Raw genomic sequence first — 49,360 nt, forward strand, 5'->3', positions numbered from 1 at the left:
ACCACCCAAAATCCCCACCCCCGGATGGCTCCAAGCCCAACTCCTCACCCACCTCAAAGTCGACCCCACCCGACCCCGCTGGCTATAACGGCAGTCCAACACCATGTGCGAAGTCCAGGTCTAGTGCGCCGGACGAGCCGGCATGGGCTGTCGTCGTGCGGGCGGCCTGCTCGACGGCGGTGATGACCTCGTCGAGGGTGCCGTCGAGGCGGGTGCTGTTGAGGAAGAACGTGGGGGTGCCCTCGGCGCCGCTGTCGCGGGCGCTGAGGATGTCCTCGTCGACCCGGGCGGCTACCGCGGCGGTGTTCAGGTCGGTGACGAAGCGGGGCACGTCGAGCCCGGCCTGACGGGCCAGCTCGGTCAGCGCCTCGTCGTCGAGAGCGTCGGCGGTGATCAGGCGTTCGTGCATCGGCCAGAACCTGCCCTGAACGGCGGCGGCCTCGGCGGCTTCGGCGGCGCGCCGGGCGTACGGGTGGGCCTCTTCGATGGGCAGGTTGCGCCAGACGTAGCGGATGCTCTGCGGGTTGCGGGCGAGCAGCTCAGCCAGGGCCGGGGCGGCGTCGCGGCAGAACGGGCATTCGTAGTCGCCGAACTGAACCAGCTCCACCTTCGCGCCGGGTGGCCCCTGCACGTGTTCGTCGGGCGCTTCGGCCGCGGGCACCAGCACGGTCGTCTCGCCGCTGCTCGTACGCCGGCCCGGCAGGTGGAACAACAGCCAGCCCAGCCCGGTCGCCGCCACCGCCGCGGCCAGGATGCCGACCTTGGCCTCGTTACGGGTCTGCTCGTCGGTCAATGCCAGCTCGGCGACGAACAGCGACACCGTGAAGCCAATGCCTGCTACAGCTCCGACGGACAGCACCTGGGGCAGGGCGACCCCGGCGGGCAGGCGGCCGAGCCCGGTGCGCACCATGAACGCCGACGCGCCCCAGATGCCCAGCGTCTTGCCCGCCACCAGACCGGCGAAGACACCGAGTGTCACCGGGGAGGTCACCGCGCGGGACAGCAGTTCCGGGCTGAGCGGGACGCCGGCGTTGGCCAGGGCGAAGAGCGGGACGATGACGAAGCTGGTCCACGGGCGTAGCAGATACTGCAGCCGGTCATTCGCCGACACCGCACCCTGCGCCGCAATGGCCAGCGTGCGGGCCGCCTCCGGACCGGGCTCACGCCGCAGCTTACGCAGGATCCGGTCGAGCCGGTCAAGGTCGGCGGTACGTGCCAGGAACGCCGGGGTGAGCAGCCCGAACGCCACGCCGACGATGGTCGGATGGAGCCCGGACTCGTAGGTGGCAACCCACAGGGCAATCCCGACGACCAGGTACGGCGTGGCCCGCCACACCCCGGCGGCGCGCAGAGTCAGCGCGACGCCGAGCAGGGCTGCGGCGATCAGCAGCGGGAGCAGGTGCACGGCGTCGGTGTAGACGACGGCGATCACCAGGATCGCGCCGATGTCGTCGACCACCGCGAGGGTGAGCAGGAAGACCCGGACGTTGGCCGGGCAGCGTGGCCCGACCAGGGCCAGCACGCCGAGCGCGAACGCGATGTCGGTGGCCATCGCCATGCCCCACGCCGACTGCGCGGACGTGCCAGCGGTGACGGTGGCGAAGATGACCGCGGGCACGACCATGCCGCCGACGGCCGCCACGATCGGCACCAGCGCGGCACGGCGGTCGCGCAGGTCGCCGAAGCTGAACTCGCGGCGGATCTCCATGCCCGCGAGCAGGAAGAAGAACACCATCAGGCCGTCGTTGACCCAGTGCCGCAGGTCCTCGGTGATCGCCGCGCCGCCGAACCCCACGGTGAACTCGGTGCGCCACACCGTCTCGTAGCCGGCACCGGGCACGTTCGCCCAGATCAGCGCCAGTATGGTCGCGGCCAGCAGAACCGCGGCACCACGGGTCTCGGTGGCCAGCACCGTCCGGATACGCCGATCGAGGCGCAGGGTGCGGTCGGTGCGGGGAAGTTGCCCGCCCTCGGAGATGCGGCGCACCACCGCGGCCACACTCAGCGTCATCACCGGCTCAGGACTGTTCGCATCGGCAGGCGTCGGGACCTCTGCTTGACTGGCATGCGGACTCTTCCGGGGTCGGCGGACAGACGCCGACCAGGCTTCCCGGGACACCGAAATCAGCGTATGGCATCAACGCGCCGGAACCACCGCAAGCCGGCCGTAAGCAGCGTCACGACCGCTGATCCCGGCGCTGGTATCCGGCGAGGCCCCCGGCCGTCAACGCCACGGCCGTGCCGAGCATCACCGCGGATGCCACCAGGTCAGCCTTCTGGAGGGGCACCGGCGCGAGGTGGGCGAACGGCGAGGCGGCGCGCACCCACCCCGGCGCGCCGATGGTCTCGGCGATGACGAGCAGCAGAAACCCTCCAGTGGCCGGCAGGCCGCCGGCGAGGCCCGCCCAGCGCGGCGCCCACCCGGCGGCGAACACCGCCGCGCCCAGGCTGAGCAGCACGATCGGCAGAACGTTACCGGCACCGCGCAGCGCCGCACGCACGGGCAATTCGCCGCCCGTGGCCGTGACCCCGGCCCAGGTGAGAAGGCCCGCGCCGGTGACGAGCAGGGCTGCCGCGCCGCCGGTCACGGCGATCTCCGCACCGATCAGCCGGGTGCGGCTCGTCGGCCGGCTCGACAGCAGGGTCAAACGCCCGTCCGTCTCGGCGGCGAGGAAGGCGCCGATCCGGACGGTGGCGAACCCGGCCACAGGCAGGGCGAGGATGGCGAACAGCGTCGCGACGAACCCGGCGATGCTGCCCAGCCCGGCGAATCCGGCCTCGTCCGCCGCACCGGCAAGCGCCGGGTTTTCGCGCAGGAACCCGGTCACCGACACCGCCGTCAGCCCGATCAGCAGATAATAGGCGCCGAGCCCGATGGTCCAGCCGGTCAGCGGCCTCAGCACACGGCGTACGGCGAAGGTCTCGACGCTTGTCAGCAAGCGCAACCGTGGACGGCGCCCGGGCGGCGGCGCGACCAGACCGTCGCGGGCATCGCGGCGGCCGGCCGCGACCAGCGAGACCGCCACCACGACAACGACCGCCGCCGCCGCCAGCGCCACCAACGGCAGAGCGCGATCTTCGATGTACGGGCCGCTGAGCGTGAGCAGGCCGAACGGTGAAAGCCAGTGCAGCCAGCCCGAGTGCGCTGACACCGTCACCGACCATCCGGGCCAGCAGGCCCGCGCCCAGCACGGCCAGGGCGGCGCCGGTCGCAGCGGACCGTGCCGGGAAGACCTGGGCGGTGAGCGTCGCGACGGCCACGAAGAACATCCCGAGCAACGCCGTGCCGGCGCCATGAACCACCGCTCCGGCCGTCCCGGTTCCGCAAAGCAGCAGCGCAATCGTCACGCCGGCTCCGGTGATCGCCGCCACGAGCATCACCGCGACGACGTGCCGGACCAGGGCGGCCCGCAACGGGACGCGGCCGGCCAGCATCAGCTCCCACCGGCCCGCCTCCTCCTCACCCCGGGTGATCCTCGTCGTCGCGAGGATCGACCAGACCGCCAGAAGCACGGCGGTGACGGTTCCGACCCGCCACACCGTGAATCCGCCGGCGGTGTCCAGGCCGACCGGTGCACCGAACAGCGTGCGGACGGCCGGGTTCGCGGCCAGCGCGGCCAAGCTGCCGGCCGCGGCCGGATCCGACATCACATGACCGTAGGTCGCGGCCACCAACGCGGTCATGCCGCCGGCGAGGACTGCCACGGCGACACCGCCCCGCCGGACCTGCCGGATCGCCAGCCACGACACCGCCCGCCCGGTTGCCAGCGTGCCGGCGCTCACCGGGACGACGCCGACCCGTAGTAGTCCAGGAAGATCTCCTCCAGGCTCGGCTCCCGCACAGCCAGGGCGGTGACCTCCACGCCGGCACCGGCCAGGGCTCGCAGGGCCGGCGCGGGCGACCCGGTCAGAGTGAACCGCAATCGGCCATCACCGACCGGCTCGACCCCCTCGACACCTGGAACCGCACCCAGATCGGGTGCGCCGCCGGTGTAGGAGATCGTCACCTCTGACCGGTGCAGCGACCGCAGCTCGGTGATCGCCGCGACCTCGACGAGCCGGCCGGCCCGCAGAATCCCCACCCGATCGCACACCGATCCTGTTGAGTTTCATGCTGCGCCGCGAACGGGCGACCTTGCCGTGGTGGCTGCTGGGTGTGACGCTGCTCCTGCTCGTCCAGTCCACCCAGAGCCAGAACCTTTACGGCACCGCGGAGGACCTCGTCAATCTGCGGCAGACCATCGGCGCGAACACCGCCGTGATCGCGATGAGCGGGCCCCCGCAGCTGCTCGAGTCCATCGGTGGGGAGATCGTCTTCGAGATCTTCGCGTTCCTGGCCATCGTGGTCGCGCTGATGAACATGTTCCTCGTCGGCCGGCAGACCCGCGCCGACGAGGAGACCGGCCGCGCCGAACTGCTCCGCTCCGCGCGGGTGGGCCGCCGCGCCCCGCTGGCTGCCGCGCTCGCGCTGGCCGGCCTGGCCGACCTCACCGCCGGCACACTGGTCTTCGCGGTGGCCGCCGGCACCGGTCTGCCGCTCGACGGTTCGGTGCTGCTCGGCGCCGCCGTCGCCGCTGTCGGGTTCACCTTCGCGGCCCTCACCGCGGTCGCCGCGCAGATCTTCGAGAACATCCGTGCCGTTTACGGCGCTGTCGCATCCGTGCTCGGCGCCGCATACGCGTTACGCGCCGCCGGCGACACCGGCAACGACGTCCTGTCGTGGCTCTCCCCGATCGGGTGGGGACAACGCACCTACCCGTACGCCGGGGACCGCTGGTGGCCTCTGCTGGTCCCGTTGGCCGCGACCGTCCTGCTGGCCGCCCTCGCTATGGTGCTGCTGGACCGCCGCGACTTCGGCCTCGGGCTCATCCCGTCACGTCCTGGACGTCCCGTGGCCTCCCGTGCGCTCGGCAACCCCTTCGGGCTCGCCTGGCGCCTGCAACGCGGCGCGCTTATCGGCTGGGTGGCTGGGCTGGCCCTGCTCGGCGCGGCCTACGGGTCGATCGGCAACACCATCGAGCAATACGTCGCCGACAACCCTCAGATCGCCGATCTCCTGCCGGGCGGCGCGCAACGCATCATCGACGCCTATCTGGGCCCTCACCGTGAGCGTGTCGGCGCTGATCGCGGCCGCCTACGGGGTCACCAGCGTGCTGCGGGTGCGCGCCGAAGAGACATCCGGCCGAGCCGAACCTGTCCTCGCCACCGCGACCAGCCGCCTCAGCTGGCTGGCCGGACATCTCAGCGTCGCCCTGACCGGCACCGCCCTCACGCTGCTGGCCATCGGCGGCGGGGAAGGCCTCGCGTACGCGCTGACGATCTCCGACCTCGGTGAGGTGCCCCGGCTCATCGGGGTCGCCCTCGCCTACCTGCCCGCCGTCTGGCTGATCCTGGCCGTCGCGGTGCTGGCCGTCGGCTGGCTCCCCCGGTCCGCGTCCGTGGTCGCCTGGATCGCAGTCGCCTACTGCGCCGTCGTCACCCTCTTCGCCGACTCGTTCGGTCTGCCCGGATGGACACAGAGCGCGTCCCCCTTCGCCCACACCCCGCAAGTTCCGCTGGAAACGCTCACCACCACCCCGCTGCTCCTCCTCGGCGCAGCCACCCTGGTCTTGCTCACCACCGGCTACCTCGGGCTGCGCCGCCGCGACGTCGGATACTGAGCTCGATGAAATCGCCGGTCGTCATGAACGAGGACGGCCGGCTCTCAACGTCGGGCGCCTCGGCGCCCGCGGCGGAGAACCCCGTGCCATGCCGGCGTCTCCGCCTGGTCGTCGAAGGCCCGGGCAACCACCACGTCGGTCGATGAATGAAGCAGGATCGACAGCACGATGGTGAGCGCGACCAGATGAAAGATCTCGTCCGCCGCGATGATGCCGGACTCGAGCACCAGGAGTCCGTACACCACGGAGGCGAAGCCTTTCGGGCCGAACCACATCGCCGCGGCTTGTTCCCGAAGATCGAAACCCGATCGCAGGAACGACAACCACAGCGCCAGCGGCCGAGCCAGGAAAATCGCGAGTACGGCGAAGATCCAACCCTGCCACGAAATCTCCCGGAGGAACTGCGGCGAGATCAACGCCCCGAAGACCAGCAGGGCCGCGAGTTTGAACAGCTCGGCGATGTTCTCACCGAAGTGCTCGAAGGCGGCCCGCTGCCGGGGGCCGAAGGTGGCCACCGTGATTCCCGCCGAGAACGCGGCCAGGAACAGGTTGGCGTGCGTGACCTGCGCGACCGCGAGCACGAGCAGCCCGATCGCCAGGCCGTTGAGCGGCTCGTAGGCCGGTGAGGCGGAGAAGAAGCGACTGCGTTCGAGCAAGATCGCGACGACGGGGATCAGCACGCCGACGACGATGCCGAGCGACACCTCAAGCCCGAGTTCCCCCAGATGAAGATCGTCAGAGCCGGCCGCCACGGCGAGGAACACGATGACGAACGGCAGGGCGAGGCCGTCGTTCACGCCGGACTCGACGTTGAGGAGATGACGCAGCCGGGCCGGAACCTTGTCGTTACCGACCAGCGCGGAGGCGAAGACCGGGTCGGTCGGGGCGAGGATCGCTCCGATGAGCAGCGACTCCGCCCAGCCCAGCCCCACGACGAAATGGGCGAGCCCGGCGGTGACCAGCAGGGTGAGCGGAAGGCCCCAGCCCAGCGCCCGGCCGGGCAGCCGCCAGGCGGAACGCAGGTCTGCCCAGCCGACCCGCATACCGTCGGTGAACAGAACGGCGAACAGCGCCAGCTCGGCGAGCGTGCTCACGATCGACGAGTCGGCGCTCACCTCGAGCACGTCGGTGACACCGGGGCCGAGCAGGAAGCCGGCCGCGAGAAACAGCACGGCGGTCGACAGGATGGTCCGCTTCGCCAGGGCGGACACCAGCACACCGAGGAGCAGGACAGCAGCGAAGGTCAGCAGTAGCACGGGCACTCCGGTTCACAGGATCGATCCAACGACTGCCGACCAGACTTCCCGGCGCACCAGCATTCACCCTAGCGGTTCGCCTTTACGCGTTCGCGCCCGTCATGAAGGCGTCACATCGTCGCGGCACAGCCGCCAACAACGGCGGCCAGGATCAAGGCGACCGAGGAGCCCTCAGCGACCAAGACGGAGTGAGATCGTGTGGCCCATTCCCTTCGACGACGCGTGGCCTGGTCGGCGAGGACTGCCGACGTCTGGTCCCGACCTGCGGCTGGCCCGCCAGGTGATGGAGCGGATCATCCAGGATTCCCGGCTCGACGGAGAGGACATCAGCGTCGAGGTGCAGAACCGCGTCGTGAACCTGTTCGGTACCGTCACCTCCCTCCATGCCAGGGTCATCGCCGCGGACCTCGCCCGTTCGACGCCGGGAGTGACCGACATCTGCAATCGGCTCACGCTCGCCCGCTCCGCCGATGTCCCGGCCGTGACGGAAGACCTGCGACCGGACCCGTTCGACAGCTTGGTCGCCCGTTGGGAGGACGAGCCGGTACACCCAGGGTCCACCCACCGGGACCGATCGGCCATGTGGAAGCTTCTGACGGCTCATCCCGAGCCCGGCACGAGACGCCGGCTCACCACCGATCTGATTTGCACGCCCAGTGCCTTCGTCGCCCTGGCCGGGCTGTGGACCATGTTGACGCCGCTGGTCGTCGAGGGCCTGCCCGCCTATGCGGGCTGGAACGGCGCGGCGACTGGCCTGGCCGTGACCGCCCTCGGGGCGCTCCGCGTGCTCGCGCCCCGCCGTACCGCGCCGCTGAGTCTGGTGATCGTGACGCTCGGCGGTTGGCTGGTCGCCGCACCCTTCGCCTGGGGCGTGGCTCACTTGATGTCCTATGCGTGGAACAGCATCCTCGTCGGCACACTCGTCATCCTTTTCGCCGGAGTGGACGCGGCCGCCGTGATACTCGCCAGAGTCCGGCGTTGACGCCCGGCCCACCCGCGGTCAGGTCAACAGAATGCGGTCGAGCAGGCCGTCGAGGGTGATCGCGCCGGTCATCACCCTGTGCTCGTCGACGACCGCGACCAGCGGCGTTGCCGACCGCGCCATCACTGCGGCAACTTCCAGCAGGGTCGCTCGCGGGCTCACGGCGGGCAGTTCCCGGCGGTCGCGGGGCAGCAGGTCGGCGACCGTGCGATCGCCGATGCCTTTCAGGATGACGTCGGCGGCGGCCTCGTCGATCACTCGTGCCAGGGCCGGGTCGTCCAGGCAGTACGACGGCATCGCCATCCGCAGCACCTGGGTGCCGACGAGCACGGTGACCGGCCGCCCCTTGCCGTCGACCACGATCAAGCCGGGCAGGTCCTGACCGGCCAGCACCCGCGCGGCCTCCCGGGCGGGCATGTCCTCGGTGACGGTGATCATCGGCACCGCGACGTCAGCGGCTCACACACCAGCCTCCCCTGTTGACCAGGCCAGCCTATGTCATCGGCAACGCCACGCGCCCACCTCACTCCCGCTCGACCCGGCTCTCCTGCGCCAACCGGCGATATCCGGCCCCGATCAGCGCCGCGAACCCGAACAGCGGCATGAACTCCCATGGTCTCGGCGTCTCGGCGGCGTGCCCCACGTACAGCACGAACGCGAGCGTAGCGAACACGGTCACGGCGATCTTCGCCATCCAGTCCGAGCACAGCGCCGACACCACGCCCACCGTGAGGGCGATCAGCAAGGCGCGCCTTACCGGCTCCGGTGTCAGCACCATGACGGCCCAGCCGGTGACGATGACCACGCTGGCCCCGCACCGCACTCACGCAACACGACCACGCTGCGCGGTTCGACGGGATGGCGGGGCAACGCACCTCCTTGGATCGGACATGACCAAGGCGTATGTCCGTGGGTTCCACTATCGTCGCAGTCAGGTGTGCCGGGAAGTCTGGTCGGCGATTCCGTCAGCGACCCTGCCAAGGAGCTTGCCCGTGGCTACACCGCCATCCAACCCGCTACACATATTCGCCCGCGGAAGCTGGGCCGAGGCCCGCCGCGCCGCCGAGATCCTCCGGATGGAAACCGTCGGCGGGATCCTGCTGCTGGTCGCCGCGGTCGCTGCGCTGATCTGGGCCAACTCCCCGTGGTCTGATCTGTACCACCGGTTCTCCGAGCTGCGGGTCGGACCTGGCGCCCTGCACCTGGACCTGTCCTTGGCGGTGTGGGCGGCGGACGGCCTGCTGGCGATCTTCTTCTTCATCGCCGGGCTGGAACTCAAACGCGAGTTCGTGGCCGGCGACCTGCGGGAGGTGAAGCGGGCGGCGCTCCCCGTCGCGGCCGCGGTCGGCGGCATGGCGCTGCCCGCGCTGATCTTCGCGATTGTCGCGATGCGGGCCGGCGGAGACGCGCTGGCGGGATGGGCGATCCCCACCGCCACTGACATCGCCTTCGCGTTGGCCGTGCTGGCCATCATCGGCACCCACCTGCCCAGCGCGCTGCGAACCTTCCTGCTCACCCTCGCCGTCGTCGACGACCTGCTCGCCATCACGATCATCGCGGTCTTCTACTCGTCCTCGCTGCAATGGGTGCCGCTCGCCGTGGCGCTGGTAGCGATCGCGGTCTTCGGATTCCTGGTGCAGCGGCGCATCACCCGCTGGTGGCTACTGCTGCCGCTGGCCGTCGTGGCCTGGGCGCTCGTGCACGAATCAGGCATCCACGCGACCGTCGCCGGCGTACTGCTCGCCTTCACCGTCCCGGTGCGCAGCCGCGACGGCGGCCACGGACTCGCCGAGCAAATGGAACACCGATGGCGTCCCCTGTCGGCCGGCTTCGCGGTACCGGTGTTCGCCTTCTTCGCCGCCGGTGTCACGGTCGCCGACGCCGGCGGACTCGGAGCCGGCCTCACCAACACCATCGCGCTGGCCATCGTCGCCGCCCTCGTGCTGGGCAAGGCGATCGGCATCACCGGTTCGGCCTATCTCGTTCAGCGCTTCACCCGCGCCCAGATGGCCGAGGGGCTCAGCTGGTGGGACGTCCTCGGCGTCGCTCTGCTGGGTGGCATCGGCTTCACCGTCTCACTGCTGATCGGTGAGCTCGCGTACGGCCTCGGGTCGGCCGGCGACGGATACGCCAAGATCGGGGTGCTGGCCGGCTCCCTGCTGGCCGCGCTGCTGGCGACGGTTGTGCTGCGCGCCCGCAACCGCCACTACCGCCGCATTCACGAACAGGAGTCGGCCGACGAGGACGACGACGGCGTGCCGGACGTCTACGAGGACGACCGGCCGCCCGGCCGGAACGCCGCCTGAGCCCCCGGAAAAGCAGAGATGAAGGCAGGGAGTGGCGCTTGAGCGTCGTGTCTTGGGCGTCGTGTCTTGGGCGGCCGTGGCGATCTTCGTGACCGCCTACGTATTCATCGCCACCGAGAAGTTCAGCCGGGTGACCGTCGCCCTCGGTGGTGCCTCGCTGATGCTGGCGATCGGCGCGACCGACGCCGAGCACGCGTTCTTCCCGAGGACGCCGGCATCGACTGGAACGTCATCTTCCTGCTGCTGGGGATGATGCTCATCGTGTCGGTCCTGCGCCGCACCGGGTTGTTCGAGTTCGTCGCGATCTGGGCGGCCAAGAAGGCCCGCGGCCGCCCCTTCCCGATCATGGTCATCCTGCTGGTGGTCACCGCGGTCGTCTCGGCCGGCCTGGACAACGTCACCACGGTCCTGCTCGTCGCCCCGGTCACCCTGCTGGTGTGCGAGCGGCTCGGCGTGCCCCCGGTGCCGTTCCTGATCGCCGAGGTGCTCGCCTCCAACATCGGCGGCGCCGCCACCCTGGTCGGTGACCCGCCCAACATCATCATCGCCAGCCGGTCCGGACTGACCTTCAACGACTTCCTGAACGTCATGGCCCCGTTCGTCGCCGTCGTCCTGGTCGTGCTCGTCGTCCTGTGCCGCATCATGTTCCGCCGGGCGTTCCGCTACGACGCCGAACGCGCCGCGCAGATCATGGCGCTCCGCGAACGCGACGCGATCCGTGATCCCCGCTTGGTGGTGCTGAGCCTGTCGGTGCTCGGCGTCGTGCTCGTCGCGTTCACCCTGCACACCGTCCTCGCCCTCGAACCGTCCGTGATCGCTCTGCTTGGCGGGTTGCTGCTGCTCGCCCTGTCCCGCCTCGACGCGAAAGAGGTGGCGGTCGACGTCGAATGGCCCACCCTGGTGTTCTTCGCCGGCCTGTTCGTCATGGTCGGTGGCCTGGTCACCACCGGGGTCATCGAGAACCTCGCCCGCGCCGCCACCGAAGCCACCGCCGACCGGCTCTGGCCCGCCACCCTGCTGCTGCTCTGGGCCTCCGCCGCGCTCTCCGCGATCGTCGACAACATTCCGTACGTCGCCACGATCAGCCTCATCGTCGCCGACCTCGTCGAGGCCAACGGCGGTCTCGAGCACGCCCAGGTGCTCTGGTGGGCCCTGGCCATCGGCGCCGACCTGGGCGGCAACGCCACCGCCGTCGGGGCGTCGGCCAACGTCGTCGTCCTCGGCATCGCCGAACGCGCCGGCCACAAGATCACGTTCTGGGAATTCACCCGCTACGGCCTGATCGTCACCGTCATATCGGTCGCGCTCGCCGTCCCGTACCTCTATTGGCGATTCTTCTGAACGGAGCTGGACAGGGAGCGCTCGTTGGCGCGGTCAAGCCGGCGCATCACCGGGGTGGCCGCCACCCCGTGCATGACCACGGACACCAGCACGACGAATCCGATCATCGCCCAGACCAGGTCGGCGCCGGGGAACTCGGCCTGGGTCAGCGCGTAGGACAGGTAGTAGAACGAGCCGATGCCGCGGATGCCGAACGCCGCGATCACCCAATGCTCCGCGCGGCGGCCCGGCGCCCCGCGCAACGACAGGAAACCCGACACCGGGCGTACGACGAAGATCAGCACCAGGCCGGCGAGCGCCGCCGGCCAGGTCAGCGGCTCCAGCAGGCCGCCCACGACCGCACCACCGAACAGCAACAGCAACAACACAGTCAGCAACCGCTCGGTCTGCTCGGCGAAATCGTGCAAAACCTGGTGATAGTCGTGTGAGCGCTCGGCCGCCCGGATCGCGCGCGCCGCCACGAACACGGCGAGGAAGCCGTAGCCCTGGGCAACCTCCACCACCCCGTACGCCAGAAAGGTCGCGGCCAAAGCGAGGAAGCCCTCCGAATGCCGGGACAGCCGCAACGCCTCCATGCGGGCCCGGAAGAACAGCTTGCCCAGCAACTTGCCGACAACCAGACCACCGATCACGCCGACGACGATCTTGTAGATCAGGTCCTGCCACGCCCACTCGCCGAGCCAGCCGAGCCCGGCGGTGCCGGCCATCGCGATCGCCGCGTACACGAAAGGAAAGGCCAATCCGTCGTTGAGCCCGGCCTCCGAGGTGAGCGCGAACCGCACCTCGTCCTCGGAATCCTCCTCGTCGGTCGGCTCCCCCACCTGCACGTCCGAGGCCAGCACCGGATCGGTCGGCGCGAGCGCCGCACCGAGCAGCAGCGCGGTCGCCGGCACCAGACCCACCCACCACCAGCCGAGAAACGTCATCGCGGCGATGGTCACCGGCATGGCGATCGCGAGCAGCCGCCAGGTCGACGCCCAGCCCTTCCGGCTCAGCGGCCGATCGATCTTCAGCCCGGCGCCCATCAACGCGACGATCACGCCGACCTCGGTCAGGTGCTCGGTGACCTTCGGATGGGCCAGCGGGTCAGCGGCGGGCAGGCCGATCGGCAGGCCGAAGACGAGCAGGCCCAGACCGACGAAGATGATCGGCATCGACAGCGGACGCCGTTCGAGCACTCGCGGCAGAATCCCGGCCAGCAACGCGCCGACACCAACAACGGCGAAAATGACATCAGAGATCTGCACAGGTGTTATCTGCCCCGGCAGTGCCATCGGCAAGCCGCCACGCTACCTCGCTCCTCAGACCCCGAAACGACTGTGGAAAAAGGCCGCGCAGATCGGCCGCGTCAAGATGCTTCGTCGCGTGCCGGGGGCTCGATGTCCGCCGTCTGAGCCTTGGTGCCGGCACCACGGGTGAGGTGGACTGCGATCACGACGCCGGCGACAACGACCGGAACGGCGACCAGCGCGCCGCGCCAGCCCCAGACGACCATCAGGACGGACAGTCCCGCCCACAGAACCGCTGCCGCGGCGATGATCGCCACCCTGGCCGCCCTGTTCCAGGCGAGAGGGGTGCGAGTCGCCGCACCGAAGGAGGGGTCTTCGGTGACCAGGTGGGTGACTATTTCGTCGAACTTCGGGTTGTGGCGTTCGGCCTCCACTGCTTGTTCACCGTCCTTCAACCGGCTGAGCTCGTTTCATGCCTACCCGCTGGCGATGGAGCTACGCGCTCGCTTCGGTGACAGTCTCATGACGCTCCGCTGTAAAGTCCGACGACGTTCGCGGGTTCGACAGTTGCCGCGCACTTCCCGTTCACGATGGTGCGGCGCCCGGGTGGGCCACATCGACATAGAAAACGCCGACATCGAGCCCGACCCGGAACGGCAGGTCCGCCTCGGAAAGGATCATCGACGTCCGGGACATGCCGGCCGCGGACGGCGCCCGGCGGACCTCGTCGACAGCCCGCAACCGCGGCGTTTCGGTGCCCCCTCTGCCGTCGCGCACGTCCCGGAGCGTGACCAGCAGCGTGGTGGCGTCGCTGTAGCGAACGGTATAGCCGGGGCGCGCCCCACGGAAGGAAAGGACCAACCGGTCGTACGTCTCGTGCTCCTCGACAGTGGACGCGGTGAGGTCCGCGGGCGTGTCGTCGGCGGCGCCCGATCCGTGCCGCTGCGCTGTGCCCCACTCGGGCCCGAAGCTCTCGTCCCTTTCGGCCTGCGCGGGCAAGGTGCTGCAGCCGGCGGCGAACGCGGACGCGGCTAGCAGAAGGGCGACTTTCCGCCGTGCGGTCGTGTCCACAACTTGATGCCTCTTGCCGTCAGGCGACGAAAGGGGGGCTTCCGCTCGCCGGAGCCTTACCCTCGCCAGGAGAGCACAAGTCGACATAACCGGGATCCACTGTCGCATCATGGACATCCCCTCGGGCAAACACATCGCATTCGCACCGTCGAAGCTACGAAGTCGGTGCGGCGGGATGCACACGGCCATGTGTCGATTCCATGACCGATGTGTCCGCGCACTGAGGTATCCGCCGACGGCCCGCACCCTTCACGATTCCGGTGCGACGTTCAGCCCGTTGCAGACGTCGTAGACTTCCGGCACTGCCCAGGCCACGATGCCGGCGGCCAGCCGCGCCTCCTCCGAATCCACCTCGCCGAGGAGGATGACCACCTGGTTCTGGACCAGCACCTCCAGCCGACGGCCGCGCACGCGGACATTGCATGCCAACGCGGCGGCAACGCCGTCGACGATGCGGATGTCGGCGTCGACGACCTCGTCGGACGGGAGTACCGGGGCCTCGTCGTGGTCGTACTCGTACCAGTCGTCGGGGTCGGATCGCCGTGATGTCACCGGAGCCCTACCTTTCCGCAGCCATAACGGGGAGGGACGCTGTACGCAACCACGCGACGGCTGACTCGCAGTCCTCGAACGACTGGAACCGGCCGCTCCCACCGAGCGCAGCCGTGAGGGAGCGGGACGGCGTAAGACTGTCGTGCAGCCCCCGGGCAAGCGCGGCATCGATGTCGCCGTACAACGTCAGGATCGCCATGTCAGCGGACTCGGACAGCGCGATCCGGCCTGGTTGGGATCCATTGCTGGAGACCTTGTGCACTGCATTCCTTCCGGCCTGCCTTCTGCTTGCCGGACCAGAGTGGCGGCGTCGTACAGCAGCCACCCCACTACGACGTGACGGTTACGTGACAGTGCAGGCGTCCGTCAGGCCGGCGTGGGTCGTCGGCCGATCCGGACCGTTTCTCAGGATCGCCGCGGCCGTCGAGAGCTCGGAACCGGTGCGTCACGGCGGCTACCGGAGCGAGTCGTGAACATCCGCCACGCCAGCCAGCAGCGGTAGCCGGGGGTGCACCGCGCCCGTGCGGGTGCAGCCGCTCCACGTGGTCTCATGCTGGCCGCGTATCGCCGCGCCGCAGGTGGGTCGTCATCTCAGCGTAGCCCGGTGCGTTGTTCATGCCCTTCCGCGCTGGTCGGACGGGCCCGGGGGAGTCGAGGAGCACCCGTCGCGCCCATCGTCAGGACACCGACGGCGGCAAAGAAAAGCTGCATGACGATGCGAGGTTCGCTGCCGGCCGGCTCGACGCCGGCGGCACGCACCGCGAGGCTGCCGGCGAGGGCGGCCATCACACCGATCACCACGGGCAGCCAGGTCGGCGCGCTGCGCCAACTTGGTACGAGGCGACTGGCGAGTCCGATCGATACGCCGGCGATCACGGCCGACGCCAGAACTACGAGCACGGGCTTCCTCCCAACCCGATCCCCCAGTGATGTTTCCGGCCCTTCGACATACTTCAGCTTCGATCCAAGTCATGTCGAGCTGTCGGCGGGCCGACGACAGTTTTATGACGAGCCTGCCGGATCGACGGCAACATTCTCGGCGGGCCGTCACCGCAATGACACGGAACAGTGCAGCGGCCGCACAACGACCGGCACACCCTCAGGAGAAGAGGCCGCTGCCACGACCTCGGCGATTTCTTCCGACCGGCAGACAGGTGGTTCAGCGATGAGGGACAACACAGGCACGGACGTCACCGGCACCGGCAGCATCCATATCGGAGTCGCCCAGCGGACGATCGGCACATACGAGGACTACTGGGTGGCCCGCCGGATGGTCGATCGGTTGCGAGACGGTGACTTTCCCGTCGAACAGACAACCGTCATGGCCGCCGGCCTACACACCGTGGATCGAGAGCAAGGGCGGGTCTCGACGGCCGACGTCACCCGGCGCGGCGCCGTCTCCGGGCTTCTAATCGGCGCGGCAGTGGGCTACATTCTCGGCCTGTTCGACTTGACCGAGACCTCATTGGCACTGCCCTGGCTGATCGTCAACGCGGCGATCCTCGGAGCCGTCATCGGCGCCGCGGTCGCGCTGCTCGGCTACGTCATCACCCAGGGCCGCCGCTCATTCGTGGCGAATCAGCCCGTCCGAGCCGATCAGTACCACATCGTCGTGGAAGCCGACCTCGCCGATCGCGCGGTTCGGCTCTTACGCGGTGCCAATGCCGCACAGACGACATCCGCGACCACCAGCTCCACGGACAGGGCCCGCGCCTGAATTGGCAGGTTCGAGAGCTGAAGGCCACGGCCCCGGAGTCGAACGGTCCCGCCGTAGCCCCCAGGGACTTGATCACCTCGCGCCGTTTTACCCGCCGCACCACGTCGCGCATGACGTAACGGGGAGCCCGCCCTCGGCCGCTACCAAGTTCCGGCGAGGGCGTCGCGGACGTGCTGGGCGTCGGCTCGCAGATTCTCCTTGTCGTGGATGTCGAAGGGCTGCTGCTCGACGGTGGTGACGAGGCGTTCGAGCTGATCGGCGACCGCTGCACGATCGACCGGCCCGGTGGCTGTCCAGGCGATCTCGCGCAGCATGGTGGCGAGCCGGGACAGGACGACGGGATCCGCAGCGCCGTAACGACGTGGTTGCGCCATCGCGAGCTCCAGCAGCTCGGCGAAGCCGGGCCTGCGGAGCACCACCCGGACATGACCGTCATCGTCACACACCAGGCGCGGACCGAGGTCCCGCCCAGCGAGCTCGCACATCAGCACTGCGACGTGTCCGAGGCCGTGCACCGCGGTCGTGGGATCGTTGACGCCCGGCGACAAGGCTTTGACCACGACGTCGACCAGTTGCCGCAGGCCGAAGGCCACATCTTGCGCCGCCGTACGCTCAAAGCCGGTTGTCACCGCTCGGCGCAGGCCTTCAGTCAAAGCCTCACGTTCTCGATCCGGCAGTGGGCCTCGACCTTCCCGGGGCCACGCGTGGGCGATCGGCGTGCCCGTCACCACGGACTCACCAGGCTGCCGATTCACGAACACGACCGCACCGTTGTCCACGGCGGCGGAAAGCAACCCCTGCTCGTCGACGAAGTTCAGGAAGCCGGATCCGCTCGCGCAGAGCGGAACAGCGTACGCGGGTATGGTCGGGGCGGCCGCGATGGTGACTTCGTCGCCCAGGACCCGCTTCACCGTCGCGTTCGTCTCGGCATGAACCTGCCGCATGATCCATTCGACGCGGATCTGCCGGGACAGATGAGCGAGGAAGGCGACCAGCGTGACCACGCTCGCCAGGGCGAACACGTACGCCACAGTGACGGAGATCTGCGGCACGAACGCCGTCTGCTCCGACAGCGAGGCCCGCACCGTGCGAAGGACCGTCAAAGCGTAGGTAAAGGTACCGAGCAGAACACCAAGGCTCAGGTGAACCACGCGGTCGCGGGTAAACGTCCGCAGCAGCCGCGGCGAGAATTGACTGCTCGCCAATTGCAGCGTAACCACGGTCAACGAAAACGTCAGCGAGGTAACCGTGATCAAGGATCCAGCCACGGCGGACAGCACCGTCCGGGCCGCCTCCGGTCCCCCGCTGAACAGGTACGCCGTGACCGAGGCCGGCAGCTCATCGTCGACGTTGGCGTCAAACCGAGGCAGGACGACACCGAGGACCACGGCGGCGGCGACACACAGCGACGGAAGGGGCCATAGCTGGGTGCGCCAGGCCTCATTGAGCACGCCCCACCGCTGTGGGATCACCACAGAACATTCGAACTCGGGCGGCACGTCCTGACCATGGATTGCTCTCTTCGGCGTCGAAGTCACCACTGTCGTGCCCGAGACCCTCGTGATCAAACAGCCATGCGTGCTCGGGCGATGTCGCGTCTCTGATGGCTGTGACGCGGCGAGCCGACAGATACAGTGCTCTGATGGGCAGCGGGACGGACCGTTACAACGGCCACACCCTCTTGCCGTTGCGTCGACCCAGCCCCGTGCGAACCATGTCCGTACGCCTCGGCCTCGCGCTCGCCGCTGTGGTGGCCATGAGCGTGACCGTACTGCTCGACCGCGACGGTTACACCGACAACCATGACGGGCATGTCTCACTCCTCGACACGGTGTATTACGCGACGGTGAGCCTGTCCACCACCGGTTACGGCGATATCGTTCCGGTCTCGGATACGGCCCGGACGGTCAACGTGGCAGTCATCATGCCGCTGCGGGTGTTCTTTCTCGTCCTGCTGGTCGGTACCACATTCGAGGTGCTGACCGCCCGTACTCGCCGGCAGTGGCAGTTGAGCCGTTGGAGGACCCAGTTGCGCGGACACACCATCGTCGTCGGATATGGCAACAAGGGCCGCGCGGCCGTCAAGGCACTCCGCGAGGGCGCCGACACAGACCTTCGGTTCGTGGTGGTGGACACCTCGGCGACGACGGCGCAGGAAGCTGCCGACGACGGCCATGCAGCAGTCGTCGGTGACGCCACCCGGGCGATGATCTTGGACAGGGCCGGCGTCCACAGCGCGTCCCGGATCATCGTCGCGGCCGACCGGGACGATACGGCCGCGCTCGTGACCCTGAGCATGCGTCAGTTGAACCGCGAGGCCCTGATCGCCGTCGCGGTCCGCGCGTCGGAGAACGTGCCACTGCTCCGGCAGAGCGGAGCTACGACCGTCATCACGTCCTCCGAGGCAGCGGGACGGCTGCTGGGGCTCGCCGCGCAAAGTCCGGCTGCCGGTGACGTGATAGGTGACCTGCTGATCCAAGGCCATGGCCTGCACCTCATCGACAGGCTGGTCCGCCCGAACGAGATCGGCTCCTCTCCGGCCGAATGTGAGGACCTGGTACTGGCGGCGGTACGGGCAGGCGAGTTGGTGCGCTACGACCAGATCGGCGCGTTCGCCGACGGCGATCGGCTGATCCAGGTCCGGACGCGCTCCTGAACCGGCGGGTCAGGGAGGTCAGTTCCCCGGGGAACCGGAGGTGGGCACGCCGGGCCTGCTGGCGACGGCAGAGGCCTGAGTGCCCGGATTCGATGAAACCGTCTCCGCCAGCGGTGCCGAAGGTGCTGTGGATGGCGGTTCTCCCGGAGAGTCATCGGCCGCGATGTGGCGGCGGATCGTGACCTCCGCCGTGCCACTGCCACCGACAGTGATCTCGTCGTATGCCTGCAGGACGTGGGACTGGTCGAGGTAGAGAACGGACATCTCCAGCGGTGTGGGTTCCTCACCCTCGAGTCCGCGCAATCCCGCGCCGCCGCTCGAACCGCCGACCATCAGCCGCGTCTCAGGCCGGTCAGGCAACGGGGCCATGATGCTGACTTCGCGGGCGTGGCGGTGCCCGGCGAGCACGAGCGGAACCGTGCCGTTCAGAGGTCCGGTGCTCGCCGGGTCGTGCACGAGCGCAACATCGACCGGTGTGCCGGCGGCAGCGATCGTGGCGGCGAGTTGAGACCCGGAGGCGTCGAGCATCTCGGGAACACCGCCGGCCTTGTCGCTGCCTTCCTTGTCCGGGGTGAACCTAGGGTCACCGATGCCGGCGATCGTCAGCCCGGCAACCGTGACGCGCTGGTTGTCCAGCACGACCGCATTGCGCTGAGCGGCAACGGCCGAAGCGGTGATAGCCGAATCGTGATTACCCCGAATATAGACATAAGGCACACCGAGTGAGCCGATCGAGTCAGCGTAGGACGACTCGATCTGGCTTCCCCAGTCGTTGATGTCACCGGTATCGACGACGACGCCGATGTCGTACTGCTTGACCACGGCGGCGATCACCGTCCACGCGGCCGGATTGAGGTGCAGATCAGAGACGTGCAGCACCCGGATCGTGTCGGGGCTCGCCTCATATACGGGAAGGGAGGCAAAGGTGGCGTAAACCTTGCTGATGTTGCCGACCATCCGTTGGAGCTGATCGCGGTACTGAGAGAACTGGTCGGCGATGCGGCGGGCGTCACCGATCACTGCAGGGGCGTTGGCCAGCAGCCCGTTGTAGGTGGGTTCCTCGATCGAACTCGGCCTGAACGTGATCGCGGCAACCGCACCGGTTCCGGCCAGGGTCACCGCAGCAATGCCGAGGCTCGCCAGGACGCGGCGCCAGTTGCGAAAAACAATGGCCGACAGCACAAGCGCGCCGAGCAGCCCGGCGACGATCGACCGTTCGACCAACAAAACGATGCCGCGCTGCACATCAGCGGCGGCGGTCTGACTGGCGGCGGCCAACCCGTTCGCATCGGTCGCCAGCGCGAAGGTGCGGTCCTGGTCGAGGGTATCCAGACGCACGGTCAGATGGGCAGGACCGTCATGGCTGTCCAGCCCGAGCGAGCCCAACGGGGGAATCTGCACATCGGTGTCGCCGGACAAGGACGGGGTGAGCGAGAACCGCGCGGCGAACGGCCCCACATCGGCCTGAGTATCACCAGTGACTAGCAGGCCGACGAAAACGCCCGCCAGCGCCACCACGGTCAGAGCCAAGAAGAGGCCAACCCGGCCCACGACCGGGTGCTCGGCAGCGCGGCGCCAGGTATTGATGGCCGCATTACCGAGGCCGCGGAGACGACGCCCTACACCGGCCGTGTCGCGGATGACGCCCTGTTCTACGGCATTTCCTTAGGTTTCCACGGGCTCCCCCGGCCAGCCACGACGGTTTGTGCGCGGATCCTTGCATCAGCCCCGGCCGGCTGTCCACCACGGCGCCGGAACTCTCAGACCGGTCCTACCAAGGCTGCATAGTCCGCCTCTCGTTGCTGCGGGCGCTACCATCGTCCGCCTCGGCCGTCTCGACAGAGGTCGTCGGCGGCCATGTAGTCGAACAATGTGGTCAACTGGTACGCACGCCCGTCCGTCTCACTGCTGCAACTTGTAGCCGAGCCCGCGCACGGTCACAAGATGGCGCGGTGTGCTCGGAATGTCCTCGATCTTGTGCCGGAGTCGACCGACGTGAACGTCCACGAGACGTTCGTCGCCGATGTCGTAACCCCATACCCGTTGCAGCAGTTGTTCACGTGACAGCACCTGACCGGCATGCTCGGCCAGCTCACAGAGCAGCTGGAACTCCGTGCGCGTGACCGGCACCTCGACGCCGTGCAGGCGCACCTCTCCTGCCTCTGGGCGCAGCTCGAGGTCGCCGAAGCTGAGAACCCTCAGCGCGGGCGTTGCGGCGACCCGGGAACGACGGCGCAGCGCCCGTAGCCTCGCGGCGAGTTCCTTCACTGCGACCGGCTTGATCAGGTAATCGTCGGCACCGGCCTCGAGCGCGGCCACGATGTCGTGTGTGTCGTCGCGCGCGCTGATCACCACGATCGGCACATCGTCGGTACGACGCAGCTGACGGATGCATTCGAAGCCATCCATACCGGGCAGCATCAGGTCGACCAGCACGGTGTCGGCGGCCACGCGAAGCTGCTCCACCAGCCCTTCCTCAGCGGTGGCCACGGCGTAAGCTGTATATCCCTCGTCCTCCAGAGCCAGAGCCAGAGCCAGCCGAATACGGTCGTCATCCTCGATCAGCAGCACAGCGGTCATATCGGCATGATGCCCGGTCGAGCCCACGCGGGCACCTTCGTCCTGCCGAACTGTGCTCATGTCATATAGCCGTCATGTCTGGCACGCGGCTCAGCGGCCGAGCCGACGACTTGCACGGACGAACCGTCCGGCACTTCGACCGTACGGATCCTGCGCCCCACCGATGAATCTGCCGGAACGGGGCGCTCCGAATCGTCGGCGCTCCCGGCCAAAGCCTTGTCAACTGTGTGTGAGAAGGACACCGCGGCCGACCCGGGGCAGCACCGTGTCGTCGGCGACCTCGGCGATCTGGTCGGCAGCCACGTAGCAGTCGACGCCCTCCAGCCCCGTGCCCAGCACCTTCAGGTAGCCGCCGGACATCAGCCGGTCGGCCGGCGCGCCGTCGAGGTCCGAGACCTGATCGCCGAGCACGATGCCGGCCCAGGTCTCGGACCGGGGGCGCAAAACACGGCCTGGCTCGGTCAGCGCGTCCCCGGTGGTGACGTGGATGATCCTGCCAACGGTTTCGCCGTCGACGTCCAGGACACGCATTCCAGCGTGGACCTCGCCGATCGGTCGGCGAGAACCCGGTGTGCTCCTGGTCATTGCGCCCATCCTTCCGTCTTCTCAGGCGGCTGCTTGGCGCCCATACCGCAGAGCACGAGAGGCCTGCTCGCGGTCGCCGAATGTCACGAATGCGCTGCCGAGGCCGGCACACGCCAAGGTACGTCGCACCACCGCTGTCGGGGCGACAAGGCACATGGTGCATCCCCTGCGATCGGCCAATTGATCGGCTTGAACGAGTGCGCTCAGTGACGCGCCGTCCATCAGCGTCACGTCGGCCAGCTCGACCAGGACGTCAGACCCGTGCTCCAGCGCAGAGGTGACGCAGTCATGGAGAAGTTCGACGACCTCGAGGTCGATGTCGCCGTGCAATTCCACCACCGCCGCGCCACCGGCCTCGGCTGACGGAGTCACGATTCGGCCGGTCGTCGTGCCGGTCAGGGTCGACGTATTCATGTCTTGTGTGCCTTCCCAGTCGAAGCGGGTATCGAGGACAAGACTGCCCGCCGGCGATGGCGGATTGCCTGCGGCATCACTACACCTCGATGACAAAGGCTCACGGGCTGGCTCCGTCAGCTGCGATCGTCTTGCTTCGCGCGGAGCTGGTCTGCGGTCGAACCGGCGGTTCCCCGCAAGCCGGCTATCTCGGCCCGAAGAAGACGTACTTCCTCGGCCAGCCGGGACATGTCCTCCCGGGTGGCTTCCTCGGCCTTTTGCCCGGCGGCGATGCGGTCCACGATCCAGCTCGTCACCGACCCAGTCACGAAACCGAGCAAGCCGATACCGCCGATCATCATGGCGACGGCGACAAGCCGGCCCTCCGCAGTCACCGGGGAGAAATCCCCGTAGCCGACCGTAGTAATCGTCACGACGGCCCACCAGAGCGCCTGCGGGTATGACTGTATGGTCGCGTCGGCGCGACCGCGCTCGGCATCGAGAACGGCAAGCGCCGCAACCGCCACCAGCAACACGGTGGTGCCCCCGACGTAGACCGCGAGTCGTCCCCGAGTCCACGATTCGGCACGCTGGTTCAGCACCTTCAGCGCGAGGACGAGCCGCAGCGCCCGCAGCGGACGCAGTAGCGGCAGGATCAGCACCAGCAGGTCGAACCAGTGGGAGCGAACGAATCGGGCCCGATCACCGGCCAGAGCCAGGCGCCTCGCGTAGTCGGCGCCGAACAGCGCCCAGATCAGCGGGTTCGCGATCTCGCATCCCCGACGCCAATGTGCATCGAGGCCGGGCCAGAGAATGGGGGCGGCATAGACCACCAGGAAGACCACCGACAGGGCAGTCAGGTAGGGCGCCGCCACACGTTCCCATCGCCTCAGCCGGTGATCGTCTGTCGGCGCTGCTGTCATCGTCTTCACGGTTCGCGCCCCTCTCGACGACCTCCACCGGAATGAATATCGGCGTGGCGCCGAGCCGAACAACCACCGCGTTGGACCGGGAGGAGCCGTACTTTCCGGTGCCCGGTGTAGTTCACCCGAACGTCCACCCTTCTCCGGCTCACAGGGCCGGTCGATTCTTCGATGCACGAGCGGTCAGCGCGAACGCTAGGCGGCCATTTCCACAGGATTTGCACGGAACCTTGTCAGTTCGATGACGCGCGCGTCATGACTGAGCACCAACCGGCCTCGGTCCAGCGCCCCTTGTCCCCCGCGAGCGGGCCGCCGCCCTCGGTCGTGACGTCTCCCCGAGACCGAAGACGAAACCGCCGAGCTGCCGTAGCCGACAATCGCCGGCGGCTGCTTCGGCCATCAGCCCGTCGGGCCGGTTGCGGGCAGTTCAGCTGTTCGATGGGCCACGGGCTTCACGCGATGATGGCACTTCAAACGGCGACCGGATTAGGGCCTGTACACGTCGCACCAGCTCGTCCCGACCCGCGCGCTTTGCGGGCCCGCGCACCGCGGCCTCGCACCGTCCCCGGGCGGCATCGCGTCATCCGGAACGCTGACAGCCATGGCGGGAATCAAAGACGACGCAGAGCCATTAGTGATACATGACCTCGGGTGCGAGACTTGACCGGTGGTCCTGACTGACAACCTGGCCGCGACTACGGCGCAGACGCTGCCAGTGTTCGCCTTCGCGGCCTCCATCGAGCTCGCGTTGCATTCGCGGGTCGTGTCGACCCGGTTCAAGGAAATAGAAGAGCTCTCGACCCACTTCGTCGACCTCGCGGTGCAATCCTATGAGGAGCGGCGCCGAGCACACCGGGACGACGAAGCCGACCCACCGCGCATTCTTGCCGAGTTGCTCCGCGACGATCCGGCGCTCTCCGAGGCCGCTCATGTCAAGTTGCAGAAGGCCGTGAGTCCAGAACTGGCAAAAGCGATGGCCGCATCAAGCAGCGCACCCGGCATGTCGTACCTCTTCCTCCGCGTGATTCCGACTCTGGCCTACACCGCGGTCATGCTGCTGATTGTCGTAGCGGAGAGCGTCTCCGTCCTGCACTTGGCGGAGGTGGCCGTCCCCGAGTGGTCCGTGTCGGCCATCGTCTGGGCGATGATCTCGGCGATGATCCTGCTTGTAGCCCTCCCAGCCGTCACCGGCCCGCTCCTTTTCTTTCACCGGTTCTACTCATGGCCTCTCGCGGTGACACGCAGGGTCTTGGCCGAGCATCCAGAGTTGCGTGACGAGATCATGACCGGGATGGCCAAGTCCCGGTGGACCAGGCCCGGCCTTCGTCTCCTGCGCTGGTTCACCCGTACTTGAATCTTCCTGGCCGCCGCCGAATCACGGTGCCAAGCCGACGGTGCACGAGACGCAGTCCAATCGAGGTGTGGCATGCCAGGGACACGGTCAGCGTTCGGAACCCAAGCGGGTGCTTTCCCGATAGCTGAGGCGCACGGCGATCACGATGCCGGCCGCGACCGCCGGTACGGTGACGAGGACCCAGGTCCAAGGCGCCGCGACCATCAGCAGGTAGAGCCCGGCCCACGCGACAACCGCAACCCCGGCCAGCAGCACCCGGGTCGCAGTGCTGAGACGGCGAGCTTCGCGCGCGGCGTTGCCGAACGATGGCTCCTCGGCGATCAGACGAGTGACGATCCGGTCGAACTCCCGGTCCCGGCGCTCGGCCTCCACGGCGTCCTCCTGTGTCGGTACGACTGGTACCGCTCCACAAGTACCGGCCGGCGATGGCATTGCCCGCTCCCTCCGATGACAGTTTCATGACAGGGGACGCCGTCCGGGTTCGAGGATCGCCGCCCGATTCGCCGCCTCGAGCCACCGGATGCGGACAGAATCGGGCTTCGCCAGGTTTGCGCAGCGTTCGCTTCAGGGACGCTCGGGCAGGAATGCGTCGATGCAGGCGAGGAAGTCCGGCCATGCGGGCTCAGATGCCGCGAGCAGATGATTCCGGCTCTCCAGCAGCACCAGACGGCTGTCGGGGGATGAGCGCGGCCAGTTCGCTCGCCTGCGACCCCGGGACCCTGGCGTCGTCGCGGGAGTGGATGATCAGCGTCGGGCATTGCACCCTATGCGCGACGTCGGACACGTCGATCTCGGCGAACTCCGGCGAGGATCAACCGGCTGACCCGCTCAGGCCGGCGAACGGCATAAGCAATCGCCACGGCACCACCCTGGGACACACCGAGGTGCGTCATCCAATTGGCGGCCTTGAGCAGCGGCTCGCCCGATCCGACGGTGGCGTAGGTGATCCGGGTCGCGTCGGCTGCATTGGAGAACCGGATGGCCTGGCTCTCCCGGACCGCAGCCGGCTCGGGGACACCCGATTCGCCGGCGTGCCCAGCAACGACTGTCCCCACGAACTGGTAACCGCGTCGATGCGCAGTGCGGATCATGCGCTGGCTGGCACCGCTGTCGCCGACGGCCAAGCGGGCAGTTCGCAACGCGGTGGTGAGCGCGCCCTCGCTGACGAACCGGTCGCCCCACACCAAGTCGAGCAGCTCGTTCTTGGGCACCACACGATCGCGGTGCTCGACGAGATGACACAACAGGTCCAGTGCCCTCGGCTCGACGTGGACCGCTACGCCCGAACACCGCAGGACATGACGGAAACCTCGACCACCTCTCCCGGTACGGGTTCGAGAGCCCGAAGGTCTCGACGATCCGGATGGCCGCCGCGAGCGACTTTGCCGATCCTGGTACGACCGGACTGAGCCCGGTCGGGACGCATCTGCTCAACCGGCTCCTCGGCAGGGTGGTCGGGGCATGCCACACCTCACCGGAAGTCGCCCGGCAGGCGATGCTTGTCCGGCATCTGCTCGCCGGGCCCACGACGTTACTGCGCCCAGATCTCGTCTTGCGGATCCTTCTGGCCGTACGACGGCCGAAAAAGCGATCCGCCGACTCCGGGAACAGTCAAGCGGCGGCAGGCCGGTCACGATCAGAGCCCCCTGCCGGCTGAGCCGCGCCGGTGGCCACGTCAGTCTCTGCCGCTGGGCCGTCGGCCGGATCGTCGCCGCCGCTGTCGTGATCCTGAACATCGAACCCGGCCGGACAACCGACAACGATCCGGTACGTAACGTCATCGGCAGTTGCCCGGAAAGGCTCAGAAACTACCCGCTCAGGCATGTCGGCGTACAACCACGCCGTAGGACCCGCAACCGATCAGGTCGGCGTCGCCGATTCTGCCGTCTTCTGTGTGAAGGGCGGTGACGGCTCCGTCTTGCTCGTCGAAGGCCACATCGATGACCAGGCCGAGGTCGCTACCGGTATCGGTCAGGAGCCGCTTACCGACGAACTCATGCTTCGTGCCCAGAATTTCCGCGGTTCGGTCCACCGCTTCGCCGACGGCGTCGGGGGAGGCCACCATGACCGCATCAGCTCCGATGCCGGAGACGTCGGCCCAGCGCAGCGTGTCGCCGGACGGAGCACCTTTCACCCGCAGAGCGACGACGATCCCCTGCCGTGGGTCGATCACCACGCCGGCCACCCGGCCGACCGTCACCGCTGTCCCGGCCGCCATCACGCGTCGCCCGTCGATCTCGGTCAGGCGCATGATCGCTCTCCCTCAGGCACGGAACGCACCGACCGTACGGCAGCCGTGAATTCCGCCAGATCGTCCACGACCAGACCGGCCACGCTTTCGGGGACCACCAAAGCTTCGCCCGAGGCTGCTACCTTGCCGGGCAGCGGCAGCAGCACGCTCCGCCCGGCTGGAGGTATCGCCTCACTCGTGACGAGTCGGTACCCGACCACATCGGCTGACGCCCCGATATCCAGAACCACATCGTCCACTGTGCCCAGCGCCGTCCCGCCTTCGGTGAGGACCGTGCCACCGATGAGATTGTGATCGCGCAGTTCCGTGCGTTCAGCCAGCTCGTCCCGATCGGTGAACACATCCTCGTCGCGGATCATGACCGCGTCCGGCCCCACGGCATGTACGCCCGCCCACGGCAGTGCCCGGCGTAGCGGGCCGGCCAGTAAACCTCGGCCGGCCAGGGTGAATCCGGTGACTCGTCCGTCGGCCACCGTGTATACGACATCCTTCACCTGGCCGATCTCGTCCCCGGCCAGGGTGACGACCGGCCTGCCCACCAATGCGGTGGCCTGCATCAGGGCGCTCATCTCGATCGTCCCTTCGGCTCGTTGCCGAGTTGGTGCACGACCACGCCACCGCGCCGCCGCAGTCGCTGGATGGCCGGTATCAGACCGGCCGCAAGAACCGCAATCGCCATTGTCACAAAGATCCACACCCACCAGTCCATGACATCCCTCCTCGAAATCCGTCAGCGTGCACCACAACGCCTTCCCTCGACACCCAGCCACGAAACCGATAAAGCGCGGTGTCACGGAATTGTCAAGGAATCGTCACCCGCTCGTAGAACAGTGAGCGAAGACATTTTAACCGCGCGATTCTGATGCCGACCGTGGGTGGATCAATGATTATTTTCTGCAATTGATCACCCGTGGGTGGTGTATGTGATGCCGTGCGTGGTGACGTTCGCACCGTCAGACGGCCAACTGCCCCAAGGAGGCGAAACAGTAGCAAATTCTCCCATCGGACGCTGGCGCGCTGCTCGGCACAAAGCCGCGGTGGGCGCAGCCCACCCTACGCCGGTAGGCCGGCGCACGGCGCCGCAGATCTGGGAAGAGATGCCCCGGATGGCTCAGGAGCTCAAGACCGCCGGGAAGACCCACCAGATCTTGACCATGGGCGCCCAGCGCGGAAAACTCGATCGCACTCTTCAACACGGTGGTCGAGAGCGCTGGCGGCAGCATTCTCAGCGAGGACGCCCAACCATTCTACGAGAATTGACCTTCGACAACTACCGAACGATATTTGCTACCGATAAATTCGTACGAGCACTCATCAACTCGATCGATATCGCGTTGATCGCCACGTTCGTTGCGGCCATCGACGGCATGCTCGCCGCGTACGCGATCTCCCAGCTGAATTTCCCCGGCAAACGGGCCTTGGTCGGAGTGTCGTTGCTGATTGCGACGTTCCCGCAGGTTCCCCATTTCGCCGCTGGTCGACATGGACGGCGCCACCCCAGGGCGAGGCGTTCCGCATAGTGATCGCCCCGCGGGTTAGGAGCGTCAGAGTCGACGGGCTCGGACAGCCGGCTCGCAATCGCGGGTCCGCGAGATCTGCGACCGCTACGACGTCCTGGCCAGAGAGCCGCGAGTTCGAACAGCTCGGCGATGTTCTCGCCGAAGTGCTCGAAGGCGGTCCGCTGCCGTGGGCCGAAGGTGGCCACCGTGATCCCCGCCGAGAACGCGGCCAGGACCAGGTTCGCGTGCGTGACCTGTGCGACCGCGAGCACGAGCAGCCCGATCGCCAAGCCGTTGAGCGGCTCGTAGGCCAACGACGCGGAGAAGAAGCGACTCCGCTCGAGCAAGATCGCGACGACGGGTTCAACGCGCCCACGACGACGCCGAGCGGCGCCTCCGGCCCGAGTTCAGTGGTTGTGCTGGTCCATCTGTTCCTGAATCTGGTGGGCGATAACCTCGGCCATGTCGATTTGCTCACGCAGCGCCTGGACGCGGGTCTGGGCGGCGGCATGGAACACGGCGAGCTGGTCGACCAGATGGATTCTGTCGTCGCCGTCGGCCACGGCCACGCCGTCGAGGGTTTGCAGTAGGTGGCGCATCTCCTCGAGGGTGAAGCCGAGCGGCTTCATACGTTTGATGACGCGGAGCCGGTCGAGGTCGGGTTCGGTGTAGAGCCGGAATCCGCCCTCGCTGCGGGCCGACGGGATGACCAGGCCGGTCTCCTCGTAGTGGCGGATGGTGCGGATGCTCAGTCCCACCCGTTCGGCGGCCTCGCCGATCTGCATGTGCCCCGCGGTCGTCGCGTCAGTGTGCCCGGTGTCCATCAGTGCGCCGCCCCCAACTCGCCGGACAGGTTCTCGTGGAACCTGGTGCTGGCCTCGTTCAGTCCGATGATCTGCGCGTGCTTGCCGCGGGCTTCGTACTTGGTGGTGATCGCATCGAGGGCGGCGACCGAGGAGGCGTCCCACACATGGGCCGCGCTCATGTCGATGACGATGCGGTCGGGGTCGCCGGCGTAGTCGAACTGGTAGACCAGGTCGTTGCTGGAGGCGAAGAACAACTCACCGTGCACCCGGTAGATGCGGGTGCCGCCCTCGAGGTCCAGGACGCTGGTGACGGTGGCGAAGTGCGCCACCCGCCGGGCGAAGACGACCGTCGCGGTGATGACGCCGAGGACGACGCCGATGGCCAGGTTGTGGGTGGCCAAGGTACCGGCGACGGTGACAACCATGACGATGATCTCCCCGGCGGGCATCCGTTTGAGGGTGGCCGGGGTGATGCTGTGCCAGTCGAACGTCCCGACCGACACGATGATCATCACGGCGACCAGGGCAGCCATCGGGATCAGCGCGACCACGTCGCCGAGCGCTACGACGAGGACGAGCAGGAATACCCCGGCGAGGAACGTGGACAGCCGGGTGCGGGCGCGACCGCCAGGATCACCTGGAACAGCCCGCCCACGATCACTGCGGCGACCAGGTAGCCGAGCCCGTGCTCCTTCACGAGCGGGGCCACGACCAGGGCGATCGCGCCGGTGGCGGCGGAGATCATCGCCGGGCGGCCGCCGGTGAAGGCGATCGTGACGGCCATCGTGAACGACGCGAACAGGCCGACCTTCGGGTCCACCCCGGCGAGAATCGAGAACGAGATCGCCTCGGGGATCAGTGCCAGTGCCACGACCAGACCGGCCAAGACTTCGGTGCGCAGCACCTTCGGCGACGACAGCCATGCGGGACGGCTCATGCGCGACGGGCGGACCGCCGACAGCAGCGACGACATGGAACTCATTTCGGCTCGATGCGTGCGGCGCTGAGCCGCACACGGCGCAACCCGCGATGGTTGAGCTGCTGGGACTGTTACGGACGCCGGAGCCTTATGCGACGGCTGTGGCCGGCGGTGGGCGTCATCGCCCACAACGTTGACGGCCGGCGAGCGGCGCCGGTGGCGCGTCTCGACGACAATCAGAACCCTACTCTCCGGTGAGGGGAGGGTTGTTCAGCCGCGAGCGTGGCGATGATCACCATAACCGTCGGTGAACAGCAGTCGCGTCGCGCTGCCCATGCCAGCCCCGGGCCTCAAGCAACCGCGCGGCGTTCGCACTGGGCTGCAATGCGCGGGTGCGTGGCCGTCGGCTTGAGGTGCTCGTGCAGGACCAGGTGCTCATTCCGCTCGAGGACGTGGAGTCGGAGCGGGTGCGCATGGCTGCCGGTGCCGTCACGACAGTGCCCGCCGACCGCTTGATGTCGTCGCCCGCGCTGCTCGTGACATCGCCGACGGTGGCCTGACACACCCTCCCCGTCTTGCCACAGTGGAAGCTGGAGGTGGCAGATGTGGCGCGGTGCAGTGACGGTTCGATGACAACGGTTGCTGGCCCCGTCCTCTCTCACAGGTAGATCGTGATCGCCGCAAGAAGCGTGGCCACGGCCAGGTCGGCAGGCCAGGAGAGCATCACTGCCCGGACGAACCGGTTATAGCGGGTCCATCGATCGCGCAGGAGGTAGCCGGCGGTGAGGGCCTTCAGCAGATGCCCACAGCTGAGATAGAACACTACGAAGACCAGTAAGAACAACGCGTCGATCGAGTCGAGAAAAGCCTGCTTCGGTGGTCCGCCCGTGAGCACGTCGATGATGATCGACAAGGGCACCGCCGCCGTGAGCAGCACGGCCAATACGGTGCCCCACATCATCGACCAGCTGAGATGCCGGATCACGAGGGCGTCGCCGTCGGCGGGACGGTCGGTGAGGTCAGAGACTAGTTGTCCGCGGCGTTGTTCGGGTGTGCGTCCTTCGACGTCCAGAATTCGGCAGACCGCGGTCAGCAGTAACCGTACCGGCCGCCGAAAGAGCCCCCGCGCCCACAGCGGCGGGCCGAGTGCAACTCTTCTACGCACGGTCACTCTCCCGCCCAGCCGACCATCGGTAAGCACGGTGCTTCCTCGCCGCAGCAACGTCATTGTGACCTCGTGACGGTCGCACGTCATCTCCCGTGAACCCTGAACTGATCGACGTCGACTACCTGCGGGATCGCTACGCGCACACCCGCCGGCGAACCCGCTCCTAACTCCGGCGGCGAACACGCTCCTAACTGATGTCACGGCGCCGAAAGCCGGCGTAACCCGTTGCGACCAGTAGAGCCGCCAGCACGGCGAGAGTCACCAGCGGCGTCCGGGCGAGCTCGTCGAGCGGCACGCGGGGCGTGTGGCCGAACGGGGCGGCTGACCGCTCCGTCGGCCGGGTAAGTCGCCGACATCTCGGAGGGACCCGGATCATCGATTTGTGAGCCAGAGGGGGAGCTGGGCTCATGTGACGACAACAGTCATCGCCCACGGATCGCGAAATGCTCCGGTTCTCCCGTGGAGACCTCGACAACCTTGGCCACGACTCCTGGACGGACGCTTGCCGACCGGTGTCCGGAGGCCGTCTGATGTCGTTTATCGCGCCGTCCTGTCGCTGTGCTGTCGCCGCTCGCAGACGCGTCCCGGGTTGTCACAGAACTGTGGGCGTACCGCAGGCGGGTGCGCTGAGGAAACGAGCCATGCTCAACATCGGCGGAAGGAGATCTGATGCGTGTTTCTTCGACGCAGCTGGTGATTTTGGGTCTGACGATCAGTGCGACGGGACTGGTATTGCCATCAGCAATGCTCGTCGTTCTCGGTGCCGCGATACTGACCGCGTCGGTCATCACCGCCGCGTCAGCCGCAGTCGGCTCGATCTCGTCGTGGAGACGGCACCATCAACCACTTCCCCTTCGGGACGGGTCAGGAATCGCCGGGCCGCGGCGAGACGTCCCAGATCGATGACCCAGTCTATCGCCTCGTCGGCGCTGATAGCCGGTCCACCGACGGGCTACAACACGGCCTTGGAACGTTGATCACGCCGTCGAACGGCCCACCCGGAAGCCAACGCCACCGGGCCTGGCGACCGCCTTGAAGAAGTTGGTCGGCTCGATCCGACCGCCCACGGCGGCCGGTAGGCATCGTTGATTCGACCAGTTGTGCGGTGTGGCGGCCCGTTCGAGGGCCGTGCCGTCGTTTCGTCCCGCGGCGGCTGAACGCCGTCTACGGTGGTGGGGTTGTCCGTGGCACAGGAGGCGAGCATGGCGACAGGCACCCAGGACGACCCGTGGGTGTTTCGGACGTCGCCGACTCGTCGGAATACACAATGTACCGTGACGAGGACGCCGCCCGCCCACGCTCGTGTGCCAGGTCGGCTCGACCAAGCTGACATACCGACTGCGCGCGATCGACGATCTGATTACGTGGCTACGACAATAGAGCGACTGGGTTCCGCTGGGCGCCGCCGACGAGAACAAGGTGGCGGCGGACGGCACGGTGGAGGCGTGGGGCCGTTCGCCGGACAACCCGGTCGGCGGCTGGTACGGCCTGCGCAACGGCTACCTGGGCCGGTCCGGTATGTACCTGCCTCCGCTGCTGGAGGAACTCGGCCTGGCCGAAGTGACTCACGACGCTCGTAACAACCGCATGCGGGCCCGCTGACGGTCCACGGCACGATCCATCGGCTCGGCTTCGCCAGCTTGGTCGTTTGGTTAATACGGGGACTGTCACGCTTCCGTCGCAGGGCCCACCGACCGCGGACCCCGAGATCCTCAACCCCACCGGCGCGGCCGGACGCCGGGCATCGAAGCGCCCCGCCATCCTCGGGACCGTTCGCACAGGCGCACCGGCTCAGGTGAAGAATCGTTCGGTGCGCGTGGGGGAATCCGGCCTTCGGGGAGACGTCGCCCCGTAGTACTCGTACAACCCTGCCATCTGCTGGTCGCCGTCGATCAGCTCAGGATCATAGGTGGGAGCGCCGGCGACCTGCACCCGCGATCGGTCGACGGCGACCAGGTCCTCGGTCACGTCGGCCACGAACTCCGCCGGGATGTACAAGGGCGTGCCCCCGATGCCGAAAAGCCCGCCGTCCTTCACCCGGATCATCCGCACCCTGCCCTGCTCCGGCTCGATCAGTAGATCGTCGATCTCACCGATCTCGTCGCCGTCACGGTCGACGAGCTTACGTCCGCGAATGTCCTGGCCAGGGTCGGCGAGCCGGTGGCTGCTGTCGCTCAATCGCACCATGCTTGCGGCTGCCTCGTCCATCACGCACCTCCTGCTCGGCCGGCGACCGCGATCACCGGCGACATGACTGCCCCACCCACGTTAAGAAACGCGTACAGCAGCTACCCGACGACTGTTCGTCACTTCGATGACAGCTCAGCAGGTCGACTCCGTTTCGCGGAGCGAGTCCGAACGCCCACGGCCACCAAAAGCGGCTGGAACTCTGGCCTACTCGACGTGTGCTGCAGGCAGCGGGCCGCGAGCAGGGCTGGATCACCGGCAGCGCGACTTGGCACAGGTCTACGACCAGGAGACCGCCTGCGACGACGGGCTGATTCCGCGCGAACAATGGTAGGCGAACCCCGACACGAAAGTCGTCTGCACCCTCCTAAAAATGCGCAGATTTGGAGCTGAACAATCGCCAGTACGGCAATTCTGCGGCGTGCTGAGCCTACGCCTTTATCAGCCCTTTCAATTCCGAAAGACGTTCGGCCGGGTTGACCCACGCGATCTAGCCCGGCCTGCCGGCCGACTCCATCGCAAATCGGCTCTGCACCATCCTGAGCGACCTACGACGCCACCAGCAACCCGCTCGACGGCGACCCCGGTCTGCTGTTCGCCCTTCCATCGACCGGTGCGGTCCCGCAGGTCACCCGCTTGGTTGGCCAGTGAGTTCCCCCGCTTTCGTGGAGCTTCTGATCTTTCCGTAACAAGGAGGCATCGTCGGGCGCGTTGCGGGGCCTTGCGGACGCGTTGAACGGGTGTTTAATCTGTGTTCGTGACGTCAGAGGGCGTGGAGGGGAGATCTCGGGGTGGCGAGTCGGCCACCGTGAGACGCATCCGTGACGCCGCCATCGCCCGCTTCGCCCGGGACGGCTTCGGGGTTGGGCTGCGTGCCATCGCTGTCGACGCGGGGGTGACCGCGGGCCTGGTGGTGCACCACTTCGGCTCCAAGGATGGGCTGCGCCGGGCCTGCGACGACCAGATGCTGGCGACCGTGCGCGCGGAGAAGACGAAGGCGCTGACCGACGGCACCGGCACGATGCTGCTGGCCCAGATGGCCATGGTCGAGCGGTACGCGCCGATGGTGCAGTACCTGCTGCGAAGCATGCAGTCCGGCGGGGACCTGGCTGCGAAGCTGACCGAGCAGATGACCGCCGACGCCGAGGAATACCTGGCCGCGGGTGAGGCGGCCGGCGTCGTCCGGCCCGGCCGCGACCGGGCGGCCCGCGCCCGGTACCTGTCCTACCAGAACACCGGCAGCATGCTTCTGTGGTTCACCCTGCACGGCGCGAACGCCGAACCCGAGGAGTTCCCGCAGCTGTTCCGCCAGTACGTCGAAGACCTGGCACTGCCGGCGCTTGAGCTGTTCACCGAAGGGCTGCTGGTCGACCGGTCGATGCTCGACGAATACCTGATGTACGTCCCGGATCCGCCGGCCGGCGACGCAGATAACCCTGCGCGCTAGCCATCACGCCCCGGCGTGATCCTTTCCTCGCGTGAGTTCCACCGCGATAGACGACATCAGACCCCAGCCTTGGCTGGGCCTTACCTCGAATGAGGTCTACGGCGATGAATGCTGCAATCGACATCCACCACATCGAGAAGTCCTTCGGCCGCGTCAAGGCGCTCGACGGGCTCGACCTGAGCGTCGAGCCGGGCACCGTGCACGGCTTCCTTGGCCCCAACGGCGCCGGCAAGTCCACCACTATCCGCATCCTGCTCGGGCTGCTGCGCGCCGACGCAGGCCAGGCCCGGCTGTTCGGCGGCGACCCGTGGGCAGACGCGGTCGCCCTGCACCGCCGTCTCGCCTACGTACCCGGCGACGTGGTGCTGTGGCCCAACCTCACCGGCGGTGAGGCAATCGACCTGTTCACCCGGCTACGCGGCGGCGCCGACCCGGCCCGCCGCGACGAGCTGTGCCAGCGCTTCGACCTCGACCCAAGCAAGAAGGGTCGCACTTATTCCAAGGGCAATCGGCAGAAGGTTGCCCTGATCGCCGCGCTGGCCGCGGACGTGGAACTGCTCCTGCTCGACGAGCCCACGGCCGGGTTGGACCCGCTGATGGAGGCGGTGTTCCAGGAATGCATCCGAGAGGCCAAGGAGTCCGGCCGCACCGTGCTGCTGTCCAGCCACGTCCTCGCTCAGGTCGAGGTGCTGGCCGACCGAATCTCCATCATCAGGCAGGGACGGATCGTCGAAACCGGCTCGCTGACCGACCTGCGCCACCTCACCCGTACCACGGTCGACGCGGTCACCGACCGGCCCGCGGACACCCTCGCCGGCCTGCCCGGGGTGCACGGCCTGGAGGCCGCGGACGGCCATGTCAGGTTCGAGGTCGACGGCGACCACCTCGCCGCTGTCGTCCGCCGGCTGGGTGACCTCGACGTGCACGCGTTGACGGTCCGGCCGCCGACGCTGGAACAGCTGCTGCTGCGCCACTACGGCGACCAGGCGGTCCACAGTGGCGCGACGGTGGCGGCGTGATGACCACGACGGCGCTGAGCCGGCCGACCACGACGCCGCGCCCTCGGGGGGCGACTCTGGCCGGGACCGGCACCCTGCTGCGGTTCATGCTGCGCCGCGACCGGTTCCGCCTGCCCGCCTGGACGCTGGGCCTGGCTCTGTTGATGACCTACTTCGCCACCGCGCTGGACAGCATGGTGAGCAGCCCATCCGATCTGGAAGGGCTGACCGCCTTCACCGGCAGCCCGGCCGGGGCCTTGTTCGGCGGTCCCGGTTTCGGCTTCGACGACCTGACCGTCGAACGGTTCCTGGCCGGACAGTACGGCCTGTACGTGGCGATCGGCGCGGGTCTGATGGGCCTTCTCACCGTGGTGCGGCACACCCGGGCCGAGGAGCGTTCCGGCCGCGCCGAACTGGTCCGCGCGAACGCGGTCGGGCGACACGCCCAGCTCACCGCCGCGCTGATCCTCACCGTTGTGATGTCGGTGGTCATCGCGGTGCTGATCGGCGCGGTGATGGCCGACCGAGGTTACGACACCGCTGGGTCGCTGCTGTTCGGCGCGTCGGTCGGCGCGGTCGGCCTGGCCTTCGCCGGCATCGCGGCGGTGACCGTCCAGCTCTCGGAGTATCCCCGTGCCGCCTCAGGCACAGCCGGCGCTCTGCTCGGCGCCGCCTTCGTCCTACGTGGCCTGGGTGACATGGCCGCCGTGCAAGGCAGCGGCCCGTCCTGGCTGTCCTGGCTGTCGCCGATCGGCTGGTCGCAGCAGACCGCGCCGTACGTCCTCGACCGGTGGTGGCCGCTGGCCCTCTCGCTGGCATTCGCGGCGGCGGCCACCGCAGTTGCGTACACGCTGTCCGGGCGCCGTGACCTCGGCGCCGGCCTGTTGCCACCGCGTCCGGGACCGCCTCGGGCCGCCGCCTGGCTGGCTGGACCGTTCACCCTGGCCCTGCGGCTGCACCGCGCGAATCTGATCGGCTGGAGCGCCGCCCTGATCGCCGCCGGGCTGGCCTACGGCTCGTTCACCCAGCCACTGATCGACGGCTTCGCCGACGCCCCCGACGACATGGTCGCGGTCATGGGGGGCCGGGACAACATGCTGGCCGGCTACCTCGGCGTCATGGCGTTGACCATGGCCCTGGCGGTCGCGGTATACGCGGTACTCGCTGCCCACCTACTGCGCACCGAGGAAACCGACGGGCGCACCGAACCCGTGCTGGCCACCGGGGTGAGCCGCCCCGCCTGGCTGGGCGGTCACGTCGCCGTGGTAGCCGCCGGAGTGCCCTGGCTACTGCTGGTCGCCGGCCTCGGCATGGGCATCGGAACCGCCGCGAGCACCGGCGACGCCGGCCTCGCCGGTGACGTGCTGCTCGGTCATCTGGCCTTCACCCCGGCGGTCTGGCTCGTCCTGAGCGCCGCTGCCCTGCTGTACGCGGCAGTTCCCCGATGGTTGCCGGTGATCTGGGTGGCGCCCGCCTGGGGGCTGGTCGCCGGATACTTCGCCCCGGTCCTAGACCTACCCGGCAGCCTCGTGCGGCTGTCCCCGTTCGAACACATCGGACGATACCCGTTGGAAAGGATCAGCGTGGTCGCGATCCTCGTGCTCACCCTCCTGACCGGCGTTCTGACCTGGACCGCTGTGACGGTGTTCCAGCGACGCGACGTGACCGGCGGCTCCTGAACCCGGGCGGCCCACAGCCGCGGTCCCGGACCCGACGAACACATCACGGCCACCCGAGAACAGAGCGGGCGGGGGCGTCCGACCCGCCCGCTCCGGCCCGACGCGGTCCCGGTGGCCGTGCCGGCGCCGTTGCCGGGAACCCTCAACTCAGGTTGGCGAAGGCCTCGACCTGGCGGGTCTTGCCGGCGACGATGAGGATGTCGCCGGCGTAGACGGTGGTGTCGGCGGTGGCGTAGGTGAAGTCCTCACCGGGTCGTTTGATCGACACGACGGTGATGCCGTACTTCGTGCGGAGAGCAGCGTCGGCGAGGGTCCGGTCGAAGGTCTCGTCCGGGGCGCGGGTCTTGACGATGGCGTAGTCGTCCTCGAACTCGATGAAGTTCAGGATGTGGCCGGTCACCAGGTGTGCCACCCTTTCTCCCATCTCGTGTTCGGGCAGCACGACATGGTGCGCGCCGACGCGTTCAAGGATGCGGGCATGTTGGCGGTTGACGGCCTTGGCCCAGATGTTCGGCACGCCGAAGTCGGCCAGCAGCGAGGCGGTGAGAACACTGGCTTCCAGGTCTGTACCGATGCCGACGACGGCGTGGGCCATCTCGTGCACACCGAGCTGGCGCAGGGCCTGCTCGTCGGTGGTGTTGGCGACGGCGGCGTGGGAGAGGCGGTCGGCGTAGGACTGCATCACCGAGGCGTCGGCGTCGATACCGACGACTTCCCAACCCTGGTGCACCAGCTCAAGGGCCAGTGAGCTGCCGAACCGGCCGAGGCCGAGCACCACGATGCGGTTACTGTCAGCGGGTTTTCTAGCCAACGATGGGTCGCTCCTCGGGTCGTTCGTAGCGGCGGGTCCGTTCCCGCAGCGCCAGCGCGGTGACTGAGGCGATCGGGCCGAGCCGGCCGATGAACATCAGCACACTCAGAATGACATGGCCCGCGGTCCCCACGTCGGCGGTGATACCGGTCGACAGTCCGACGGTACCGAAGGCTGAGGTGACCTCGAACAGCACCTGATCCAGTTTCAGCGGGGTAAGGGCCAGCAGGGCGAGGGTCGATGAGGCGACGGCGGCCACACCGAGCAGGGCGATCGTCAACGCCTGCCGCTGCACCCCGGCGGGCAGCCGCCGACCGAGGGCGTGCACGCTCGGCTCACCGCGGATCTCGGCCAGCATGACGAAGCCGAGCAGCGCGAAGGTGGTGACCTTGATACCGCCGGCGGTGCCCCCGCCGATGAACATCAGCACGTTGTGGATCAGCAAGGTGACGTCGTTCATCTGTCCCACGTCCAAGCTGTTGAACCCCGCGGTACGCGGCATCACCGCCGCGACGAACCCCGCCAGCAACTTCCCGCCCAAGCTCAGCGGGCCCATCGTGTCGGGGTTGGCCCACTCGGCGGCGCTGATCGCCACCCAACCGGCCCCCAATAGCATCACCGTCATCCCGACGGTGATCTTGGTGTGCAGCGACCACCTCCGGGGTGTGCGCAGCTCCCGACGCAGCTCGAACAGCACCGGAAACCCGAGCCCGCCGATAATCACCGCAGCGGAGATGGGCAGGCAGATCAACGGGTCGGTGGTGAACCGCATCAGGCTGTCCGGGAACAGGCCGAAACCGGCGTTGTTGAACGCAGACACCGCATGGAACACCCCGAGATAGGTCGCCCGCCCCCAGCCGTAGCCGTAACCGTCGGCGAACCGCCACGTCAACAGCACCGCCACGACCAACTCGACCAGCACACTGATCCGCAAGACACCGAGGACCACCCGGCGCACGTCACCGACGCCCATCGTCTTGGTCTCGGCCTGCGCGCTCAGCTGCAACCGCATCCTCAGCCGGCGGGCCACCAACAGGCCCAGCAACGACGCCAGGGTCATGATCCCGAACCCGCCGACCTGGATCAGTCCCAAGATCATCGCCTCACCGAACCCCGACCAGTGCGTGCCGGTGTCCTCGATCACCAAGCCGGTCACGCACACGACTCGGGGGTTCGGCCGTGTCGCCGTCGAGCGCATCCTCGAAGGCGATCGTGAGGCGCACCTCGTGCTCCTAGCCCGTGGCGCCGCGGGAACCGAGCTCGCCGCTCATCTCGGCCAAGGCGGACGCGCCGTGACATCAATCCCGACGGACCTGTTGTCACTGGGCAGCGTCCGTGCGGCGGCTGACGAGCTGATCCAACGGCTCGATACGGGAGATCTGCCACCGCTGCGTGGATTCGTCGGCAACGCCGGCCCGCTCTACACGAACAACGTCACGGAGAGCCCGGACGGGTTCGAGGCGACATTCGCCGTCAACGTCCTCGCCAATCACGTCCTTCTCCGCCTTCTGCAGGACCGATTTAAGGCGCCGTCACGGATCGTTCTCACCGTCAGCGACGCTCACTTCGGCGACTTTCGCCACAACGCGGGAATGATGCCCGCGCCGTCATGGCAAGACCCGGCCAGCCTGGCCCGCATCCGCGCGTTCCCGAAGCCGAACACCGTCACAGCGGGAGGGACCGCATACTCCACCAGCAAGCTCGCCGCGATCTACCTCATCCACGAGTACGCACGACGTTTGCCACAGGGCGTCGACATTGTCGCCTACAACCCCGGTTTAGTGCCCGGCACCGGCCTGAGCCGCGAAGCAGGCGCAGCCGTCCGGTTCGTGGGGCGACGGATCATGCCGCTGATGACGTTGACCCCGATAGCCTCGAGCCAGAAGAACGCCGGCCAATACCTCGCCGACGTCGCGCTCGGACGCATCCCGGCACCTTCCGGTTCCTACATCGACCGCACACGAGAAGTCTCCTCGTCCAAGGAGTCCTACGACCTCGATCGTGAACGACAGCTCTGGGAAACGGTAGAGGACCTGAGCCTCTCAATCGCATCCTGACATCCTGACCGCCCACGCGATCCTTTCGATGTGCGTGCATCCAATCATGGCGATATCCGATTCCCTTACCATCGTTCTGCCGCTGGAATCATCGGGGATCGTAACGTTGCAAGGTCGGCCAACCAGCATGCCGCGCGTAAGGCGCGGCCAACGGATAGCAGTCGTGGCCGTGCCGGTCGGCGCAGCCAGATCATGGCGGCCGAGTAGCCGGAGGGAGTCCCACCCTCCGGCCCTCACAGATCCTGCGGGGCCGGTCTGCGGGGCCGGTCCGGTTTGATCGCTGGTTGAGCCTCCTACTTAGGTCGTAAGTCGAGTGTGGTCCTGCGTCAGATGGCGCGGCGGTGCCGCTGCAGCAGGCTCTCGGGTATGAACCAGAACGATGCACCAGAGCAGACCGCTTCCCGGCGGCCGTACCCGTCCCGGCCAGCATTCCGCGTGCGGCGTCTCGGTGCCGCCCTGGCAACCGCGGTCGTCGTCGGGGCGGGCGTCGCCGGCTGCGGTGCCGGTGCCTCGCAGGAGCCGGCCCCGACGAGCGACGCAACGGCGGCAGCCGTCGAACCGGGCGTGCTGAACGCCAGCGACGTGAACGCCTGGCTCGACGAGATGCTCCCGGCCGCGCTGGAAGCCAATGACATCGCCGGGGCAACCGTCGCCGTCGTCAACGACGGTGGGACCGTCACCACCCGGGGGTACGGCCACGTCGACACCGGTGGCGAGGGCGCCGAGCCTGTGCCGGTCGACCCCGAGCGGCACCTGTTCCGGATCGGGTCGGTGTCGAAGCTCGCCACCGCCACCGCCGCGATGCAGCTCGTCCAGGAAGGCAAGGTCGACCTCGACGCCGACATCGCCGGCTACCTCGACTTCGCCATCCCCCGCAACTTCGACGAGCCGATCACCCTGCGGCACCTGCTGACCCACACCGCCGGGTTCGAGGAGCGGATCGCCGGCCTCATCGGCAAGGAAGGCACCAAGACCGTCCTACGCGACGCTCTGGTCACCGATCCGCCGGAGCAGATCTACCGGCCGGGCACCGTGCCGGCCTACTCCAACTACGGCAACGCGCTCGCCGGATACATCGTCGAACGGGTCAGCGGCATCCCGTTCGAGGAGTACGTCGACCGTAACGTCTTCGACCGCCTCGGCATGACGTCGTCCTCCTTCGCCCAGCCGCTCCCCGCCGACCTGGCAGGCCGCGTCTCGAACGGATACGACAACGCGTCGTCCCCCGCCGGGTACTTCGAGATCATCGGCACCCCGCCCGCCGGGTCGATGAGCGCCTCGGCCCCGGACATGGCCCGCTTCATGCTCGCCCATTTGGGCGAACCCGTCGGCGACACCCCGATACTGGACAAGCCGACGCTCGACCTGATGCACCAGCCAGCGCTCGACGCCACCACGCTCGGCACGCTCGCCGGTGCACCCCGGATGACCCTCGGGTTCTTCGACGAGAGCCGCAACGGCCGGCGGATCATCGGCCACGGCGGCGACACCCCCTACTTCCACACCCACCTGCAGATCTACCCGGAAGAGGGCGCCGGCCTGTTCATCTCGCTCAACAGCACTGGCACGTCTTCCCTGGCCAACCACCAGCTTCGACAGAAACTGACGAAAGCCTTTGCCGACCGCTACTTCCCGGCGGCGCCCGGCGCGAAGGCGAACAACGAGCTGGCCGCCCCGACCACCGACGCCTCGGGCACCGCCGAGCGCGCCGCGATGGCCGCCGGCACCTACGAAAGCTCCCGCGCGATCGAGAGCAACTTCCTGACCCTGATCGGCCTGTCCGGGCGTACCACGGTGAGCGTCCGCGATGACAGCCGGCTACTGCTCGAACCGCGTCCGATGGCCGATACCGCCGCCGTCTACGAAGAGATCGAGCCCTGGGTCTGGCGCGAGGTCGGCGGGCAGGAAACAATTGCGATGCGAGCGGTCGACGGCCAGGTCGAAGCGATCGTTTTCGACTCCGCGTTCGCCCTGGTGCCCGTCGAGACCGCACGCAGCACCTACCTGGCCATCCCGGTGATCATCGGTTCGGTGGTCATCCTCCTGCTCACCGTCCTGGCCTGGCCGATCGGGGCGATCGGTCGCCGGCTGCGGCGACGGGCACCGCGTGATCGGGCTGGACGCACCGCGCGCATCCTCAGCCGTGTCGCAGTCGGCTGCGCCCTGCTCGCGGTCGGCGGTTGGGTGGGAAGCCTGGTGCTCATCATGGGCCTGGAGGATCTCTCCACCGTCTCGATGCGAAGCGTGCAGGTGGCCCAGCTGATCGGCCTGCTCGGGGTGATCCCCGCAGCGGTCCGGCTGCTGGACGACGTCCGCCGGCGGGTCGGCTGGTCGCGGACCGCCGGCAGCGCCCTGGTCCTGCTGGCCCTCGCCGGTACGGGATGGTTCGCCGTCGAGTTCATGCTGCTCTCGCCGAACATCTCCTACTGACGGTTTCGACCGATCCCCTCCCGACCCGGCCCCTCACGATCCGTCTCGATCTACGAGCAGAGGATGCTGACACGGTGAACGAACACATCGAGGGCGGCCCGGTCACCGCCGAGCCAACCGAGCCGGCGGACCAGCCCCGGCTGACGAAGCGGGTGGACGTACTGCTCGCCAACCTCGGGGTGACCGGGCAGTTCGCCCGGGACTGTCTGCTCGCGGCCGTCGTCGCCGGGCCGACGTTCACATTGATGGCGGCTCTGTTCTGGGGCGCGACGTCACCGGACGACATCGTGGTCGACCCGGTGCGGGCCTGGCTGCTCGTCGCCCTCGGGGTCGGGCAGGCGCTGCTGCTCTGCCTGCGCCGGGTCCGCCCGCTGCTCTGCCTCGCCGGCGTCGTCGGCCTTCAGGTCGCCATGATCACCCTGTCCCCACCAGAGGTGACGATCCGGGCATTCGCACCGTTCATCGTCGCGTACACCATCGGGGTTCTGCTGCCGGCCCGGACGGCGTTCGTGCTGGTCGGCGCGGCGGTCGCGATCGAGGCGACAGCGGCGCTCGGCACCGCCGCCGTCACGACGCCGGACCTTATGCTGTCGGCTGTCGGCCCCGCCGGGTCGAGCGCACTGTCCCATCTCGCTGCGCTCCTCGTCGGCAACTACGTGGCGACCCGCCGACGCTACACGCAGCTGCTACGCCTGCAGGCCGCCGAGGCGGTCCGCGCCCAGCAGGCGAAGGTGCAGGCCGCGCTCGGTGCTGAACGCAGCCAGATGGCTCGGGAACTGCACGACGTCGCCGCCCACCACCTGTCCGGCATGGTGGTGCAGGCGGCGGCGGTCCAGCTGCTGATCGACCGGGACCCGGACGCGGCGAAGGCCGGCGTGGCCTGGCTCCGGGCCCAGGGTAAAGAAACCCTGGACAACCTGCGGCTGGTGGTCGGGGTGCTACGCGGCACCCCGGCCCACGGCAGCGCGGGCGGCGACACACCCGGCCCCGACGGCGAAGGAAGCGTTCCGGTGCCAGGCTTGGCCGTGCTCGACGACCTGGTCCGGACCGCTCGGGACCTGGGCACACCGGTCGCGTTCGTCGGCGAAGGGCCGCCGCGGCCGATGCCGCCGATCGCCGACGTCGCTCTCTATCGGATGGTCCAGGAGTCGCTGTCCAACGCACGGCAGCACGCGCCGGGCGCCCCGGTCCTGATCACACTGCGGTACCTGCCGCGAGAGGTGTCGCTGACGGTGGTGAACGATCCGCCAGCGCAGCGCACAGAGCCGGCGGCGCGCGCCAGCAGCGGAGTCGGAATGATCGGCATGCGAGAACGGGCGCAGTTGATCGGCGCACGTTTCGCGGCCGGGCCGACGACCGAAGGCGGCTGGTCCGTCACAGCGACGCTAACATCAAAGGGAAGTGACCCGTCATGACCGGTTCTGGGACTGGGGCCGAGACTCGCGCCAGGACGATCCGAGTGATGCTGGTCGACGACCAGGCGGTGGTGCGGGCCGGTTTCCGGGTGCTCCTGGCGCAGGCGGACGACATCGAGGTGGTGGCGGAGGCGTCCAGCGGATCGTCCGCAGTGGCCGTGGCTGCCCGGCTGCGCCCCGACGTCATCTGTATGGATGTCCGGATGCCCGGCGGCGACGGGCTCACCGCGACCCACGAGATCCTCGCCGGTGCGCCCGAGTCGCCGCCAGCCATCCTGGTGGTGACCACGTTCGACCTCGACGAGTACGTCTTCGGCGCACTCGAATCCGGGGCCAACGGCTTCATCCTCAAGGACTGCGAGCCGGAGGACCTGATCGACGCCATCCGTCGGCTGGCAAACGGGTACGGTCTCGTCGACCAGGCCGTGACCCGCCGGGTGATCTCGGAGTTCGCCCGTCGGCGACCGTCAGCACCACCCGAGTCCGCGGCGGCGCACCAGCTCACCCCGCGCGAAGCCGAGATCGTACGGTTGCTCGCCAAAGGTCTGTCCAACAACGAGATCGCCGACGAACTCTTTATCGAGACCAGCACGGTCAAGTCACACCTCGGGCGGGCGATGACCAAGATCGGCGTACGGGACCGGGTGCAGACCGTGGTGTGGGCGTACCAGAACGGGTTGGCCCCGAGCTGACAGTCGGTCGAGGACGGAGAGGGTGACGCCGACGTGCAGGTAGAACTTGCGGATCGCGTCCCGCAACTCCCGGGCGACCCGCGCGGTCGTCGGCGTCCTGGCCTCCCGCTACCGACGCAGCCCGCAACTCGCCGACGGACCCGGCGCCCAGACCGTCGCCTTCCCCGCGATCGCCACCGGCGTGTACGGCTTCCCTCACGACCAGGCCGCCCGGATCGCCGTGGCAACGCTCAAGGCCACACCAACAGCGGTTCAACAGGTACGACTCGTCGCATTCGACGAGGACATCCGGGAACGCCCGCAAGCCTCAGCGCTCGACAGTGCGTCGCTCTCGTAGCGGTAGCTGTCAAGATTTTCGAGGCAGGTTGATCAGAAATTCTTTGAGTGGATCTGCTGGTCTCGGTTTGGTTGGTTGATCCAGGCCGTGGTGGGCAGGGCGGCGGGTTCGGGGTGTTTGCGGACGAAGCGTTCGGGGTTGCGCTGGTAGGCGGCGGTCAGGACCTCGGCGCGGACGGCGTTGACGGCGTCGGTGTGTCCGTGGTGGACGTCGTGCGGGGTGTGCCAGGCGATCCCGGAGTGCCGGTGTTCGGTGTTGTACCAGGTGAAGAAGCTGCGGCAGAACGTTCGGGCCTGCTCGATGGTGTCGAAGCGGTCCGGGAAGTCAGGCCGGTACTTCAGCGTTTTGAAATGCGCTTCGCTGTACGGGTTGTCGTTGCTGGTCCGTGGCCGGGAGTGGCTCTTGGTGACGCCGAGGTCGGCGAGCAGGAAAGCCACGGGTTTGGAGGCCATCGAGGTGCCGTTGTCGGCGTGGATGGTCAGCGTGTTGCGGTCGATGTTGTGTTTGGTGATCGTGTCGGCGAGCAGTTTCTCGGCGAGGATGCTGCTCTCGCGGTCCGCCAGCAGCCAGCCGACGACGTACCGCGAGTAGATGTCGATGATCACGTACAGGTGGAAGTACGACCATTTCGCCGGGCCGGCCAGCTTGGTGATGTCCCAGGACCAGACGCGGTTCGCCGCTGTGGCGACCAGTTCCGGCTTGGCCCGCGGCGGGTGGGTGGCCTGCCGGCGCCGTTCCGGAGCCGCGCTGGCTGTCGTGGGCTCGCGGGGCCGCGGCCCGCTCGCGGGTCTGCTGCTCGGTTCGACCAGCCAAGCATTGGTGCACACGTCGAACTGCCCCGTTGCCGTCGTCCGGGAGACCGACGAAGAGACAACTGCCTGAGCGACATCCGCGCAATCGTGACAGCGGCACGGTTTCGTCGGGTCGACACGAGCAGCCACGCGAGCCGGGTCAGCGAACGTCCCGGGCCGGGACCCGCTGATCACCGGTGCCTGGCACAGGACGGGTACTTCACAACGAACACGACGAATCTTTCCGGAAGAAAGGCACACGGTGACCGATCACCTTGACGAGGAGAGGGTGCCGCAGCGGCGTCTGTTCCGGCTGTCGTCATGGCGCGAGGCCAAGTTCCTCGCGCAGGCGTTGCGGATGGAGACGGTCGGTGGCGCGCTGTTACTGCTCGGCGCGGTGATAGCCCTGATCTGGGCGAACACCCCGTGGGCGGCCAGCTACGAGCAGGTCCGACGGTTCGTACCGTGGCCCGGTGGTGAAGGGCTGCACCTGGATCTGGACCTGGCGCATTGGGCCGGCGACGGGTTGCTGGCGATCTTCTTCTTCGTCGTGGGTCTGGAACTCAAACGCGAGTTCGTCGCCGGGGATCTTCGCAATCCCCGACAGGCCGCGCTGCCGATCGTCGCGGCGATCGGCGGGATGGCCGTACCCGCGCTGATCTTCGTCCTGTTCAACGTGGGCGACAGTGCCGCGTTGCGGGGCTGGGCGGCGCCGACGGCCACCGACATCGCGTTCGCGCTGGCGGTGCTCGCGGTGATCGGCTCGCATCTCCCGTTGGGGTTGCGGGCGTTCCTGCTGACACTGGCGGTGGTGGACGACCTGTTCGCGATCACCATCATCGCGGTCTTCTACACCGACGACTTCAGCCTGCTACTACTGCTCGCCTCGCTGTTGCCGGTCGTGGTGTTCGCACTGCTGCTACGGCGCGGCAAGACGTGGTGGTGGGCCCTCATCCCGCTGGCCGTCACGGCGTGGGCGCTCATGCACGCCTCCGGGGTGCACGCCACCATCGCCGGGGTGCTGCTCGGGTTCACCGTTCCGGTGCTGGCTCGCAACGGCACCGGGCGCGGTATGGCCGAGCACCTTGAGCATCTGTGGCGGCCGGTATCCGCCGGGGTCGCCGTTCCGGTGTTCGCGTTCTTCGCCGCCGGGGTGTCGCTGCGTGGCACCGATCTGGGCGCGATCGCCACCGATCCGATCGTGCTGGGCATTGTCGCCGGTCTGGTGTTGGGCAAGGTGATCGGCATCCTCGGTTCGTCGTATCTGATGGCCAGGTTCACCCGGGCGGAACTCGACGACGAACTGACCTGGACCGACCTGCTGGGCGTCTCGCTGCTGGCCGGGATCGGGTTCACCGTCAGCCTTCTCATCGGTGAACTCGCCTACGGCACCGGCACCGACCGTGATGCCGCCGCGAAGGTCGCCGTGGTCGCCGGGTCGGTCATCGCCGCCACGCTCGCCGCGCTGGTGCTCAGCCGCCGCAACAAGGTCTACCGGCGCCTGCACGAACGTTCCCGCCGCGACCGCGACGGTGACGGGATCCCCGACGTCTACCAACCGGCACCCGAGGGGGCGCCGGGAAACTGACGACCCAAGCCGTACGGACGCTGTGCGCCCTGAACCGAGGAGCTGAGACACCTTGTCCATCGCGACGAACCGCCCCCACCGGTCCTGCAACCCGGACCGGACCTGTTCGACGCCGATGGCCGTCCGGCAACCCGGACAAGGAACACCGGTCCGTACCGCCGGACCAGGTCTTCCCCCACGGAACCGGCGCCGGACGGAGACCAGTTCGAAAGGCCCGTCGGCCGCACCGCGGAGGGCGACTGACCTCGACGGCCGTGCGCCGCACCCCCACCGCTAACGGGATCACAGCGATGCCGGTGGCCGACATCCATGGAGGAAGACATGACCCTCGCCCCCGGCATCAGCCCTTTCACCCGCCGACCCAGGACAGTCGACGGGTATCCCCGCATCGAGGACCACGCGCTGATCGGTGACGGGGCGACGGCGGCGCTGGTCGGTATGGACGGCACCATCCGATGGCTGTGTCTGCCCCGCTTCGACGGCCCGGCCCTGTTCGCGTCATTGCTGGACACGGGCCGGGGCGGCGCGTGGACGTTGCAGCCGAACGGTCTCCGGGAGGTCCGGCAGCACTACCTTGCCGACACCGCGGTGGTGGTCACCGAGTTGCGGTGTGACGCCGGCACGGTGCGGGTCACCGATGTCATGGTGACCCGCGAAGACTTGGGCACCGGTAGCCCGAGTGGAACCGGGGAACTGGCCCGGCTGGTCACGGTCCTTGACGGTGAGGTCGACCTGCGTGTCCACCTCACCGGCCGGGGCGGCCTGGCACCGGCCGCCGGTCTGGACGAGATCACCCTTGGGTGGCCCGACGCTTTCATCCCGGTCCGATTGACCAGCACCAGCCGGATCGGCGGGCTTGACCGGCTCGACGGGTCAGTGCGGTTACGAGCGGGTGACCGGCTGGGTTTGGTGCTGCGGTGGGCCGACGGGCCGACGATCCTGCGCACGGTCGACGACGTGGCCGCGGCCATCGACGCCACCGCCGCCGCCTGGCGGACCTGGGCCGCGAGCATCACCTACACCGGGCCGTACGAGGACTTGGTCCGGCGGAGCGCCATCACGCTCAAGTTGTGCGACCACCACGCTAGCGGCGCCGTCGTCGCCGCCCCGACGTCGTCGCTTCCGGAGGCCATCGACGGTGAACGCAACTGGGATTATCGGTTCACCTGGGTGCGCGATGCCGCTTACACCGTGTACGCGCTGCGCCGCATTGGGCTGGCCGACGAGAGCGAGGGATTCCTCACCTGGGTGTTGAACGCCTGCCTACGTGATGGCCGGCCGCACGTCCTGTACACCCTCGACGGCACCCCGCCGTCGAAGGAACGTATCGACCCCGACCTGGAGGGTTATCGCGGATCCGCTCCGGTCCGCTGGGGCAACGCCGCCGCCGATCAGGTCCAGCACGACGTGTACGGGGAGATCCTGGACTGCGCCTGGCAGTGGGTACGCGGCGGCGGCGCGGTCGACGACCAGCGGTGGGGCGAACTGGTCGCGCTGGCGACCGGGGCGCAGGACAATTGGCGTACGCCGGACCATGGCATCTGGGAGATCCGGGACGCGGTGTTTCGCCCCGGGTTTGATGGAGACATCGAAACCTGGGAGAAGATTTAGCTATGCCGGCACCGAAGAAGTACCCCGATGAGCTGCGTGAGCGTGCGACCCGGTTGGCGGTCGAGGCCC

Annotated in this window: 44 protein-coding genes and 9 pseudogenes; 24 read left to right on the forward strand and 29 right to left on the reverse strand. The window is 68.2% G+C overall.

Annotated elements, in window-relative coordinates:
* Window positions 1–82 precede the first annotated feature (82 nt).
* A complete protein-coding gene (nhaA, locus tag EER30_RS43770; protein ID WP_127508295.1) occupies window positions 83–2,011 on the reverse strand; it encodes a Na+/H+ antiporter NhaA in 1,929 nt (642 codons plus the stop codon).
* Between the two features lie 166 nt (window positions 2,012–2,177).
* Window positions 2,178–3,158 carry a hypothetical protein gene (locus EER30_RS43775; RefSeq protein WP_127508297.1) on the reverse strand — a complete coding sequence of 327 codons (981 nt, stop codon included), beginning with the start codon at window positions 3,156–3,158 and terminating at the stop codon, window positions 2,178–2,180.
* Between the two features lie 200 nt (window positions 3,159–3,358).
* Between EER30_RS43775 and EER30_RS43780 the strand changes: the two genes are divergently transcribed.
* Window positions 3,359–3,655 (forward strand): hypothetical protein, encoded by a 297-nt coding sequence (locus EER30_RS43780; protein ID WP_127508299.1) that lies wholly within the window; start codon window positions 3,359–3,361, stop codon window positions 3,653–3,655.
* 124 nt (window positions 3,656–3,779) lie between these two features.
* Here the strand turns inward: EER30_RS43780 and EER30_RS43785 are convergent, their stop codons facing one another.
* Window positions 3,780–4,082: an ATP-binding protein DrrA1-3 family domain-containing protein gene (locus EER30_RS43785; RefSeq protein WP_240670697.1), complete on the reverse strand. Its 303-nt coding sequence runs from the start codon at window positions 4,080–4,082 to the stop codon at window positions 3,780–3,782.
* A 29-nt stretch (window positions 4,083–4,111) separates the two neighbouring features.
* Between EER30_RS43785 and EER30_RS43790 the strand changes: the two are divergent.
* A pseudogene (locus EER30_RS43790) lies at window positions 4,112–5,029 on the forward strand (ABC transporter permease); the annotation flags it as partial.
* A gap of 121 nt (window positions 5,030–5,150) precedes the next feature.
* On the forward strand, window positions 5,151–5,660 hold the full coding sequence (locus EER30_RS50270; protein ID WP_489884467.1) for a hypothetical protein: 510 nt from the start codon (window positions 5,151–5,153) through the stop codon (window positions 5,658–5,660).
* A gap of 44 nt (window positions 5,661–5,704) precedes the next feature.
* On the opposite strand, the gene EER30_RS43795 is transcribed toward EER30_RS50270, so the two are convergent.
* Window positions 5,705–6,916 carry a cation:proton antiporter gene (locus tag EER30_RS43795; RefSeq protein WP_205650687.1) on the reverse strand — a complete coding sequence of 404 codons (1,212 nt, stop codon included), beginning with the start codon at window positions 6,914–6,916 and terminating at the stop codon, window positions 5,705–5,707.
* On the opposite strand from EER30_RS43795, the gene EER30_RS43800 reads away from it, so the two are divergent.
* Window positions 6,846–7,898 (forward strand): SPW repeat domain-containing protein, encoded by a 1,053-nt coding sequence (locus tag EER30_RS43800; protein ID WP_127508305.1) that lies wholly within the window; start codon window positions 6,846–6,848, stop codon window positions 7,896–7,898. The two genes, EER30_RS43795 and EER30_RS43800, sit on opposite strands and share 71 nt — an antisense overlap.
* Window positions 7,899–7,916: 18 nt before the next feature.
* Here EER30_RS43800 and EER30_RS43805 read toward each other — a convergent pair whose 3' ends face one another.
* Together EER30_RS43805 and EER30_RS43810 are read right to left on the reverse strand one after the other, a co-directional pair.
* Window positions 7,917–8,336, reverse strand: a complete 420-nt coding sequence (locus EER30_RS43805) for a CBS domain-containing protein (protein ID WP_164842736.1) — start codon at window positions 8,334–8,336, stop codon at window positions 7,917–7,919.
* A gap of 85 nt (window positions 8,337–8,421) precedes the next feature.
* Window positions 8,422–8,703, reverse strand: a complete 282-nt coding sequence (locus EER30_RS43810) for a hypothetical protein (RefSeq protein WP_127508308.1) — start codon at window positions 8,701–8,703, stop codon at window positions 8,422–8,424.
* 181 nt (window positions 8,704–8,884) lie between these two features.
* On the opposite strand from EER30_RS43810, the gene nhaA (EER30_RS43815) reads away from it, so the two are divergent.
* Genes nhaA (EER30_RS43815) through EER30_RS43820 form a run of 3 tightly spaced genes read left to right on the forward strand, consistent with a single transcriptional unit; the run spans window position 8,885 to window position 11,545 of the window.
* Window positions 8,885–10,204, forward strand: coding sequence for a Na+/H+ antiporter NhaA (nhaA, locus tag EER30_RS43815; protein ID WP_432417603.1), 1,320 nt, complete (start codon window positions 8,885–8,887; stop codon window positions 10,202–10,204).
* Window positions 10,205–10,256: 52 nt separating this feature from the next.
* Window positions 10,257–10,457, forward strand: a complete 201-nt coding sequence (locus EER30_RS49195) for a hypothetical protein (protein WP_240670699.1) — start codon at window positions 10,257–10,259, stop codon at window positions 10,455–10,457.
* Entirely contained in the window at window positions 10,454–11,545 is a 1,092-nt protein-coding gene (locus EER30_RS43820) for an ArsB/NhaD family transporter (RefSeq protein ID WP_240670700.1), read from the forward strand. The genes EER30_RS49195 and EER30_RS43820 overlap by 4 nt, the downstream gene beginning before the upstream one ends.
* On the opposite strand, the gene EER30_RS43825 is transcribed toward EER30_RS43820, so the two are convergent.
* The 4 genes from EER30_RS43825 to EER30_RS47750 all read right to left on the reverse strand — a co-directional run bounded on the left by EER30_RS43825 (window position 11,527) and on the right by EER30_RS47750 (window position 14,397).
* On the reverse strand, window positions 11,527–12,792 hold the full coding sequence (locus tag EER30_RS43825; protein ID WP_127508315.1) for a cation:proton antiporter: 1,266 nt from the start codon (window positions 12,790–12,792) through the stop codon (window positions 11,527–11,529). The genes EER30_RS43820 and EER30_RS43825 overlap by 19 nt on opposite strands.
* 101 nt (window positions 12,793–12,893) lie before the next feature.
* Complete coding sequence (locus tag EER30_RS43830) at window positions 12,894–13,208, reverse strand: DUF3040 domain-containing protein (RefSeq protein ID WP_164842737.1); 315 nt, start codon at window positions 13,206–13,208, stop codon at window positions 12,894–12,896.
* A 151-nt stretch (window positions 13,209–13,359) separates the two neighbouring features.
* Window positions 13,360–13,845, reverse strand: coding sequence for a hypothetical protein (locus EER30_RS43835; RefSeq protein WP_127508321.1), 486 nt, complete (start codon window positions 13,843–13,845; stop codon window positions 13,360–13,362).
* A gap of 249 nt (window positions 13,846–14,094) precedes the next feature.
* The gene (locus EER30_RS47750) at window positions 14,095–14,397 is read right to left on the reverse strand and encodes a BON domain-containing protein (RefSeq protein ID WP_164842738.1); all 303 of its coding nucleotides are present in this window, start codon (window positions 14,395–14,397) and stop codon (window positions 14,095–14,097) included.
* A gap of 709 nt (window positions 14,398–15,106) precedes the next feature.
* Here EER30_RS47750 and EER30_RS43845 point away from each other — a divergent pair.
* Window positions 15,107–16,114, forward strand: a complete 1,008-nt coding sequence (locus EER30_RS43845) for a general stress protein (RefSeq protein ID WP_127508326.1) — start codon at window positions 15,107–15,109, stop codon at window positions 16,112–16,114.
* A 140-nt stretch (window positions 16,115–16,254) separates the two neighbouring features.
* Here the strand turns inward: EER30_RS43845 and EER30_RS43850 are convergent, their stop codons facing one another.
* The gene (locus tag EER30_RS43850) at window positions 16,255–17,613 is read right to left on the reverse strand and encodes a DUF2254 domain-containing protein (RefSeq protein ID WP_205650679.1); all 1,359 of its coding nucleotides are present in this window, start codon (window positions 17,611–17,613) and stop codon (window positions 16,255–16,257) included.
* A 215-nt stretch (window positions 17,614–17,828) separates the two neighbouring features.
* Between EER30_RS43850 and EER30_RS43855 the strand changes: the two genes are divergently transcribed.
* Window positions 17,829–18,770: a potassium channel family protein gene (locus EER30_RS43855; protein ID WP_240670701.1), complete on the forward strand. Its 942-nt coding sequence runs from the start codon at window positions 17,829–17,831 to the stop codon at window positions 18,768–18,770.
* 18 nt (window positions 18,771–18,788) lie between these two features.
* On the opposite strand, the gene EER30_RS43860 is transcribed toward EER30_RS43855, so the two are convergent.
* The 5 genes from EER30_RS43860 to EER30_RS43880 all read right to left on the reverse strand — a co-directional run bounded on the left by EER30_RS43860 (window position 18,789) and on the right by EER30_RS43880 (window position 23,251).
* Complete coding sequence (locus EER30_RS43860; RefSeq protein WP_432417604.1) at window positions 18,789–20,411, reverse strand: metallophosphoesterase family protein; 1,623 nt, start codon at window positions 20,409–20,411, stop codon at window positions 18,789–18,791.
* Window positions 20,412–20,672: 261 nt separating this feature from the next.
* Window positions 20,673–21,350, reverse strand: a complete 678-nt coding sequence (locus EER30_RS43865; protein ID WP_127508332.1) for a response regulator transcription factor — start codon at window positions 21,348–21,350, stop codon at window positions 20,673–20,675.
* A 219-nt stretch (window positions 21,351–21,569) separates the two neighbouring features.
* Window positions 21,570–21,881, reverse strand: a complete 312-nt coding sequence (locus tag EER30_RS43870) for a hypothetical protein (RefSeq protein ID WP_127508335.1) — start codon at window positions 21,879–21,881, stop codon at window positions 21,570–21,572.
* Between the two features lie 75 nt (window positions 21,882–21,956).
* Entirely contained in the window at window positions 21,957–22,349 is a 393-nt protein-coding gene (locus tag EER30_RS43875; protein WP_127508338.1) for an STAS domain-containing protein, read from the reverse strand.
* 116 nt (window positions 22,350–22,465) lie between these two features.
* Complete coding sequence (locus tag EER30_RS43880; RefSeq protein WP_127508396.1) at window positions 22,466–23,251, reverse strand: potassium channel family protein; 786 nt, start codon at window positions 23,249–23,251, stop codon at window positions 22,466–22,468.
* A 667-nt stretch (window positions 23,252–23,918) separates the two neighbouring features.
* Here EER30_RS43880 and EER30_RS43885 point away from each other — a divergent pair.
* Window positions 23,919–24,605: a hypothetical protein gene (locus tag EER30_RS43885; RefSeq protein ID WP_127508341.1), complete on the forward strand. Its 687-nt coding sequence runs from the start codon at window positions 23,919–23,921 to the stop codon at window positions 24,603–24,605.
* An 87-nt stretch (window positions 24,606–24,692) separates the two neighbouring features.
* Here EER30_RS43885 and EER30_RS43890 read toward each other — a convergent pair whose 3' ends face one another.
* The 7 genes and pseudogenes from EER30_RS43890 to EER30_RS43925 all read right to left on the reverse strand — a co-directional run bounded on the left by EER30_RS43890 (window position 24,693) and on the right by EER30_RS43925 (window position 30,134).
* On the reverse strand, window positions 24,693–24,977 hold the full coding sequence (locus EER30_RS43890) for a DUF3040 domain-containing protein (RefSeq protein ID WP_164842739.1): 285 nt from the start codon (window positions 24,975–24,977) through the stop codon (window positions 24,693–24,695).
* A gap of 392 nt (window positions 24,978–25,369) precedes the next feature.
* Complete coding sequence (locus tag EER30_RS43895) at window positions 25,370–25,900, reverse strand: alpha/beta hydrolase (protein ID WP_255437178.1); 531 nt, start codon at window positions 25,898–25,900, stop codon at window positions 25,370–25,372.
* Between the two features lie 521 nt (window positions 25,901–26,421).
* Window positions 26,422–26,856, reverse strand: a complete 435-nt coding sequence (locus EER30_RS43900) for a PRC-barrel domain-containing protein (RefSeq protein WP_127508348.1) — start codon at window positions 26,854–26,856, stop codon at window positions 26,422–26,424.
* Complete coding sequence (locus tag EER30_RS43905) at window positions 26,847–27,425, reverse strand: PRC-barrel domain-containing protein (protein WP_127508351.1); 579 nt, start codon at window positions 27,423–27,425, stop codon at window positions 26,847–26,849. The genes EER30_RS43900 and EER30_RS43905 overlap by 10 nt, the downstream gene beginning before the upstream one ends.
* 1,052 nt (window positions 27,426–28,477) lie before the next feature.
* Window positions 28,478–28,764 (reverse strand): annotated as a pseudogene (locus EER30_RS43915) (cation:proton antiporter); the annotation flags it as partial.
* Window positions 28,763–29,179 carry a MerR family transcriptional regulator gene (locus EER30_RS43920; RefSeq protein WP_240670704.1) on the reverse strand — a complete coding sequence of 139 codons (417 nt, stop codon included), beginning with the start codon at window positions 29,177–29,179 and terminating at the stop codon, window positions 28,763–28,765. The pseudogene EER30_RS43915 and the gene EER30_RS43920, both read right to left, overlap by 2 nt.
* A pseudogene (locus EER30_RS43925) lies at window positions 29,179–30,134 on the reverse strand (SulP family inorganic anion transporter). The gene EER30_RS43920 and the pseudogene EER30_RS43925 overlap by 1 nt, the downstream one beginning before the upstream one ends.
* Before the next feature lie 338 nt (window positions 30,135–30,472).
* On the opposite strand from EER30_RS43925, the gene EER30_RS47755 reads away from it, so the two are divergent.
* Window positions 30,473–30,640, forward strand: coding sequence for a hypothetical protein (locus tag EER30_RS47755; protein WP_164842740.1), 168 nt, complete (start codon window positions 30,473–30,475; stop codon window positions 30,638–30,640).
* A gap of 98 nt (window positions 30,641–30,738) precedes the next feature.
* Here the strand turns inward: EER30_RS47755 and EER30_RS43930 are convergent, their stop codons facing one another.
* Window positions 30,739–31,308, reverse strand: coding sequence for a hypothetical protein (locus EER30_RS43930; RefSeq protein WP_127508354.1), 570 nt, complete (start codon window positions 31,306–31,308; stop codon window positions 30,739–30,741).
* A gap of 127 nt (window positions 31,309–31,435) precedes the next feature.
* Window positions 31,436–31,657 carry a hypothetical protein gene (locus EER30_RS50275; protein WP_489884468.1) on the reverse strand — a complete coding sequence of 74 codons (222 nt, stop codon included), beginning with the start codon at window positions 31,655–31,657 and terminating at the stop codon, window positions 31,436–31,438.
* A gap of 893 nt (window positions 31,658–32,550) precedes the next feature.
* Here EER30_RS50275 and EER30_RS49850 point away from each other — a divergent pair.
* Window positions 32,551–32,850: pseudogene (locus tag EER30_RS49850) on the forward strand (DUF6855 family protein).
* Window positions 32,851–33,039: 189 nt separating this feature from the next.
* Here the strand turns inward: EER30_RS49850 and EER30_RS43940 are convergent.
* Window positions 33,040–33,456 carry a PRC-barrel domain-containing protein gene (locus EER30_RS43940; protein ID WP_127508357.1) on the reverse strand — a complete coding sequence of 139 codons (417 nt, stop codon included), beginning with the start codon at window positions 33,454–33,456 and terminating at the stop codon, window positions 33,040–33,042.
* Window positions 33,457–34,243: 787 nt separating this feature from the next.
* Here EER30_RS43940 and EER30_RS43945 point away from each other — a divergent pair.
* The 4 genes and pseudogenes from EER30_RS43945 to EER30_RS43955 all read left to right on the forward strand — a co-directional run.
* Window positions 34,244–34,741 (forward strand): annotated as a pseudogene (locus tag EER30_RS43945) (TetR/AcrR family transcriptional regulator); the annotation flags it as partial.
* Window positions 34,742–34,762: 21 nt separating this feature from the next.
* Window positions 34,763–34,882: pseudogene (locus EER30_RS49855) on the forward strand (TetR/AcrR family transcriptional regulator); the annotation flags it as partial.
* Between the two features lie 104 nt (window positions 34,883–34,986).
* Window positions 34,987–35,901 carry an ABC transporter ATP-binding protein gene (locus EER30_RS43950; RefSeq protein ID WP_127508363.1) on the forward strand — a complete coding sequence of 305 codons (915 nt, stop codon included), beginning with the start codon at window positions 34,987–34,989 and terminating at the stop codon, window positions 35,899–35,901.
* On the forward strand, window positions 35,901–37,559 hold the full coding sequence (locus EER30_RS43955) for an ABC transporter permease (protein ID WP_127508402.1): 1,659 nt from the start codon (window positions 35,901–35,903) through the stop codon (window positions 37,557–37,559). The genes EER30_RS43950 and EER30_RS43955 overlap by 1 nt, the downstream gene beginning before the upstream one ends.
* 142 nt (window positions 37,560–37,701) lie before the next feature.
* Here EER30_RS43955 and EER30_RS43960 read toward each other — a convergent pair whose 3' ends face one another.
* Window positions 37,702–38,370 (reverse strand): potassium channel family protein, encoded by a 669-nt coding sequence (locus EER30_RS43960; protein ID WP_205650682.1) that lies wholly within the window; start codon window positions 38,368–38,370, stop codon window positions 37,702–37,704.
* Entirely contained in the window at window positions 38,363–39,532 is a 1,170-nt protein-coding gene (locus EER30_RS43965) for a TrkH family potassium uptake protein (RefSeq protein WP_205650683.1), read from the reverse strand. Before EER30_RS43965 ends, EER30_RS43960 begins: the two co-directional genes overlap by 8 nt.
* On the opposite strand from EER30_RS43965, the gene EER30_RS43970 reads away from it, so the two are divergent.
* From EER30_RS43970 to EER30_RS43990, 5 genes and pseudogenes are all read left to right on the forward strand, one after another.
* Complete coding sequence (locus EER30_RS43970; protein ID WP_205650684.1) at window positions 39,429–40,427, forward strand: SDR family NAD(P)-dependent oxidoreductase; 999 nt, start codon at window positions 39,429–39,431, stop codon at window positions 40,425–40,427. The two genes, EER30_RS43965 and EER30_RS43970, sit on opposite strands and share 104 nt — an antisense overlap.
* Before the next feature lie 435 nt (window positions 40,428–40,862).
* Window positions 40,863–42,857, forward strand: coding sequence for a serine hydrolase domain-containing protein (locus EER30_RS43975; protein WP_205650685.1), 1,995 nt, complete (start codon window positions 40,863–40,865; stop codon window positions 42,855–42,857).
* A gap of 74 nt (window positions 42,858–42,931) precedes the next feature.
* Window positions 42,932–44,272 (forward strand): sensor histidine kinase, encoded by a 1,341-nt coding sequence (locus EER30_RS43980; protein WP_127508375.1) that lies wholly within the window; start codon window positions 42,932–42,934, stop codon window positions 44,270–44,272.
* A gap of 47 nt (window positions 44,273–44,319) precedes the next feature.
* A complete protein-coding gene (locus EER30_RS43985) occupies window positions 44,320–44,964 on the forward strand; it encodes a response regulator (protein ID WP_127508378.1) in 645 nt (214 codons plus the stop codon).
* A gap of 94 nt (window positions 44,965–45,058) precedes the next feature.
* Window positions 45,059–45,301 (forward strand): annotated as a pseudogene (locus EER30_RS43990) (macro domain-containing protein); the annotation flags it as partial.
* A 32-nt stretch (window positions 45,302–45,333) separates the two neighbouring features.
* On the opposite strand, the pseudogene EER30_RS49205 reads toward EER30_RS43990, so the two are convergent.
* A pseudogene (locus EER30_RS49205) lies at window positions 45,334–46,038 on the reverse strand (transposase); the annotation flags it as partial.
* A 4-nt stretch (window positions 46,039–46,042) separates the two neighbouring features.
* Between EER30_RS49205 and EER30_RS48220 the strand changes: the two are divergent.
* The 3 genes and pseudogenes from EER30_RS48220 to EER30_RS44005 all read left to right on the forward strand — a co-directional run.
* Window positions 46,043–46,183 (forward strand): annotated as a pseudogene (locus EER30_RS48220) (universal stress protein); the annotation flags it as partial.
* A gap of 171 nt (window positions 46,184–46,354) precedes the next feature.
* On the forward strand, window positions 46,355–47,680 hold the full coding sequence (gene nhaA / locus EER30_RS44000; RefSeq protein ID WP_240670706.1) for a Na+/H+ antiporter NhaA: 1,326 nt from the start codon (window positions 46,355–46,357) through the stop codon (window positions 47,678–47,680).
* Window positions 47,681–48,001: 321 nt separating this feature from the next.
* Window positions 48,002–49,291 (forward strand): glycoside hydrolase family 15 protein, encoded by a 1,290-nt coding sequence (locus EER30_RS44005; protein ID WP_164842741.1) that lies wholly within the window; start codon window positions 48,002–48,004, stop codon window positions 49,289–49,291.
* The last annotated feature ends 69 nt before the right edge of the window (window positions 49,292–49,360 follow it).

This window comes from Actinoplanes solisilvae, assembly GCF_003999975.1.
In the GTDB taxonomy this organism is placed as follows: Bacteria; Actinomycetota; Actinomycetes; order Mycobacteriales; family Micromonosporaceae; genus Actinoplanes; species Actinoplanes solisilvae.

Coding starts and splice junctions, on each gene's coding strand:
- EER30_RS43950 (WP_127508363.1), top strand. CDS start 34,987: ATGAATGCTGCAATCGACATCCACCACATCGAGAAGTCCTTCGGCCGC.
- nhaA (WP_127508295.1), bottom strand. CDS start 2,011: ATGACGCTGAGTGTGGCCGCGGTGGTGCGCCGCATCTCCGAGGGCGGG.
- EER30_RS43920 (WP_240670704.1), bottom strand. CDS start 29,179: ATGGACACCGGGCACACTGACGCGACGACCGCGGGGCACATGCAGATC.
- EER30_RS43870 (WP_127508335.1), bottom strand. CDS start 21,881: ATGCGTGTCCTGGACGTCGACGGCGAAACCGTTGGCAGGATCATCCAC.
- EER30_RS43875 (WP_127508338.1), bottom strand. CDS start 22,349: ATGAATACGTCGACCCTGACCGGCACGACGACCGGCCGAATCGTGACT.
- EER30_RS50275 (WP_489884468.1), bottom strand. CDS start 31,657: ATGAGCCCAGCTCCCCCTCTGGCTCACAAATCGATGATCCGGGTCCCT.
- EER30_RS43900 (WP_127508348.1), bottom strand. CDS start 26,856: ATGCGCCTGACCGAGATCGACGGGCGACGCGTGATGGCGGCCGGGACA.
- EER30_RS43800 (WP_127508305.1), top strand. CDS start 6,846: ATGGTCCGCTTCGCCAGGGCGGACACCAGCACACCGAGGAGCAGGACA.
- EER30_RS43820 (WP_240670700.1), top strand. CDS start 10,454: ATGATGCTCATCGTGTCGGTCCTGCGCCGCACCGGGTTGTTCGAGTTC.
- EER30_RS43855 (WP_240670701.1), top strand. CDS start 17,829: ATGTCCGTACGCCTCGGCCTCGCGCTCGCCGCTGTGGTGGCCATGAGC.
- EER30_RS43985 (WP_127508378.1), top strand. CDS start 44,320: ATGCTGGTCGACGACCAGGCGGTGGTGCGGGCCGGTTTCCGGGTGCTC.
- EER30_RS43970 (WP_205650684.1), top strand. CDS start 39,429: ATGATCCCGAACCCGCCGACCTGGATCAGTCCCAAGATCATCGCCTCA.
- EER30_RS43880 (WP_127508396.1), bottom strand. CDS start 23,251: ATGACAGCAGCGCCGACAGACGATCACCGGCTGAGGCGATGGGAACGT.
- EER30_RS43805 (WP_164842736.1), bottom strand. CDS start 8,336: ATGATCACCGTCACCGAGGACATGCCCGCCCGGGAGGCCGCGCGGGTG.
- EER30_RS43865 (WP_127508332.1), bottom strand. CDS start 21,350: ATGACCGCTGTGCTGCTGATCGAGGATGACGACCGTATTCGGCTGGCT.
- EER30_RS43930 (WP_127508354.1), bottom strand. CDS start 31,308: ATGACGTTGCTGCGGCGAGGAAGCACCGTGCTTACCGATGGTCGGCTG.
- EER30_RS43940 (WP_127508357.1), bottom strand. CDS start 33,456: ATGGACGAGGCAGCCGCAAGCATGGTGCGATTGAGCGACAGCAGCCAC.
- EER30_RS43845 (WP_127508326.1), top strand. CDS start 15,107: ATGACGATGCGAGGTTCGCTGCCGGCCGGCTCGACGCCGGCGGCACGC.
- EER30_RS43955 (WP_127508402.1), top strand. CDS start 35,901: ATGACCACGACGGCGCTGAGCCGGCCGACCACGACGCCGCGCCCTCGG.
- EER30_RS44005 (WP_164842741.1), top strand. CDS start 48,002: ATGACCCTCGCCCCCGGCATCAGCCCTTTCACCCGCCGACCCAGGACA.
- EER30_RS43905 (WP_127508351.1), bottom strand. CDS start 27,425: ATGAGCGCCCTGATGCAGGCCACCGCATTGGTGGGCAGGCCGGTCGTC.